The sequence below is a fragment of the Rhodococcus sp. NPDC058521 genome (assembly GCF_042719695.1).
GTDB lineage: Bacteria > Actinomycetota > Actinomycetes > Mycobacteriales > Mycobacteriaceae > Rhodococcus_F.
The window spans coordinates 289,540-347,210 of sequence record NZ_JBHXNL010000004.1 but is presented as its reverse complement, the minus strand read 5'-3'; the positions used below and the strand labels follow the sequence as shown (position 1 = coordinate 347,210).

Here is a 57,671-nt window from a genome sequence, read left to right as displayed (position 1 = left end):
GATACCGAGCAGTGGAACGACGATCCAGGGACCGATGCGTGCGTCCTCGGCGCTACCGGCGTGGCGCGTGAGGGCCACACTCATGATCCAGGTGGACGCAGCTGTCCAGGACACGAGTGCTGTCGCCGGCAACCACAGCCGATCGTCGGCGGTCCCTCGGATCGTCACCACCGTTGCAGCGCAGGTGGCGGCGATTGCAATGCCGAGCGCGCACCAGAAGTAGGTGACCGGATTACCGAATCGGTCCGGGGTCGAACCCGACCAGTGCACGGCGATGGTGTCCGGTAGTTCGCCTGCCCATGCCGCGGCGGTGACCAACAGGACGAGTAGCGGCAAGACCGTCGTTGTCGCGGCCAGCCCTCTCCGCCGCGAGACGGTGGTTCGGATTGTGGACGTCATTTTTTCGCGGCCTCCTCGACCAGATGAAGCATCTGCTGTGTGCTCAGGCCCCACGATCTGGCCTCTCGTACGTAGTCCTTCGCTGCTTGTTCGACCGCGGTGTGCGATGGGCTCGTGTCGGGGCGAACGATTGCGCCACGTCCGCGCCGCAGCTCGATCAGTCCTTCGTTGCGAAGCGTGGCGTAGGCGCGCAGGACCGTATGCAGGTTGACGTCGACCGAGTCCGCGAGCGCGCGAGCCGACGGCAGACGATCACCCGGTTTGACCTCGCCACGCAGGAACGCGGCGCGAACGTTGGCCGCGATCTGCTCGCCGAGCGGAGTGCCCGACCCGTGATCCACACGCATCAACATGTTTGTATTGTATGCAAACAATAGATCAAAGGTCCAGTCGATTGTCGGCGCGGTCGGTGGCGGTACCGTTCACGTCACCCCCGGGTGCGGGTAACATCAGCCAAGCTGTCAATGCGCATACCAGCGTGCCGAATGCAGCGGGAAAGGGGCTTGAAACGCATGAGCGGCCACTCCAAATGGGCCACCACCAAGCACAAGAAGGCCGTGATCGATGCCAAGCGCGGCAAGGCCTTCGCGAAGCTGATCAAGAACATCGAGGTGGCGGCTCGTACCGGCGGTGGCGACCCGGCGGGCAATCCCACTCTGTACGACGCCATTCAGAAGGCGAAGAAGACGTCGGTTCCCAACGACAACATCGAGCGCGCTCGCAAGCGTGGGGCAGGCGAGGAAGCCGGTGGCGCCGATTGGCAGACGATCATGTACGAGGGCTACGGGCCCAACGGTGTCGCGGTTCTCATCGAGTGCCTGACCGACAACCGCAACCGTGCTGCCGGCGAGGTTCGCACCGCGATGACCCGCAACGGCGGCAACATGGCCGACCCGGGGTCGGTCTCCTACCTGTTCACGCGCAAGGGCGTCGTCACTCTAGAGAAGGGTGACCGGTCGGAGGACGACGTGCTGAGCGCGGTACTCGACGCCGGAGCGGAGGAGGTCTCCGATCTCGGTGAGACCTTCGAGATCGTGAGCGAACCGGGTGATCTCGTTGCCGTGCGTACCGCGCTGCAGGAGTCCGGCATCGACTACGACTCGGCGGACGCCGATTTCCGTGCCTCCGTGGAGGTTCCGGTCGATGCGGACGGTGCTCGCAAGGTGTTCAAGCTCGTGGATGCCCTCGAGGACTCGGACGATGTCCAGAACGTCTACACCAACATCGACCTCTCGGACGAGGTGCTCGCCGAGTTGGACGAAGACTGACGTATCGCACGACCTTCCGACGCAGGATGCGTCAATCGCGCGAGGGTGCACCGGCTCCGGTGCACCCTCGCGCCTGCGTTCGGGGTGTGTCGATTCGCCGCTTCGGGGCCACGCACCGCTAGGCTGTCGAACAGTTGTTCGGTATCGAGAGGGGTTCACGTGCGGGTGTTGGGAGTCGATCCCGGACTGACGAGATGCGGTCTCGGTGTCGTCGATGGAGGCACCGGCCGAACCGTCTCGCCGGTCGCGGTAGACGTCGTCCGCACACCCGCCGACCTCGATCTCGCCTTGCGCCTGTTGAAGGTGTCGGAGGCTGCGGAGTCGTGGTTGGACCGGTATCGACCCGAAGTTGTTGCGGTCGAGCGAGTCTTCTCCCAGCACAACGTGCGCACCGCGATGGGAACGGCGCAAGCCGGCGGGGTGGTGGCACTCGCGGCGGCTCGACGTGGCATCGCGGTCCGGTTTCACACGCCCAGTGAGGTCAAGGCCGCGGTCACAGGAAGCGGATCGGCTGACAAGGCGCAGGTCACGGCGATGGTGACGCGAATTCTCGCTTTGGCGGAAGCGCCCAAGCCCGCAGATGCCGCCGACGCTCTCGCTCTTGCGATCTGCCATTGTTGGCGGGCGCCGATGATCGAACGAAAGGAGCGCGCGGAAGCCGCGGCTGCAGAACAGAAACGCCGTTATCAGGCCCGCTTGGCGCAGGCGGGCACCCGAGCGAAGAAGGCAGGTACCCGATGATCGCGTCCGTACGAGGCGAGGTTCTCGACATCGCCCTCGATCACGTGGTCATCGAATCGGCCGGCGTCGGGTACCGGATCAATGCGACGCCGTCGACTCTCGGCTCGCTGAAGCGAGGAACCGATGCCAGGCTCGTGACGGCGATGATCGTTCGCGAGGATTCGATGACGCTGTACGGCTTCGGGGATGCCGAATCCAGGGACCTGTTCGGCCTCCTGCAAACGGTCTCGGGGGTCGGCCCCCGACTCGCGATGGCAACGCTTGCGGTTCTCGAGCCCGAAGCGCTACGAGCCGCGCTGGCGGAGGGCAACGTCTCCGCGCTGACCCGCGTGCCAGGGATCGGCAAACGAGGCGCCGAGCGGATGGTCGTGGAACTGCGAGACAAGGTCGATGCGGCGGCGCAGACGGCCGGTCCGACACCCGTTCCCGGCGGCGCGCCCGGATCGATGCGGGATCAGATCGTGGAGGCGCTCGTCGGTCTCGGATTCACTCCGAAACAGGCAGACCCCGCGACCGATGCAGTTCTCGCAGCAGAACCTGACATCGACACGGCGGGCGCCCTGCGGTCCGCACTCTCGTATCTCGGGAGTTCGCGATGATCGGCTCCGACGACTCGTTCGACGGCGAATCGCAGGTGTCGCCGGACTTGGTCACCGGCGACGGAGACGTGGAAGCGAGCCTTCGTCCGAAGTCGATAACCGACTTCATCGGGCAGCCGCGGGTGCGTGAGCAGCTTCAACTGGTGCTCTCGGGCGCGAAACAGCGCGGCGGCACGCCCGACCACATTCTGTTGTCCGGACCGCCCGGACTCGGCAAGACCAGCATGGCGATGATCATCGCCGGTGAACTCGGCACGTCGCTACGTCTGACGTCCGGACCCGCCCTGGAGAGGGCAGGCGACCTTGCGGCCATGCTCAGCAATCTGGTGGAGGGTGACGTCCTCTTCATCGACGAGATTCACCGGATCGCTCGACCGGCCGAAGAAATGCTGTATCTCGCAATGGAGGACTTCCGTGTCGACGTGGTCGTGGGGAAGGGGCCGGGCGCGACGTCGATCCCTCTCGAAGTCGCTCCGTTCACGCTTGTCGGCGCCACTACCCGCTCCGGTGCATTGACAGGACCGCTGCGCGACCGATTCGGCTTCACCGCACATATGGACTTCTACGAGCCGGCGGAACTCCAGCGGATCCTGCTGCGATCGGCTGGGATCCTCGGCGTCGACCTCGGCGACGAAGCCGGTGCCGAGATCGCCGGTAGGTCGCGTGGTACCCCGCGTATCGCGAACCGGTTGCTCCGCCGAGTCCGCGACTACGCAGAAGTACGCGCGGACGGCGTGGTCACGCGCGAGATCGCGCGGGCCGCGCTCAGGGTGTACGACGTGGACGAATTGGGTCTCGATCGCCTCGACAGGGCTGTGCTCAGCGCGCTCGTTCGTAGCTTCGGGGGAGGACCGGTCGGAGTGTCGACGTTGGCAGTTGCCGTCGGGGAGGAGCCGTCGACGGTCGAAGAAGTGTGCGAGCCGTTTCTGGTTCGCGCCGGGCTGGTTGCACGCACCCCGCGAGGTCGAGTGGCCACCGCAGCGGCCTGGTCGCAGCTCGGTCTGGCTCCGCCTCCGGACGCGACCGCCAGCGGAATCGAGGTGCGTGTGAACGAGCCGCAGGCGCCTCTGTTCTGAGTAATGGCACACTGGTGTACTGCGTCGGTCCATCCGGGACCAGCGTCCCGCCGAACCCTGCGACACTCCCGAGGTTGACTTTCAGATGGACTTTCTCTTTCCCCTGCTGATTCTGGCGCTGCTGGTGCCGATGTTCCTGGGTATGCGCCGCCAGAAGAAGGCGATGGCCGAGGCCGCCGCTCTGCAGGACTCGTTGCAGGTCGGAGACCGGGTCCTCACCACTGCGGGCCTGCACGCGACAGTAGCGAGCCTGACCGAGACCACCATGGATCTCGAGATTGCGCCGGGCGTCGTGACGACATGGTCGCGAGCCGTCGTCCGTGAGCGCATCGTGGACGAGGACCAAGAAGACGACGTCCAGACGTCGATCATCGAGGAGTCCGGGTCCTCCGCCGTGGAATACGGTGCGGAGGACTCACGCCCGACCAAGGACTGACCCCGACGTCCTGCATGCACCCTGAATGATCGCCTCCACGCGGAGGCAGTGTGCGACAGGTCGTGTGGTCGAAACGCACGCATTCCTTCGAACCGTAAGTACCGAGGAGACATAGAGATCGTGGCACCTTCCACCGGATCGGTGCATCCCGCCCGGTACCTCACCGTTTTCGCGGTGTTGGTCGCGGCGTTGTATGCCCTGGTGTTCTTCACTGGAGACAAGTCCCCGACGCCGAAACTCGGCATCGACCTGCAAGGTGGAACGCGTGTCACGCTGACCGCGCGCACCCCGGACGGGAGCGCGCCGACGCAAGACAGCCTCCGTCAGGCCCAAGAGATCATCGAGACGCGTGTGAACGGGCTCGGTGTGTCCGGTTCCGAGGTGGTCATCGACGGCGACAACCTCGTGATCACGGTTCCCGGCGACGACAGTGCACAGGCCCGTTCGCTCGGGCAGACCGCTCGGCTGTACATCCGGCCTGTGGTGACCACGCAGCCGGTCGGCGGCGGCGCACCCGGACAGACCCCTGGCCAAGCTCCGGCGGGGGGAGCCGCGGATACTCCCGCACCAGCCGCGCCGGGTGAACAGCCCGCACCGCAGCCGCAGAACAGCCCGTTCCCGGCGCAGGACCCGACGTCACCCGAAGTTCCCGAACCAGCTCCCGACGAGGACTCCGCCGTCACGCCGGACGGGGAGACTGCCGATGCGTCGGACGAGATCGCAGAAGCCCGGGCGCTACGTCAGAGCACCGACCCGGCCGTGCAGCAGCAGGCAATGGCCGCAATGGACTGCTCGGTTCCGGACCCGCTACGCGGTAACGACGACCCGGCACTTCCTCTGGTGGCGTGTGATACGGAAGGGCAGGCGGTCTATCTGCTCAGTCCTTCGATCATCGACGGTCAGCAGATTGCGGACGCGTCGTCCGGATACAACAGCCAGTCGTCTCGCCACGAGGTGAGTCTCGACTTCGACTCGGCAGGTGGGGACACTTGGGCGAAGTTCACCAGCGAGAACATCGGTAAGCAGGCCGCGTTCACCCTGGACTCGAAGGTCGTGAGTGCGCCGCAGGTGCAGGGCGCAACTCCCGCAGGTAGTTCGACGTCGATCACCGGGTCCTTCAACGCCGACACGGCCAAGGAACTGGCGAACACGCTGAAGTACGGCTCACTGCCGTTGTCGTTCGCGTCCTCGGAGGCCGAGACGGTGTCGGCGACGCTGGGACTCGCATCGCTCGAGGCGGGGCTCATCGCGGGTCTCGTCGGATTGATCCTCGTGCTGATCTACTGCCTGGTCTACTACCGGATGCTCGGTGTACTCACTGCACTGTCGTTGGTGCTCTCGGGTATCGCCGTGTACGCGATCATGGTTCTGCTGGGTCGATACATCAGCTTCACCCTGGATCTCGCCGGAATCGCGGGTCTGATCATCGGTATCGGTATGACCGCGGACTCGTTCGTCGTGTTCTTCGAGAGAATCAAGGACGAGATGCGCGAAGGCCGCAGTTTCCGCTCGGCCGTTCCGCGTGGTTGGGCCCGTGCCCGCCGGACGATCCTGTCGGGTAACGCCGTCAGCTTCATTGCTGCCGCGGTGCTCTACGTCCTGGCTGTCGGTCAGGTTCGCGGCTTCGCGTTCACGCTGGGTCTGACGACGATTCTCGACGTCGTCGTCGTGTTCCTGGTGACGTGGCCGCTGGTGCACCTCGCTTCCAGATCGGCATTCTGGTCCAAGCCCGGGGTCAACGGTTTGGGTGCGGTGCAGCAGATTGCCAGGGAACGCAAGGTTGCCGCTGCGTCGGCGAAGGAGTCACGAGCATGAGTGAACCGACAAACAGCACAGCGGAGTACGAGGTGAAGTCGAGTCTCAGCGACTCCGGTGTCAACCAGAAGTCGATGCCCTCGCACGGACTGCTTTCACGTCTGTACACGGGAACGGGTGCGTTCCAGGTGGTGGGGCGCCGGCGCTTCTACTACACCCTCACCGGTGTGATCGTTCTGATCGCGCTGCTGAGCATCGTCATTCGGGGGTTCACCCTCGGTATCGACTTCGAGGGCGGATCACGTATCCAGTTCCCGGCCGGTGGAGACGTGGATACGGCCCAGGTCGAATCCGTCTACTCCGACGCGCTCGGGATCGAGGCGGAAGCGGTGCAGGTGGTGGGTAGTGGTTCTTCCGCCACCGTGCAGATTCGCTCGGAGACGCTCGATGCGGGGCAGATCGTTGCGCTGCAGGATGCACTCTTCGACGAGTTCCAACCGACGGACAGCAACGGTACGCCGAGCAAGAACTCCATCAGTGTCGCCGATGTCAGCGAGACCTGGGGCGGTCAGGTGACCAAGAAGGCGCTGATCGCACTGGTAGTCTTCCTCGTCATCGTCAGTGTGTACATCGCAGTCCGATTCGAACGAGACATGGCGATTGCCGCGATCACCGCATTGTTCTTCGACATGATCGTCACTGCGGGCGTGTACTCGCTCGTCGGTTTCGAGGTCACCCCGGCCACGGTGATCGGTTTCCTGACCATTCTGGGCTTCTCGCTGTACGACTCGGTCGTGGTGTTCGACAAAGTCGAGGAGAATACCCGAGGAATCTTGCACCTGAACAGACGGACGTACGCCGAGCAGGCGAACCTCGCCGTGAACCAGACGTTGATGCGGTCGATCAACACGACGGTCATCTCGGTTCTGCCGGTCATCGCGCTCATGGTCGTGGCGGTGTGGATGCTGGGTGTGGGCACGCTCAAGGACCTCGCGCTCGTCCAGTTGGTGGGCATCGTCGTCGGTGCGTACTCGTCGATCTTCTTCGCGACACCGCTGCTCGTGTCGATCAAGGAACGTTGGGGTCCCGTGGCGGGTCACACCCGCAAGGTTCTGGCGAAACGCGAGGCCGCAACTTCGCGCGACGCAACGCGTACCCCGGTAGCGTCGAGTGGCTCGCGAATCCCGACGGGGTCGGAGTCGGTACCGGCGCGAGCCGCCTCGGGTGCGCCGAGGCCAGGTTCGCGTCCCACCGGAAAGCGTCACAAGAGAAGGCACTGACATATGCCCGAATCGCAGGTCCGTTCGTCGTCGGGAGTCAGCCGACTGTCGCGTCGCCGAGGCAAGAGAACGGTCATGGCTGTGGGAGTCGTGACGACAGCCCTGGTGGCGGGCACGTTGGCGTCGTGTTCTTCGGAAGGCGAGCAGATTCCTTCGATCGGGTATGCGATCGACAACACCATCACGACTTACAACGCGGGAACCGTGGACGGTGCCGCCTCGGGTGCCCGGCAAGCATTCGGCCGGGTGCTCCCGGGCTTCACGTTCACGGGGCCCGAAGGTGGCGCGGTCGCGGACACCGACATCGGTAGCGCCGCACCGGTTCCGGGTGACTCGCTGACGATCGCCTACACGATCAACCAGGCCTCGGTGTATTCGGACGGGGTGCCGGTCACCTGCGACGACCTGGTTCTGGCGTGGGCGGCGCACAGCGGCAGGTTCACCGGCGCCGATGGCCAGTTGTTCCAAGCCGCAAGCACTGCGGGATATTCGGATATCCAAAGCATCGATTGTCGGCCCGGCGCGAAGGACGCCCGAGTGGTGTTCGAACCGGGTCGGGCCTTCTCCGATTGGCGTTCGTTGTTCGGGGCGACAGCCCTCATGCCCGCGCACGTGGTCCAGACTGCTACCGGCGCGAACATCGTCGATTCGGTCCAGAACTCCGACGAGGACGCGATGGCGCGCATCGCCGAGTTCTGGAACACGGGTTGGGACCTCGCGCCGGGAGATGTGGATCCGACGAAGTTTCCCGCTTCCGGCCCGTACAAGATCGAGTCCTACACCGAGGACGACGGTCTCGTGCTCGTGGAGAACGATCAGTGGTGGGGCAACAGACCGGCGACGTCACGAATCGTAATCTGGCCCAAGTCGGACGAGCTGCCGTCACGGGTCGACGACGGGGATGTACAGGTGATCGATGTCGCGGCCGGTTCGGTCGACGGATTGAACCTCGAAGGATTCGAGGAGGTCGAGACGGCGTCGCGAAACCTCGAACAGTTCGTGCTGTCGACGGAGGGGGAATTCGGCTCCGCAGCAGCGAGGCGCGCTTTCGCCGCGTGTCTGCCGCGCGAACAGTTGGCCTCCGAATTCGGCACAACGAAGGATCCGGAAGCCGGTGCAGTGGGTGTCGACGGCACTGTCGACACGCGTTTCACAGCGCCCGACACCCTGATCTACCCGCAGGTTGCAGCCGCGGCCGGGGGTCGGTTCCGTCAGCCGGATGCAGGTGCGGTGAAATCCGCGCTTGCCGAGGCGGACGCGACGAATCTCACGGTTCGCGTGGGCTACCTGGGGCCGGACGCGTACAGGGCGGCGATCGTGTCGGCCGCCGCCGCGGCGTGTGAGCCCATGGGCATCACGGTCGAGGATGCGGGTTCTCCGGATTTCCGCCCCTCCGCACTGCGGGACGGGCAGGTGGATGCCGTGCTCGGCGGAACCGCTTCCGTGCAGGGCGCGGGCGGGACCGCTGCACCCACGACGGCCGCATACGCGCTTCGGGCCGGAAACGGTTCCAACTTCGGTCGATACGACAACGGACGAATCAACCAGATCGTCGACCAGTTGGCGATCGATCCATCCACAGGGACCCAACTGAGTCTGTCCACCGAGGCGGAGAACATTCTCTGGAACGAGGTCCCGACGGTTCCACTGTTCGAACAGGTGCGAATCAACGCTTTCGACAAAGGCATGAGCGTGGTGCAAGCGAACGGAACCCGATCCGGCGCCGGCTGGAACATGGACAGATGGGTGTTGCGTGGATGAGCGCCCGAACGAACACGGGCGCGAGTGATGCAGTTCGCAGGCTCACCCGGTGGGCCGAGGACTTTCCGGAGCCGGGCGTCAGCTTTGCCGATCTGACACCCGTCTTCGCCGATCCGGTCGCTTTTCGGGCCGTTGTCCACGAACTGTCCACGGCAGCACCGGATGCGGACACGATCGCCTCGGTGGATGCCCGTGGCTTCCTGTTGGGCGGGGGAGTTGGCCTGACTCTCGGCGCCGGCGTACTGGCGGTTCGGAAATCCGGAAAGCTGCCGCCGCCCGTGCTGTCGGAGTCGTACCAGCTCGAGTACGGCGCCTCGACCCTCGAGATTCCCGCCGACGCGATCGATCTGTCGGGACGACGGGTGCTCGTGGTGGACGATGTACTCGCGACAGGCGGAACATTGGAAGCGACGGCTCGCCTGGTGGAATCGGCCGGTGCCCAGGTGGTCGCGGTGTGCGTCGTGCTCGAGATCGCGGCACTGGGAGGTCGGCGAAGACTCGAAAAGTATCCGCTGTCGTCCGTGCTGACAGTGTGAGTATTACTGTTGAACGCGGAATCATCAGGTGTTCGAGGAGGTGACGAGATGACGCAGAATCCGGTTTCCCAGAACTCGGGGCCCAAGAACCCGGTGTCGCAGGATGCTGCCTCTTCGACCCCTGGCCATCAGGACACGTCGACGGGCTCGTCACCCGGCAAGCCCGGCGCACCCGTCCCGACGTCGGCCTCGCGGCGGGTCCGCGCGCGGCTTGCTCGGCGTATCACCGGTCAGCGAAACACCACCATCCGCCCGGTGCTCGAACCCCTGGTCAGCCTGCACCGGGAGTTGTATCCCAAGGCGGACCTCGCACTTCTCCAGCGGGCCTACGATGTCGCCGAAGAACGCCACGCAAACCAGCGACGCAAGTCCGGCGACCCGTACATCACCCACCCACTCGCGGTGGCGAGCATCCTCGCCGAATTGGGGATGGACACCACGACTCTCGTCGCGGCGCTGTTGCACGACACGGTCGAGGACACGGGGTATTCCCTCGAACAGCTGACCTCCGAATTCGGTGACGAGGTCGCGCACCTCGTCGACGGGGTGACCAAGCTCGACAAGGTCGTGCTCGGCAATGCGGCCGAGGGCGAGACGATCCGCAAGATGATCATCGCGATGGCCCGCGACCCCCGGGTGCTCGTGATCAAGGTCGCCGACCGGCTCCACAACATGCGGACCATGCGGTTCCTGCCACCGGAGAAGCAGGCACGGAAGGCCCGCGAGACACTCGAAGTGATCGCACCTCTCGCACACCGGCTCGGAATGGCCACGGTGAAGTGGGAACTGGAAGATCTCTCGTTCGCCATTCTGCATCCGAAGAAGTTCGACGAGATCGTGCGACTCGTCGCGGACCGGGCTCCCTCCCGTGACACCTACCTTGCGAAGGTTCGCGCCGAGATCAATGCGACGTTGAACGCTTCGCGGATCGACGCGTTGGTCGAGGGTAGGCCGAAGCACTACTGGTCGATCTATCAGAAGATGATCGTGAAAGGTCGCGACTTCGACGACATTCACGATCTCGTCGGTGTACGGATTCTCTGCGACGAGGTACGCGACTGCTACGCGGCGGTCGGCGTCGTGCATTCGCTGTGGCAGCCGATGGCGGGGCGATTCAAGGACTACATCGCTCAGCCGCGTTACGGGGTGTACCAATCGCTGCACACTACGGTCGTGGGGCCGGAGGGTAAGCCGCTCGAGGTGCAGATCCGTACCCACGAGATGCACCGCACCGCCGAGTTCGGCATTGCAGCGCACTGGCGGTACAAGGAAACCAAGGGTCGGCACCCCAGCGACGTCACCGAAGTCGACGACATGGCCTGGATGCGGCAATTGCTCGACTGGCAACGCGAAGCAGCGGACCCGGGTGAGTTTCTCGAGTCACTGCGTTACGACCTCGCGGTCAAGGAGATCTTCGTCTTCACTCCCAAAGGTGATGTCGTCACGTTGCCTGCCGGGTCGACGCCGGTGGATTTCGCTTACGCCGTGCACACCGAAGTCGGTCACCGTTGTATCGGTGCACGGGTCAACGGTCGGCTGGTAGCGCTCGAACGAAAGCTCGACAACGGTGAGGTCGTAGAGGTTTTCACCTCCAAAGCGGTCAATGCCGGTCCCAGCCGGGATTGGCAGACGTTCGTCGTGTCCCCGCGTGCTAAGACGAAAATCCGTCAGTGGTTCGCCAAGGAGCGTCGCGAGGAAGCACTCGAACACGGCAAGGAGGCGATCGCCAAGGAAGTTCGGCGAGTCGGGCTCCCACTCCAGCGACTCATGAGTGCGGAGTCGGTTGCGGCGATCTCGCACGAACTGCGGTATGCGGACGTGTCCGCGCTCTACACCGCGGTGGGGGAGAACCACGTCTCGGCGCAGCATGTGGTGCAGCGTCTCGTTGCGCATCTCGGGGGCGTGGGCGACGTCGAGGAGGAGTTGGCGGAGCGGGCGACCCCGTCGACCATTCCGATGAAGCCGCGCACGGCCGGCGATGCCGGAGTTCTGGTTCCCGGAGCCCCGGGAACGGTGGCGAAGCTTGCCAAATGCTGTACGCCGGTTCCGGGCGACGAGATCATGGGTTTCGTCACACGGGGCGGTGCGGTGAGTGTGCACCGCACGGACTGCACGAATGCCGGCTCCCTGCAAGGACAATCGGAACGTATCATCGACGTCGAGTGGGCACCGTCTCCGTCGTCGGTGTTCCTCGTCGCGATACAGATCGAGGCGCTCGATCGGCATCGATTGCTCTCCGACGTGACGAAGGCGCTCGCCGACGAGAAGGTGAACATTCTGTCGGCGTCGGTGACGACCTCGGGCGATCGCGTTGCCATCAGTAAGTTCACGTTCGAGATGGGCGACCCCAAGCATCTGGGTCATGTTCTCAACGTGGTGCGAAACGTGGAGGGTGTATACGACGTGTATCGCGTCACGTCAGCCGCCTGATCCAGAACCAGCGGACACACGAAAGGGCTGCCCCCGAAAGTATTCGGGGGCAGCCCTTTCGTGTGTGGGCCGTCAGGCCACGATGGCGGTTTCGATCTGTACCGGAGTGTTCGGCGTTCCGCCGCCCGCCGGCATCGAGCCGTCGTCACCGTCTGCGGCTACCTTCTCGATGGTCGCGAGTCCATCCTCGGAGATGGTGCCGAAGACCGTGTAGGTCGGTGGCAGGATCGAGTCCTCGTACACCAGGAAGAACTGGCTGCCATTGCTTTCCGGCTGCCCGGTGTTCGCCATCGCGATGGTGCCCCTCGGGTACACCATCGGCTGCTGCAAGGCGGGATCGCCCTGGGCGTAGGTGGTTTCGGGGTATTCGGTGGCGTACTGGTAGCCGGGACCGCCGCTGCCGCTGCCGGTGGGATCACCACACTGCAATACCTGCAGTCCCTGACTGGTCACGAGACGATGGCACGGTGTGTCGTCGAAGTACTTCTGCTCGGTCAGGTTGACGAAGCTGTTGACGGTGCACGGCGCCTGGTCGCGGGACAGCTCCAGGCCGATCGGTCCAGCGCTGGTGTCGAGGTCGACGTTCACCGTGCCCTGTCCGGGAACGTTGTCGGCAGCCGGAGGGGTCACGTCCTTCGCTGCCGGACCACCGGGCTGGTATGCGCAGGAAACCGTAGCGGCCCCGGCGGGGACCTCGGGGAGTGCCGCGAACTGCGACGTGTCGATCGGAGCTTCCTCGGCCGCGGACGATGCCGTGGTCGACGCGGCATCCTCGGAGGTGGCGGACGCGCTGTCTCCCGAATCGTCCGAGCAAGCAGTGAGGGCGAGAGCCAGGCTGATCCCGGCAACCAGCAGTGGGGTGCGTTTCATCAGTCCATCCTCACAGAAGTGATGTCGATCGGAAGGTTGGGCTTGCCGCCGCCCGCCTGGATCGAGCCGTCGTCACCGCCTGCGGCGACCTTCTCCAGCGTCTCGAGTCCGGTCTCGTCGATCGTTCCGAAGGACGTGTATTGCGGCGGGAGCTGAGAATCTCCGTACACCAGGAAGAACTGGCTACCGTTACTGCCCGGCTGGCCGCTGTTGGCCATGGCGATCGTGCCGCGCGGGTAGGTGACAGGCTGCTGCCCCGCCGGATCGGACGGGTCGTACTGATCGGTGGGGAACTCGTTGTCGAAACCGTAGCCCGGGCCGCCTGTCCCGCTGCCCGAGGGATCGCCGCACTGGAGGAGTTTAAGGCCCTCGGTGACGAGACGGTGACATGGCGTGTTGTCGAAGTACCCCTGACCGGCCAGGCTCAGGAAACTGTTGACCGTGCACGGCGACTGGGCGTTGTCGAGGGTGAGTCCGACATTTCCCTGGGTGGTCTCCATGCTGACGCTGACGTTCTCGACATTGGTGTCGATGTCTTCGGTGCGCGGCGGGTCCACCTCCTTGGCGGCGGGCGTCTGAGCCGGCGGGTAGGTGCACGACACCTTGTCCGGCAGCGGTTCGGAACGACCGGCCGGCATTACGCCTGCCTCCGGTGCCGCAGTGGTCGCAGGGTCGGCGTCGTCGCCGCGGGTGACGGTGAAGGCGATCGCACCGATGGCAACGACGACAACGACGCCGACCACGGATCCTGCTATGGCCAACTGCTTGCGCTTGCGTGCCCGCTGTGCGCGGTTCTCGAGCTGGCGCTCGAGTTTCCGTTTGGCAGCTTCTCTGCGTTGCTCGTTGCTCGGCACAGCGTGGTCCTCCCGTGATGGTTCGATGTACATGAGCGGCGTCGAGTCCGTGTCGCCTCGGCCGCGGCATATTCGGCTCTCGAGTTTGCCACCCCAACCTGAGAAGAGGCTGCGCGGGCGGCAGCATAGGCTGTAGCGACCGCAAGAGATACCACCGATTAGGAGCGACACTGGTGCTCGTCACAGGATTCCCGGCCGGGATGTTTCAGACCAACTGCTACATCCTCGCGTTACCGAACACCACCGAGTGCGTGGTGGTCGATCCCGGCCAGGATGCGACGGAACCTCTCGTCGAGTTCCTGACGCAGTCGAATCTGACGCCCACCGCGGTGCTCCTCACACACGGCCATCTCGACCATGTGTGGTCCGTCAAACCGGTGTGTGACAAGTACGGCGTCCCGGCCTACATCCACCCCGACGACCGGTACATGCTGTCCGATCCGGGCCGCGGCATCGGTCCGACGATGAAGCAGTTCATCGACGGTATCGAGTTCACCGAACCGGAGACGGTCGTGGAACTGAAGGACGGTGACGTACTCGATCACGCCGGCATGAGCTTCACCGTGGTCCACACACCGGGACACACCGGCGGTTCGGTGGCCTTCAGGACGGTTGCGCCTACCGAGGACGGACCACTGGATGTGGCATTGACGGGCGATACGCTGTTCCAGGGCTCGATCGGGCGATCGGATCTGCCGGGCGGCAACCACCAGCAATTGCTCGACTCGATCGCGGAAAAGTTGCTGCCGCTGCCCGACTCGACTGCGGTCCTGCCGGGGCACGGTGGATCCACGTCCATCGGGGCCGAGCGTCAGTCGAATCCGTTTCTGCTCGACATCCAGAGTGCGAACAAGGGAAACTAGACGATCGTGAGTAAAGCAAGCTCGTTCTCAGCCCCGAAGGGCATTCCTGATTACGTACCGCCGCAGTCGGCCGAGTTCGTCGCAGTACGAGACGGTTTGACGCGTGCCGCGAGACTGGCCGGTTACGGACACATCGAGTTGCCGATCTTCGAGGACACCGGGCTCTTCGCTCGCGGCGTCGGTGAATCGACCGATGTGGTGAGCAAGGAGATGTACACATTCGCCGACCGTGGCGACCGGTCGGTGACTCTGCGACCGGAGGGCACCGCGGGGGTGATGCGTGCGGTGATCGAGCACGGCCTCGACCGCGGGCAACTTCCGGTCAAACTCAGCTACAACGGCCCCTTCTTCCGATACGAGCGGCCACAGGCAGGGCGTTATCGTCAACTGCAGCAGGTCGGCGTCGAAGCGATCGGCGTCGACGACCCTGCCCTCGATGCCGAGGTCGTATCCGTTGCGGACGCGGGATTTCGCACTTTGGGACTCGAGGACTTCCGGCTCGAGATCACCTCGCTGGGCGACGAGACATGTCGCCCGCAGTATCGCGAACGTCTACAGGAATTTCTGTTCACGCTGCCGCTCGACGAGGAGACCAGGAAGCGGGCCGAGATCAATCCGCTTCGTGTACTCGACGACAAGCGTCCGGCAATACGCGAGATGACGGCGGACGCACCGTTGATGCTCGACCATCTGTCGGACTCGGCCAAAGCCCACTTCGACGAGGTTCTCGCGCACCTCGACGCACTCGGCGTGCACTACGTGGTCAATCCGAGAATGGTGCGTGGCCTCGACTACTACACCAAAACGACGTTCGAGTTCGTTCACGACGGTCTCGGCGCGCAGTCGGGGATCGGCGGCGGCGGCCGTTACGACGGACTCATGGCCCAGCTCGGTGGCCAGGAGTTGTCGGGCATCGGATTCGGACTCGGCGTCGATCGGACCATGCTGGCACTGGCCGCAGAAGGCAAGACTGCCGTCACTCCCGCACGCTGCGACGTCTACGGGGTGCCCCTGGGGCCCGAGGCCAAGACGAAGCTCGTGGCCGTCGCGGGGCAGTTGCGCGCGGCAGGCATCCGGGTGGACATGGTGTACGGGGATCGCAGTGCGAAGGCAGGAATGAAGCTCGCGGATCGCTCGGGCGCAAAGGTCGCGCTGATGCTGGGGGAGCGCGAGCTCGCAGACGGGACGATCGTCCTCAAGAACCTCGGAAGCGGTGAACAGGAAACGCGGTCGCTGTCCGACGTCGCCGCCGACGTGAAGGCAATCGTCGGTGTCTGACGGACAGGCACGGGTCCCGCTCGACCTCGTCCCGATTTCGCTCATCGCGCCGCGCCTCAAGCGCGTCGCCGTGGGAGCGGTGATACTCGGATCGATCATCGGGATCGCGGTCGGACTGTTCACCGACCTGTGGTTGGGCGTCGCAGTTTTCGTCGTGGTGGCGGTTCCCACCGCTGCCACGGCGCTCATCGCCCTTCGAAGGGGGATTGCGCTCGAGGGCAACGTCATCCGATCCACCGGTGGATTGCGTGAGAAGCATGTGGATGTGAGTGCCGCGGTCGGGGCGGAGATACTCGTTCGCTCGGGCCGTGTCAGTGAGGTTAGCGTGAAGGTCACGACGCAGTCGGGTGCGGTGGCGGTGCCACTCGCGCTGTACACCGAGGACGGTGGGCGCGAACTCGAGATCCTGGGGTTGCGGGGATTGGCGGACGCGCTGTCACGGAGTGAATCCGTCGCGGCTGTGGCGATTGCCTCGGTTCTCATCGACCAGTTGCGAGCAGAGGCCAGAGGTGCCGGCTTGCTCGAACGTCCGCTGTATCGAGCTGTCTCCCTGGTCAAGTCGACAGGGAGGCCACCGAGAACAACCCTCACCGATCACGAGGTGTCGCAGCTCTCTTCGTGACAAGGCTGTCCATTCGATAGGTCGCCACGCCGAACGACGAAGACGCTGCGGGTATCGGCCCGCAGCGTCTTCGTCGTTCGGATGACTCTTCGTTGTTCAGCTCGGTGCGGAGAACGGATCCTCGTCGAGGTCTTCGCCACCGATCACAGAGGGCGCCACCATCGGTAGGTCACTGACGAATGCGTTCTTGTCGACGGCGTTGACGAGGTAACTCGGTGTGCTGCGGCCGGATTCGTCGTCGCCACCACCGCGAGCACCGGCGCCCATCGCGCCCATGCCGCCCATTCCCATAGGTCCGCCGCCTGGCGTGGATCCGGGCGCAGTGCTGCCGGTGCCGGTCGGTGCGCCCGCGGCAGCGGAACCCGGTGTCGGGGCCGCGGGTGCGCCGAGGCTGGGTGCCCGCATACCGGCATTGCCGCCGGCAGCCGCTCCGCCGCCGGCAATCATGCCGCCGATGCCGCCGGCCCCCATGGCTCCCGCGCCACCGCCGCCTCCTCCCGACCCGGAGAAGCCTGCCGAGGACGGTGATGTTTTCGCCGCAGAATCGGATCCACCCGCGAAGTCACCCGAGATTCCCGCCGCCTGAGTGGAGGCCACCATCTTGCCGATGCCGTCCGTCACTGTGGACATCATCGGCGCGCCGACATTCTCGATGACGCTACCGGCGATTGCGAACGGCGAGGTACCGGCCGCGGCGCCCGCACCTGCCGGTGGCGGTGGAACCGGGACCTCGGCGGCCAGTCCGTTCATCGTCAACGTCTGCTCGTTGAGTTCGGTTCGCGTATTGGTCACGACTCCGATGGCGGCCTTGATGTGTTCTGCTGCCGAGGCGAGGAGCATTGCCTGTCCGGGCGGTGTGAGAACCATCGGAGCCGCAGCCGTCGCGGTAGCAGCGAAGGACTCGGAAATGGTGGCCAGGTTGGCATTGCCGCGGGCAACCGATGCGGCGGCCGTTTGCGTCGTGGTCGAGATGTTGTCGCCGCGCTCGCTCAGCTCTGCACCCGAGGTCTGCGCCTGCTGACCCTGCGACTGAGCTTGCTGGGCGGCATCGCTCTGCCAGACCTGATCGAGCACCTTGAGTCCGCTCATGCCAATCGACATGGCCTGGTCGATCATTCCCGACGACGCGCTCAGGATCGCTGTCGGATCGAATGCGCCCAGTGACCCGGTCCCGAACGATCCCGCGAGGTCGGCGAGTGGTTTGAACAACTCGTCGATTCCGGGGAGCCCGGGTAGCGGCTGACCCTGGAGGATTGCATCGATCGGATTGGGTGGCAGTGGAGGCAGGGACGGCAGGGGCGGCAGCTCCGGAAGCTGCGGGAAGCCCTCGCCTGCGGGCGTTCCGTCCACGGGTGCGTTCAGAAGAGGGCCGAGAGGCGAGTTCTGGATCGCCTCCATGGGAGTTGCAGGCAACGGAGTGTCGAGTGCGTCGGCCACCGGACTTCCCTGAAGCAGATCCATGACCGTCTGCGGGGGAGTGGAATTCGGGTCGCTCACAGTGTTCCTCCGATTCCCTGTCCGACCGACCCGAGTGCGGCACCCGTGCTCGAATCGGTGGAGTCGTACGAGTCGGCGGCAGTGTGTGCTGCGACAGCCGTCTGTGCGTAGTGATTCGCCAGCGCGGCAACAGATTTGGCGTGATTGGATTGCGCTGTCGCGAACGAGGCGAGGAAATCGGCGCCGATCGGTCCGAGGACCGGTGCGAGCGCCGCGAGATTCGCAGCGAGGTCGATAGCCCCCGCGCCACCGACTTGTTCCGCAGCCTGCGCAGCGGTGTTGCCATAATTTCGGATGCCGTCGGTGACGACGAACAGTTCGCTCAAGTTGACCCCCCGAGGTGGTAAGCGTTCGCAGCGACTTTATCGCACCGGGATGTGATCGGTACGCGAGTACCGCACGGCGTGCCGCGGACGTGCCGGCAGTGAGGGCACGAGTAGGGCGAACGGTCCGCGTGTTGACAGCCGTTAGAACACATGTTCGCATTGGTGTATGCGATGGAACGGGCAGATGTTGGGCGTCGACGACGGTGCGCTGCCCGGATTCGGCCGCTCCGAGTTCGTCGAGACGGTCCGTACGCCCGACTTCGACGGTGTCACGTTTCACGAAGTCCTTTGCAAGAGCGCGCTGAACGAAGTTCCGGATGGGGCTGCACTACCGTTCCGGTACACGGTCAACACGTTTCGCGGCTGCTCACACGCATGCAAGTACTGCTTCGCCCGGCCGACCCACGAGTATCTCGATCTCGACGCGGGAGTCGACTTCGATCGAGAGATCGTCGTGAAGACGAACGTGGCGGCCGTGTTGAAGAAGGAGCTCGGCCGCAGGTCCTGGCGACAGGAGCACGTGGCGCTCGGGACCAATACCGATCCGTATCAAAGAGCCGAGGGACGATACCGTCTCATGCCGGGTGTGATCAGGGCACTCGTAGATTCGGGGACGCCGTTCTCCATCCTCACCAAGGGCACGCTGCTGCGACGCGATCTACCGTTGCTTGCTCTCGCTGCCCAACAGGTGCCGGTCGGTATCGGGATTTCGCTCGCGGTGCACGACGAGGAACTGCGGAAGGCGGTCGAACCCGGAGTACCGTCCACCCGGGCCCGCTTGGACCTCGTTCGTGCCGTCGTGGATGCAGGTCTGCCGTGCAACGTGATGGTGGCACCGGTCATTCCGTTCCTCACCGATTCCGAACGCCACCTGGACGGGTTACTCGAGGCAGTGGCCGATGCCGGGGCCGACTCGGTGACCGCATTTCCGATGCATCTGAGGGGGAGCACCAAAGGATGGTTTCTCAGCTGGCTCGCCGACGAGCATCCTGCACTGATCCGCCGGTACCGGCAGCTGTACGGTCGCGGCGCCTACGTGAGTCCCGACTACAAGGCCTGGTTGAAACGAAGGGTGGACCCGCTGATCGAGCGGCACGGGCTGGGCCGTGAGTCGCACCGACCGGATCCGGAGCCGTCCCGAACGGGCGACGAGTCGACTGCCTCCCGCGCGGAGGCGCTCACCCTGTTCTGAAGTTTCAGCGCAGGGCAGGCGGGTTGTTCAGGTCGCGCGCCGAGTAGGTATTGCATGCGTCCACCTGACCGGTCCGATACCCGGTGAGAAACCACGCCTGACGTTGGTCCGAGGAACCGTGCGTCCAACCCTCTGGGTTGACCGAGCCACCCGCAGATGCCTGGATGCGGTCGTCTCCGACGGCAGACGCGGCCGAGAGTGCGTCGCGGATGTCCCCGTCGGTGAGGGGATTCAGTATTGGTTCCCCGCCTCCGGGTCCGGGCGTCCTGTCCGCGTAGTGCGCCCAGATTCCCGCGTAGCAGTCGGCCTGGAGTTCGGTACGCACCGCGCCGGACTCGGCCCCCTGTGGATCTGCCTGAGCCCGACCGATGTCGCCGAGCTGGTTCTGGATGTGGTGTCCCACCTCGTGTGCGACCACGTACTCCTGTGCCAGCGGGCCACCGCTCGATCCGAATCGGTCGACCAGAAGCTGGAAGAAGCTGGTGTCGAAGTACCCGTTCGAATCGGCAGGGCAGTAGAACGGGCCGACGTCGCTCGTCGCGTTTCCACACCCGGTACTGACCGACCCGGAGAACAGGACTATCCCGGGTTCCACGTACTCGGTTCCGGTCTGAGCTGCCAACTCCTGGCCCCACACGGCATCGAGGCTCTCGGCAGTGAACGCCACCCGGCAGTTGACGTCCCGGTTGGCGTCGGCGCCCGTCTCGCACCCTTCCAAACTTGTTCCGCCCTGTTGACCGGAGGACTCGGTGGTGCCGCTCAGGCCGCCCAGGAGGCTGCCCGGATCACCTCCGAGCAGCAGTGCGAGGACGAGCACTACCAGGCCGCCGGCACCGCCTCCCATGGCGAGTCGGCCGCCGCCTCCGCCTCCACCGCCGACAGAAACCCGGCCTGGATCCATTCGGGCGCCCTCGTTGAAGGTCATGGGAGTTCGCTATCCCTTCGGTGGAACCAACGCTGATCGAGCCGGAGAGACCCCACATGCTCTGCACGAGCTTTGCACACGAACAGGGTGCGCGTTTCCACTCTCACCATGTGTCTCCGTAGGATCGCAGCCAACGAAGTAGCTTGCTTTATGTTTCGAAAGGAATCTCGTGCTGCGCACACATCTCGCCGGTTCTCTGAGGCCCGAGCATGCCGAGCAATCCGTGACCCTGACGGGGTGGGTTGCCAGGCGCCGCGATCACGGCGGAGTGGTGTTCATCGACCTGCGTGACGCGTCCGGGGTCTCACAGGTCGTGTTCCGTGAGGGTGCTGCAGCAGAGCAGGCACACCGTCTGCGCGCCGAGTACTGCGTCAAGGTCACCGGGGTCGTCGAGGTACGCCCCGAGGGCAACCGCAACTTCGAGATTCCTACCGGCGCCATCGAGGTCAACGCAACCGAGCTCGAGGTTCTCAACGAGAGCGCGCCCCTTCCGTTCCAGCTCGACGATCAGGCGGGTGAGGAAGCGCGACTGAAGTACCGCTACCTCGACCTGCGCCGTGAAGGGCCGGGACAGGCGATCCGGCTGCGGTCCAAGGTGAACGCGGCTGCCCGGGGTGTGCTGGCTCACCACGAGTTCGTCGAGGTGGAGACACCTACCCTCACGCGATCCACGCCCGAGGGCGCCCGCGACTTCTTGGTTCCCGCACGCTTGCAGCCGGGCAGCTTCTACGCCCTTCCGCAGAGCCCGCAGTTGTTCAAGCAGCTGCTCATGGTCGGGGGCATCGAGCGGTACTACCAGATCGCGCGCTGCTACCGCGACGAAGATTTCCGTGCGGACCGACAGCCCGAATTCACCCAGCTCGACATCGAGATGAGTTTCGTCGGTCAAGACGACGTGATTCTCCTGGCCGAGGAGATCCTCGCCGCGTTGTGGCGTGTGGTGGGTCACGAGATCACCGAGCCGATTCCGCGGATGACCTACGAAGAAGCGATGCGGCGTTACGGTTCGGACAAGCCGGACCTGCGGTTCGACATCGAGCTCGTCGAGTGCACCGAGTACTTCGCCGAAACCCCGTTCCGTGTGTTTCGCGCACCGTACGTGGGCGCGGTCGTCATGCCGGGCGGCGCGAGCCAGCCTCGCCGCCAGCTCGACGCGTGGCAGGAATGGGCGAAGCAGCGTGGCGCGAAGGGACTCGCCTACGTTCTCGTCGGAGACGACGGCGAGTTGGCCGGCCCGGTCGCCAAGAACCTGTCGGACGAGGAGCGTGCGGGGCTTGCCGCTCATGTCGGTGCGAAGCCTGGCGACTGCATCTTCTTCGCCGCAGGTCCCACCAAGCAGATGCGCGCACTCCTCGGCGCAGCTCGTGGCGAGATCGCGCGCAAGCAGGGATTGATCGACGAGAACGCGTGGGCCTTCGTCTGGGTCGTGGACGCCCCGATGTTCGAGCCCACTGCGGACGCGACCGCCAGCGGTGACGTCGCGCTCGGCTACAGCGCTTGGACTGCGGTGCACCACGCGTTCACGTCACCGAAGCCCGAGTCGATGGACACGTTCGACACCGATCCCGGTTCGGCACTCGCCTATGCGTACGACATCGTCTGCAACGGCAACGAGATCGGCGGCGGAAGCATTCGTATTCACCGCAAGGACGTGCAGGAGCGAGTGTTCTCGGTGATGGGCATCTCGGAAGACGAGGCCCAGGAGAAGTTCGGGTTCCTGCTCGATGCGTTCGCCTTCGGAGCACCGCCGCACGGCGGAATCGCCTTCGGCTGGGACCGCATCACCGCGCTGCTCGCCGGCGTCGACTCGATTCGAGAGGTCATCGCCTTTCCGAAGTCCGGTGGCGGCGTGGACCCGTTGACCGATGCGCCTGCTCCGATCACGAAGCAGCAACGCAAGGAGTCCGGAATCGATGCCAAGCCGGTACGCAAGGACGACTCGACCGGCGCCCCTTCGGGGGATGCTGGAACGACCGAGGTCGGAGAGGCAACCGGGACCAAGGATGTGGGGGAAGCCGCAACCCGTTGATGCCACGGCACGACCAGGAGTCCGCTATGCGGTGAGGGAAGGTCGATGACGTGCGTCGCGAACGGGTAGGTTGGTAGCCGATGATCGCAATTCTGGCAGACCCCGTGTCCGAGGTCGTTGCCGCAGCCGAGAAGCTGCTCACTCGCCGTACCGGTGCACCGGTGACCTTGGTCGATCCCGTGGATCTCGGGGGGAGTGGGCGCACGATCGTGCTGCGTGTGCGGGTCGCGGAGAACCCGTTCTCGCTTCCGCGGACTCTTATCGTCAAGCAGGTTCGCGAGGACAGGGGTGATGCCGATTCACCCTTGTTCGACGTGGACTCGGACGGCGATGCGTCGAGCGGCGCGTTCCTTCGGGAAGCGGTGTCGTATCAGTTCGCGACCGCACTCCACACGGACGTGCGGCCGGGTGCAGAATTGATCGCCTCCGATCTGGATGCGCGTCTGCTGGTGTTGAGTGACCTGGGGGACTCCACGTCGATCAGTCACCTGTTGGAACGGTCGGATTCCGATACGGTCACCAACACGCTCATGGCGATGGCGCAGGCGCTGGGACGTATGCATGCGGCGACGGTGGGTCGCGAGGAAGATTTCACCGCTCTGCTCAGGCGAGCCGAGGTCGCGCAGTGCGACGATTACGTGTCGCAGCAGGTCGATCGTGCCGTTCCCGGGGTTCCCGTGTTGCTGGCCGAGCATCTCGGTATCGAGGTGTCGAAAGAGGTCGAGGAACAGGTCACGCAGGCTGCCCGGCTGTTCGAGAGCGGCCGGTTCCGTGCCTTCAGCCCCTCCGACCTCTGTCCGGACAACATCATCGTCAACGACGAGGGTGTGCGCTTTCTCGACTACGAGTGGGGCGGATTCCGGGACGCGATGCTCGACGTCGCCTACGCACTCGTCTCGTTCCCTGGCTGCCTGTGCAGTATCGACCTCTCCGAGGAACGCACCCAGGCGATGATCGAGGCGTGGCGTGCCGAGGTGGTGGGGATGTGGCCGACGCTGGCGGACGATTCCGTCCTGGCGGCACGAGTTGTGGAAGCCCAACTGATCTGGGTATGGATCAGCACCTACCTGTTCATGCCCGAGAACTACACCCGGATCGGGGCGGTGCGCGATCATGCACTGTCGGTGCCTCGGACCGTCGCGCTACACCGCCGGTGGGAACAGCTCGCGCGCTCGGCGGCGGGCGCCGGCAACGCGGTGATTGCCGATCACGCCCGCGCCGTGGCAGACGAACTGGCTGTCATTGCAGGCTGAAAGCCTGCAACCTGGCCTTGCCGTCCCAGCCTCCGGCGGGCGCTGGCAGACCGAACAGTGCCGCGACCGTGGGAGCGACGTCGATGGTGTGTACCTTCTCGGACACCGTCTTCCTCTTCTGCACCTGGGGGTGTCCGCCGGTGACGAAGAACGGAATCGGTTGCGTCGATCGGTGACCGTGATTTCCGGGGATGGGGTTGGACAACGGGGTCGGGTCGCTGAATCGCCAACCCGGGAGGCAGAACGCGATGACGTCGCCGGCGCGGGAACCCAGGTCGAGCTCGGCGGGGAGTGCCGTCGACTCCACTCCCTCGACACCTGCCACGATCTGGCGGATCCGGTCAACGGCCGTATCGCGTGCGGCGGGTCCGCCGGTCCAATAGATCAGGTCGGCGCCGCCGTTCTGGCAGATCTCGACCTTTCCCTCCAACAGCGGATCGGCGTTCAGTGGACGGGTCAGCCCGATCAGCTTCGAAGGCTCCGACCAATCCATCGAGTGGTCTGCCAGCACGATCAGCACCGACCGCGACCAGGCCCCGGTACCTCGAAGGTGTTCGACCAATTTCTCGACCTGCCGGTCGGTGTTGCGCAGGGCCTCGGTTCGGGCGATACGCAAGGACACCCCGGACAGATCGAGATGGCCGACACGGTCGACGTCACCGAGGTTGGTGAACGTCAGACGAGGAGACTGTCCGTCGAGCGTGTCGATGAGAGCGCGCATCGTGTAGATGTCGGGCGCGTGCTCGGTGCCGGGCATCAGCGGAGCCGGATCCCACACGACCGAGGCCCGGTCGCCGAAGAGACCGTGCAGGTACCTCTTGGACAGGACGCTCGCGGTCACGAGGCCGAGTTCGTCGCGCACTCGATCGAGAACGGTGGATGCCTTCAGGTCGGTGGGGCGATCGAGGTCGCGGGTGCCACCCGCTTCAGGATCGAAGATCGCATTGGACGGCACCCCGCTGCGCGACGGCAGCACGCCGGTCATCATCGCCGCGTGGTTCGGGAGAGTCTCCGCAACCATGATTGCCGAGGCGTCCGAATAGGCGGTGCCTTCCGCGGCGAGCCGGTCGAGAGTCGGTGTGAGGTCCGCCGTCAGTTCATCCGGGCGCATCCCGTCGATCACGAGAACGTGAACGTCCACATCGGGAATTGCGGGGGCAGCGAAGGCGCGCGGCGGACCGGCAAGCACGCCCGCTGTCAGCGCGACACCGCTTCCGATGAGGACTTGGCGGCGGTTCGGCTGGCGTGAGGTCATGGGCATCCGATCGGTGAGGGTTGGCGAACTGGCAGGAGTGAAGAACTGGCAGGAGTGAATCAGGGGAGCGGTGGCGCGATTTCGACCCGTCCGCCGTCGGCGACGACACGGTAACCGACGGCCCGGCGCACACCGGTCGCTGGATTGGTGCGGTCGTCGAGGTAGAACCAGTCCATCTGCGCCGCTTGTCTGTTTACTTCGAGCACGGCATAGCCGTGCGAATCGAGCTCCACGTACTTGATGTGATGATTCGCTGCTCGAAATGCTTCCTCGGCGGCAACGGCAATCGTGCGCGGCGGAGCCCCGACGATGTCGTCGACGTTGTCCGAGGTCACCGAAGGGACGACCAACTCGGTCCCGACCGTTGGAGAAGCCGGGTAGTTGGCTGGGTCGACGGGAAGATCGGCTGCCCACGAAGAGTGAATGTCGCCGGTGATGAACACCGCATTGCGCACGTCGCTACCGTGCAGCGCGTCGAAGAGCGTCCGTCGGTCCGCTGTGTAGCCGTCCCATTGATCGGCGTTGTAAGGGAGGCCACCGGCAGGGACGCCCAGCATCTCGGTGACCGCCGCAGTGGTCTGCGGCTCGAGCGGCGGGAACAGGCACGGAGTGATCATCACCGGGTTGCCGACCACTTTCCACGTGGCGTCGGCAGACACCAGTCCCTTTCGAAGCCAGTCCATCTGTTGGGGTCCGGTGATGGAGCGCTCGAACGCATCGGCCTCTCGAGATGCGGGAGACACCTGCCGGCTGCGATACGAGCGGAGATCGAGCATCGACAGTTCCATGAGATTGCCGAACTGCAGACGTCGGTAGAGGCGTGGCTCCGACATGGTGCCGCCCGCCCGCACCGGCATCCACTCCAGGTACGCCTGCATCCCGGCCGCGCGCCGTTCCTGCCACGCACCCTGCGTTGCCGGGTCGTGATTCTCTGCGCCGCCGTCGTACGCGTCGTTGGCGGTCTCGTGGTCGTCCCAGGTGACGATCCACGGGAGCTTCGCGTGCAGTGCAGCCAGGTCGGGATCCGTCTTGTACTGCGCATGCCGCTGCCGATAATCGGAAAGGGTGACGATGTCGTGTGTCGGCTCGTGCGCGCGGATCACCTTCGATCCGGCCGCGAACTCGCCGGTTCCGTATTCGTAGATGTAGTCGCCCAGATGAATGACCGCGTCGAGATCCCCGCGTGCCGCCAGATGGCGATAGGCACCGAAATAGCCTGCTTCCCAGTTCGAGCACGAGACGACACCGAATCGAAGTCGATCGAGGTCTGCGTCCGCTGCGGGTGCCGTGTGGGTGATTCCGGTCGGTGACGTCTGAGTCTCCGATACGAATCGGTAGTGGTAACGAGTGCTGGGCGACAGACCTGTCGCGTCGATCTTCACTGTGTGGTCGGACGCCGCGGACGCTTCGACGGAACCCGAGCGGACGACGTTCGCAAAGCTCGCATCGGTCGCAACTTCCCAGGCGACGGTGACCGTCGGGCCGACACCGGAGCCCGGGGTCGCATCGAGGGTGGGGGAAACGCGAGTCCACAGGATCACTGCGTCCGGCAACGGATCTCCGGAGGCGACGCCGTGCACGAATCGCGGAGTACGACCGGCTGGTTGTGCGCCTGCCGTGGCCGCAGCGAAGGTTCCAGCCCCGGCTGTAATGCCAACACCGGCGACGGTCGCGCTCGCCCGAAGCACAGTCCGCCGAGGCACTGTGAATTCTTCCGAAGTCCGGGTGATGCGCTGTCGCTCTGTGGTCATTCGTAGATCAGAACTCGAGTCGGTCAACCGTTCAACTCCGACTCGCTTCATCGAGGCAAGTTCACCGAATGTTCAATTGTCGGCCTCCGAGTCAGGAGAATCTCCTGTGGGCGCTACCTGGGACGCGACACGGTAGCGTCGAACGGGTGAGCGATCTCTTCGGTTCGGAACTGAGCGACGATGCGGACGCCGCCGAGGCGGTGCCGCTCCACGAGGCTGCCGCGGCGCGAACTCGCACACACGATGCCCCGCTCGCTGTGCGAATGCGGCCTCGCACGCTCGGCGAGGTCGTCGGTCAGCAGCACCTGCTCGGTCAGGGCGCTCCGCTACGTCGACTAGTCGAGGGATCGGGCGCAGCATCGGTACTTCTCTACGGTCCGCCCGGGACGGGCAAGACGACGCTCGCTTCGCTGATCTCGGGAGCCACGGGCCGTAAGTTCGAGGCCCTGTCGGCGCTGTCCGCAGGTGTGAAGGAAGTACGCGGAGTCATCGAACTCGCGAGACGTCGACTGCTCGCGGGGGAGCAGACCGTCCTGTTCATCGACGAGGTGCATCGGTTCTCCAAGACCCAGCAGGATGCGCTTCTCGCCGCCGTCGAGAACCGGGTGGTCCTGCTGGTTGCGGCGACCACCGAGAACCCGTCCTTCTCTGTCGTCTCGCCGCTGCTTTCGCGTTCGCTCGTCCTGCAGCTGAAATCGTTGACCTCGGAAGACATCGAGGCAGTGATCGAACGTGCCCGCACCGAGGAACGCGGATTGAACGGCGCGATCACGATCACCGACGACGCGCTCGAACATCTGGTGCGCCTGGCGGCGGGAGACGCACGGCGCGGGTTGACCGCTCTCGAGGCGGCGGCAGGAAGTGCTCTCGCCCGGGGTGGTGAACAACCTGCCGTGGTCGACCTCGAAACCGTGGAGGAGAGCGTCGACAAGGCTGCAGTTCGCTACGACCGGGACGGCGATCAGCACTACGACGTGATCAGTGCCTTCATCAAGTCGATCCGCGGGTCGGACGTGGATGCGGCGCTGCACTACCTCGCACGGATGATCACAGCGGGTGAGGACCCGCGCTTCATCGCACGGCGACTCGTCGTGCACGCGAGCGAAGACATCGGGATGGCCGACCCCACGGCGCTGCAGACTGCGACGGCCGCCGCGCAGGCCGTGCAGCTCATCGGAATGCCCGAAGCCCGGCTCGCCCTTGCTCAGGCGACGATTCACCTGGCCACCGCGCCCAAGTCGGGGGCGGTCGTCGCTGCCCTCGGCGCTGCCATGGCGGACGTAGCGGCTGGAAAGTCGGGTCTGGTCCCGCCGCATCTGCGTGACGGACACTACAAGGGAGCGGAGGCTCTCGGCAACGCGGTCGGATATCGCTATCCGCACGACCACAAGGACGGCGTGCTCACCCAGCAGTACCCGCCCGACGAACTCGTGGGCGTCGACTACTACGAGCCGACCGCACACGGCGGCGAGAGGGAGCTCTCCCAGCGCGTCCCGAAGCTGCGCCGGATCGTCCGGGGCTGAGTAATCGAATTGTGACGGGCCTATAAGCTGGAAGGCGGTCGGCGCACCGAGCACCAGGTGTCGCCGATTGCCCAATTCGTCCATATGTGAAGGACCAGACGTGCAGACTCACGAGATTCGTCGGCGATTTCTCGACCATTTCGTCAAGGCCGGCCACACCGAGGTGCCCAGTGCCTCGCTGCTTCTCGACGACCCGAATCTGCTCTTCGTGAATGCCGGAATGGTGCAGTTCGTTCCGTTCTTCCTCGGGCAGCAGACACCGCCGTACCCGACGGCGACGAGCGTGCAGAAGTGTGTGCGCACCCTCGATATCGAGAACGTCGGCATCACCACGCGGCACAACACGTTCTTCCAGATGGCCGGAAACTTCTCGTTCGGCGATTACTTCAAACGTGACGCCATCAAGCACGCGTGGACGCTTCTGACCGGCTCCGTCGAGGACGGTGGGTACGGGTTCGATCCGGAGCGAATCTGGGTCACCGTCTACCTCGACGACGACGAGGCGCGCGACATCTGGCGTGACGAGGTCGGCGTACCCGAGACCCGCATCCAACGTCGGGGTATGGCCGACAACTACTGGTCGATGGGCGTTCCCGGCCCGTGTGGTCCGTGTTCCGAGATCTATTACGACCGTGGCCCCGAGTACGGCATCGAGGGTGGACCGGAGGCCGACGAGGATCGATACATCGAGATCTGGAACCTCGTGTTCATGCAGAACGAGCGTGGTCTCGGGACGAGCAAGGACGACTACGAGATTTTGGGCCCGCTGCCGAGAAAGAACATCGACACGGGTATGGGCGTCGAACGTGTCGCGTTTCTGCTGCAGGGTGTCGACAACGTCTACGAAACGGATCTGGTTCGCCCGGTCATCCAGAAGGCGGAAGAGCTCTCCGGCCGCAAGTACGGCGAGGACCACGAGCCCGACGTTCGATTCCGCGTGATCGCAGACCATGCCCGTACCGCTGCGATGCTGATCTCGGACGGGGTGAACCCGGGCAACGACGGGCGTGGATACGTCTTGCGGCGATTGCTGCGGCGCATCGTGCGGTCGGCGAAACTCCTCGGTGCCGACAAGCCGACGATGCGGGAGTTCATGGTCGTCGTCCGGGACACCATGGCCGAGTCCTACCCGGTACTCGCTACCGACTTCGACCGCATCGAGAACGTGGCGGTGGGCGAGGAGTCGGCGTTCCTCAAGACCCTGAGTTCCGGTTCGAAGCTGTTCGAGGGTGCAGCCGAATCGGTGAAGGCTTCCGGTAAGAGCGTGATCGGCGGCGATCAGGCCTTCGCACTCCACGACACCTACGGGTTCCCGATCGATCTCACCCTCGAGATGGCGTCCGAAGCCGGTCTCACCGTCGACGAGGACGGATTCCGGAATCTGATGGCGGAGCAGCGCAAACGCGCGAAGGACGACGCGCAGGCCCGCAAGCACGCGCACGCAGACCTCAGTGTCTACAAGGAACTGATCGACCGAGGGCCGACGGAGTTCACCGGGTTCCACGAGTTGGTCTCCGAAGCACACGTGATCGCGGTGCTGGCAGACGGACAGCGGGTCCCGGTTGGGTCAGCGGGCCAGAACGTCGAAATCGTTCTCGACCGCACGCCGCTGTACGCGGAGGCAGGCGGACAGATCGCCGACCTCGGTTCGCTGTCGGCCGCCGGTATGCGGGCGAAGGTCAACGACGTCCAGAAGATCGCGAAGCAGCTGTGGGTCCACAAGGTAACGGTGGACGAGGGGCAGATCGCCGAGGGAGACGTCGTCCTCGCCCAGGTCGACCCGGAATGGCGCAAGGGCGCCACCCAGGGGCATTCGGGAACACACATGGTCCACGCAGCGCTGCGTCAGGTGCTCGGATCGAATGCCGTCCAGGCCGGATCGTTGAACAAGCCGGGCTACCTCCGCTTCGACTTCTCGTGGCAGGGAGCCCTGACCGATACCCAGAAGCAGGACATCGAAGCCGTCGCGAACGAAGCAGTCGCGGAAAACTTCGCGGTGAACACCTTCGTCACGGACCTCGAGAAGGCCAAGTCGATGGGTGCGATGGCGCTCTTCGGTGAGAACTACGGCGACGAGGTGCGGGTCGTCGAGATCGGCGGGCCCTTCTCGATGGAGCTCTGTGGCGGCACCCACGTGGCCAGCTCGGCGCAGATCGGGAACATCACTTTGCTCGGCGAGCAGTCGGTGGGCTCCGGAGTACGCCGCGTCGAGGCGTACGTCGGACTCGATTCCTACCGTTACCTGGCGAAGGAACGTGCACTGCTGGCCGGGCTCTCGTCGAGCCTGAAGGTTCCCTCCGAGGAAGTGCCTGCTCGTGTCGAGGCGCTCGTGGAACGACTGAAGGCCGCGGAGAAAGAACTCGAGCAGACCAACGCGCAGGCAGTTCTGGCATCGGCCGGGACGCTCGTCGACAAGGCCCATCGCATCGGTGCGGTGCGGCTGGTCGCCGAACCTGCACCCGCGGGCGTCGGTGGAAACGACCTGCGTTCACTCGTTCAGGACGTGCGCGGCCGGCTGGGTAGCGATCCTGCCGTCGTCGTGCTGTTCGGTGACGTGGACGGCAAGGTTCCCTTCGTGGTCGCAGCCAACAAGGGTGCGCAGGAGGCCGGTATCCGCGCCGGAGAACTCGTGGCGAGCTTCGGGCCGGCGATCGGCGGCCGAGGCGGCGGCAAGGCGGACATGGCTCAGGGCTCCGGTTCGGACCCGAGTGGCATCGCTGCCGCTCTCACCGCGGTGCGTGATCGGGTCGCGGAACTTGTGGGGACCAAGTAGCGGTGCCGGGGACAGAAAGCGGCCCCGACCGCCCCGGCGAGGGCGATCCGGGCCGCGGTCGGCGCATCGGTGTGGACGTGGGAAGTGTGCGGATCGGAGTCGCCTCCTGCGATCCGGACGGCATTTTGGCAACGCCGGTCGAAACGGTCCCACGGTCCAAGGAGCGGGGTCCCGACGCGCCCGACATCAGGCGGATTGCCGCCATTGTCGCGGAGTACGAGGCTGTTGAGGTTATCGTCGGTCTGCCGCAAACGCTCCGAGGTGAACGTGGAAAGGCAGCCTCGATCGCTGCGGCGTTCGCGAAACGGTTGGGTCGACAGGTGGATCCGATACCGGTACGGCTGGCGGACGAACGTCTGACGACCGTGACCGCGGCACGAGCGCTTCGTGAGAGTGGTGTCAGCGCGAGAGGGCAACGCCCGGTCATCGACCAGGCCGCGGCGGTGGCGATCTTGCAGGGTTGGTTGGACGAGCGGAGCAGATCGGGGATGGCTACGGATGCAAGCGGGGATGCAGAGCAGCAGCCGGAGGTCGGCCAGTGAGTGACGACAGACGCCCGTTCGGTGACGGCGGATTCGTGGAGAGCAGGTTCGCCGAATCCCGATTCACCCAACGCGGCAACCCGGACCACGACGATCACGATGGATATCGTCACGATCCTTACGGTGAGGATTCCTATGCGCCTGACGGATACGGGGACCGGTATCAGGAGCCCGCGTACCAGGATCCGCACTACGGCGACGAAGCCCATTACAGCGGTGAATCGGACTACCCGGAACCCCAGTACGCCGACCACGGGTACGCGGCGCCCGACTACCACGATGCGGAGTTCTACGAGCGCCCCCGCTACGAGGATTCGCAGTATGGCGATCCGCATTACGGGGACTCCCGCTACGGGGACTCCCGATACGAAGAAGAGCCGATCGACAACAGGTTCGATCGCGCGGAGCCCGAGGTCGTGCCGGCCGCAGGCACCAGGCTGCAATCACGGCGCCGCAGTGCCGGGGGCCGACGCGCACGACGGGGGAAGTGGTTCGGTCTTGCCGCCGCCGCAGTGGTTCTCGTCGTGCTTGCAGGCCTCGTCGTGGTCGGCGGCAAGGCGTTCTTCGGTGGACCGAGTCTGCCCGACGACTACGAGGCGGGACCCGGCGGTCCAGACGTGGTCGTCGAGGTCAAGTCCGGTGACACCGCCGAAGAGATCGCCGAGACCATGGTCGACAAGGGCGTCGTTGCCAGTTCGGCCGCGTTCTACAACGCCGCGGTGCAGAACACCGGAATGAACTCGATGCAGCCGGGCTTCTACAGCATCTCCACCGAGATTCCCGGGGTCGATGCGGTGTCGCAACTGGTCGATCCGACCTCGCGCGTCGGTCAGATGGTGATCTCCGAGGGCCGCCAACTGCACGACAACAGCGACGTCCAGACGAGTGCGGTGAAGAAGGGCATCTATTCGCTGATCTCGGAAGCGAGTTGCACCGGTGCCGGCGCGACGAAATCCTGCATTTCGTACGAAGATCTGGACAAAGCAGGAGCGAGTACGGATCTGGACTCGCTCGGCGTGCCCGACTGGGCCAAGAGCGAGGTCGCCAGCGTGCCCGACCGCGATCGTCAGCTCGAGGGCCTCATCGCTGCCGGTAGCTGGAATTTCGACCCGAGTGCCGGTCCCACGGAGATCTTGAAGCACCTGGTCACGCAGAGCGCCTCGAGTTACGAGGACACCGGTATCCGAACCGCCGGTGATTCGGTCGGCTTGTCGCCGTACGAAATGCTGATCGCGGCGTCGTTGATCGAGCGCGAGGCGATGCCCGACGATTTCGCGAAGGTTGCGCGTGTCATCGTGAACCGACTGGAGGTGGACCAGCCGCTGCAGTTCGACTCGACGGTGAATTATGCGCTCGACACGACCGAGTTGGCGACGACCGATGCGGATCGCGCACAGGTGACGCCGTGGAATACATATGCGAGCCCCGGCCTGCCGGCAACTCCGATCTCGTCTCCGAGTATCGGTGCGCTCGAGGCGATCGAAGCTCCGGAACCCGGCGACTGGATCTACTTCGTGACGGTCGATGCGCAGGGTACGACCCTGTTCACGAAGAGTTACGAAGAGCATCTGTCGAACATCGACCAGGCTCTCAGCAGCGGGATTCTGACAAGTGGTCGTTGATCGTGGGCGCAGGGCTGCCGTTCTCGGGAGTCCCGTCGAGCACTCTCGATCACCGCAGCTCCACCTGGCCGCGTATCGGACGTTGGGCCTGACGGACTGGACGTACGAGCGAGTCGACTGCACCGCGGAGCAGTTGCCCGGATACGTATCGGGCCTCGGACCCGAGTGGGTGGGTCTCTCGGTGACGATGCCTGGCAAACTGGCTGCTCTGGCGTTCGCGGACGAGCGAACCGACCGTGCAGTAGCGGTCGGGTCGGCGAACACTCTGGTGAGGACGGATCGCGGGTGGCGGGCCGACTGCACCGACGTCGACGGGGTCCAGGGGGCGCTGACGGACGGTGGCGTGGGCGACCTGACGAACACGTCGGCAGTGGTGGTGGGAGCGGGCGGCACGGCTCGACCCGCCCTCGTGGCGCTGGCGGGCATGGATGTTCGCGAGGTCACGCTCGTTGCGCGGAGTCGCGATCGGGCGGTGGGCGCGGTGCAATGTGGCATCGACGCCGGTCTGGAGATGAGGTTCGTCGAGATCGACGACCCACGTCTCGGTGCGGTCGTGAAGGATTGCGCCGCGCTGGTGAGCACGGTGCCCGCCGTGGGCGCCGAGCCTTACGCGGACGTGCTCGGCTCGGCCCCGTTCGTGCTGGACGCGATCTACGATCCGTGGCCGACGCCGCTGGCAGAAGCCGTGCGGCGTAAGGGCGGCATCGTCGTCGGCGGACTCGAGATGTTGCTCAACCAGGCCTACGACCAAGTTGCCCAGTTCACAGGGATGGCCGCGCCGCGCGAGGTGATGAGGGCCGCGCTCGACTGACTTGTCCACAGACAGGACCGGTATCGACAGGCCGACTGTGCGCCAGCCTTTTCGGGCAATGGAGCGGGTTCGGCCGTGCATGCTCGCCTCATGGGGTGGATTCAGTTGTGCGGGGTCGCGTGGGGTGTCGGCGTCGGAATCGGAATCGGTGGAATCGCGCGGGGGATTGCGGACAGATTTGCGATGGCGCATCCGATTTCTTTCGGATGGTGCGAGGCGGCCGGTGCAGCATCGTGTGCCGGGATCGGTTGGTGGGGCGCCACCAACCAGGTGACGGCCGAGGTGCTCGTCTCGATGATTGCCGTGACGGCTCTTGTCGGGTGGTCGATCGCGGCAAGTGCTGTGGACATCGCGGTTCGACGTCTGCCGAACGTTCTGACTTGCGCAGGGTTCGCGGCTGCGGTCGGGTATGGGGTCGTCACCGGGGCAGCCGCGACCCCGGTGATGGGGTCGGCTCTGCTGTCGGCTTCGTATCTTGCTGCGTATCTGTGTGCGCCGGGTTCGGTCGGCGCGGGGGATGTGAAACTGGCGCTCGGTACCGGCGGCGCCGCGTCTTTCGGGGGCGCCGACTGTTGGCTTGCGGCAGGCGCAGGCGCGCCACTGATCACGGCTCTCGTCGGAGCGGGTTTCGCGCTATTGCGGTCGCGATCGATGTCCACGTCGCTTCCGCACGGTGCCTCGATGTGCCTGGCAACAGTGTGCTCGGTGCTTGTGGTTGCCGTGTGAACGGGACGAGCCGGAACGGTGACGGAGCACGGCGACACCTACCACTGTCCGACCACCGACGCTCGGCATGGAAGGATATTGGTGTGCTGCGCTGGATTACTGCCGGAGAATCTCATGGTCCCGCCCTCGTTGCGATGCTCGAGGGGATGGTCGCGGGCGTCGAAATCACGTCCGAGGACATTTCGACCCAACTTGCGCGTCGTCGTCTCGGATACGGGCGCGGCGCGCGGATGAAGTTCGAAGCGGACAAGGTGACCATCGTCGGCGGAGTCCGTCACGGACACACGCTCGGCGGTCCGGTCGCGATCGAGGTGGGCAACACCGAGTGGCCCAAGTGGGAAACGATCATGTCCGCGGACCCGGTCGATCCTGCCGAGCTCGCAGACCAGGCCCGCAACGCACCACTCACGCGCCCCCGCCCGGGTCATGCGGACTACTCGGGAATGCTGAAGTACGGCTTCGACGACGCGCGGCCCGTGCTCGAACGTGCGAGTGCGCGAGAGACGGCGGCCAGGGTGGCCGCAGCCACGATTGCTCGCGGCTTCCTCCGCCAGGTGTTCGGCGTCGAGGTGTTGTCGCACGTGATCTCCATCGGTGCATCCGACCCGTACGTCGGCCCGGAGCCTGTTGCCGGCGATCTGGATGCGATCGATGCCAGCCCGGTACGCGCGTTCGACAAGGCAGCCGAGGAGTCGATGATCGCCGAGATCGAGTCGGCGAAGAAGGACGGCGACACTCTCGGTGGCGTGGTCGAGGTAGTGGTGCACGGGCTTCCCGTGGGGATCGGTTCGTTCGTGTCGGGTGCGGACCGGCTCGATTCACGACTCGCCGCTGCGCTGATGGGGATTCAGGCGATCAAGGGCGTCGAGGTAGGGGACGGGTTCGAGACCGCCAGGCGTCGCGGCAGTCGCGCGCACGACGAAATTCTGCCGGGACCGGACGGAATCGAACGTTCGACCAACCGTGCCGGTGGCATCGAAGGCGGCATGACCAATGGTGAAGCACTGCGTGTTCGTGCAGCGATGAAACCGATCTCGACCGTTCCGAGGGCACTGTCGACCGTGGACATGTCGACGGGCGAAGAAGCGGTCGCGATCCACCAGCGGTCCGACGTGTGCGCGGTTCCGGCTGCCGGTGTCGTCGCCGAGGCGATGGTCGCGCTGGTCGTCGCTCAGGCGGCTCTGGAGAAGTTCGGTGGCGACTCCATCGCCGAGACCGCCGACAACTACCGGCGCTACCGTGACGGCATCGCCGTCCGTCCGCCGCGCTGACGGTGGCGCCAGTCGCCGTGCTCGTCGGTCCGCCGGGCGCAGGTAAGTCGACCATAGGTCGGCGGCTCGCACAGACTCTCGACGTCGCACTGTTCGATACGGATGCGGCGATCGAGCAGGAGTCCCAGCGCGCAATCAAGGACATTTTCGCGCAGGACGGCGAACCGACCTTCCGTGCGATGGAAGAAGATGTGGTTGCCAGGGCCCTGGAGAACGAGACGGGAATCGTCTCGCTCGGTGGCGGCGCGATCCTCTCCGAGCGGACCCGTGCGTTGCTTCGGGGGCATACGGTGATCTATCTGGAGATCAGTGTCGCGGAAGGGTTGAAACGCACGGGCAACAACACCTCGAGGCCATTGTTGGCCGGTGGTGATGCGAAGGCGAAGTACGAAGAACTGATGCGGCGGCGGCGGCCGCTGTATCGCAAGGTTGCGACCATTCGCATGAGAACGGACGGGCGGAGTCCCGCACGTGTGGTGCAACAGCTGGTGGCGAAACTCGGCAAATGAGTGCCGAGTTCGATGAGTCGGGTGACGACGGAGCGGAGCAAACGAAGTGACCGAACCGGTGCGCGTGGATGTACGTACGGCCGATCGCTACCCGGTCGTGATCGGCCGAGGACTGCTGGGCGACCTCGTGGAGGAGCTCGCCGGAACGCGGACCGTGGCGATCTTCCATCAACCACCTCTGGCGGTCACCGCAGAGGCCGTGCGGGAGGCGTTGGCGGAGAAGGGTATCGACGCTCACCGGATCGAGATTCCCGACGCGGAGGACGGTAAGGACCTTGCGGTGGCCGGGTTCTGCTGGGAGGTTCTCGGACGGATCGGTCTCACGAGAAGCGACACCGTCGTCAGTCTCGGGGGTGGCGCGGCGACCGACCTCGCAGGGTTCGTGGCGGCGACCTGGATGCGTGGTGTGCGAGTGGTTCACGTCCCCACGACGCTGTTGGCGATGGTGGACGCAGCGGTCGGTGGAAAGACGGGTATCAACACCGAGGCGGGTAAGAACCTGGTGGGTTCGTTCCACGAGCCTTCCGCAGTGTTCGTGGACCTGGCGACGTTGGAAACGGTGCCGCGCAACGAAATTGTCGCGGGAATGGCGGAGGTCATCAAAACGGGCTTCATCGCGGACCCGGTCATTCTCGATCTGATCGAGCAGGATCCGGAAGCGGCGCTCGATCCCGCCGGCACCGTGCTCCCCGAGCTGATCGAACGGTCGGTGCGGGTCAAGGCGAAGGTGGTGGCGGCGGACCTGCGTGAGTCCGATCTGCGGGAGATCCTGAACTACGGGCACACCTTGGGGCACGCGATCGAACGGCGTGAGCGGTACCGCTGGCGCCACGGCGCCGCGGTGTCCGTCGGACTGGTGTTCGCTGCCGAACTCGGCCGGGTCGCCGGCCGCTTGGACGACGAGACTGCCGCCCGTCACAGAACCATCCTCGAGGCTGTCGGGCTACCGACGACCTACGACGGCGACGCGTTCTCGCAACTGCTCGAAGGTATGCAGACGGACAAGAAGAACCGAGCGGGGCTGCTGCGCTTCGTGGTGCTCGACGGCATCGCGAAGCCGGGACGACTGGAAGGGCCCGATCCGTCGCTGTTGGCAGCGGCGTATTCGGCGATCGCACGAGACGAGCCGACCCCGAGCAGCGGCGTGCTGCTCTGACGACGTCACCCTCGCACGAAGTGCGAGCAAGAAAATGCGGGGCGTGGTTTCGAACGAAAACCACGCCCCGCATTTGTCTGTGATCAGTCCCGACCGCGAACGTCCTCGGGGTCGGTGAACTGCGATGTCTCCGACTCCGGTTCGAGGTCGGAGGTGTCTTCGCGGTAGGTGCCCGGAACCGCATCGAACACTGTCGTGTCTGCATCGGCATCGCCGGAGGAGTAGTCGGGACCGGTGTAGTCGGAACCGGTGTACTCCTGGGCCGATCCGGCGTTCGGGTGTTGCTGGTCGAGGCTGAGAACTTCGCTTCCGAGGCCGGAGTCTCCGACCGGTCGACTCGCCACGGCGGCGGGTGCGGCCGCAGCGGTTCGTTGTTCACTGCCCCCGCCGTTCTGATCGGAGTCCGTGCGGCGGCGGAGCAGTTTGTCGACGCCGACTGCCAGCATCGTGGGCACGAAGATCAGGAGAACGGTGAACGCGGCGCCGGACGTGAGCTCGAAGAAGAGTGAGTTCTGAGTGACGTTGAAGTCGGGGACGAAGTTGACGATCCAGCTACCGAGTCCGGCAACGAGGCCACCGAGAATCGAAGCCTTCAACCAGAGCATCGTGAGATCGGCACCGGTGTCCGGATCGGGGTTCTTCTTACGGTCTCGCGCCGCGTCCAGCCAACCCCACACCAGTGCTGCGATCACGACGAGCACAAGGGCAACCATTCGCAGGGAACTGCCGTGCAGCGGCCACTGTGTGATCGCGATCCCGAGAATCGCACGAAGAACAATATGTATGAGGGCCATCCCGAGGCCGCGCACCACCCACGCATTCATGGGCACAGCGTAGCCAGACCGCTCCGGCTCCGTGTGGCCTACCCCACAGACCGGCGTGTGGCGAGGTGTGTGTACGTGCTCGGGCCGGCGAAGGCGAGCGGTAGGTTGGACGTCATGTCTGCCGACCACGCACCTCGCCGCGCGGCGCTTCGTGCATCGCTCGCTTCGGAGGGGATTTCCGCCCTTCTGGTCACCGATCTGCTGAACATTCGGTACCTGACCGGATTCACAGGTTCGAATGCGGCGCTCCTGGTGGATGCGCGCGACAGCGTGGATGCCGAGAACGGGACCGTCATCTGTACGGACGGCCGATACCTCACCCAGGTGGCGGAACAGGTCCCGGACCTGAAAGCCGTGATCGATCGTGCGAGCGCACGTCACCTCGTCGAATCGGCCGAGGTGCCGGACCTCGGTTTCGAGAGTCACGTCGTGACGGTCGCGCAGCACACTGTGTGGTCCGAGGTGGCGCCACAGCGTCCGCTGGTCGCGACCTCGGGTCTGGTCGAACAGTTGCGGATGGTGAAGGACGAGCACGAAATCGGTCTGCTTCGGTCGGCGTGTGCCGCCGCGGACGCAGCTCTGGCCGCGCTCGTGGAGGAAGGCGGCCTGCGTCCCGGCCTCACGGAGCGCCGAGTGGGCCGACGTCTCGAGTCGCTCATGTTCGATCACGGGGCGGACGGGATAGCCTTCGAGACGATCGTGGCGTGCGGGGCGAACTCCGCGGTTCCGCACCATCGGCCGACGGATGCGGTGCTCGCCTCGGGCGATTTCGTCAAGCTGGATTTCGGTGCACAGGTGGCCGGATACCACTCGGACATGACACGCACGTTCGTTCTGGACCGGGTTTCGGACTGGCAGCGCGACGTGTACGACCTGGTAGCGCGATCGCAGGCGGCTGGTCGAGCAGCGCTGGAACCCGGCGCCGAGGTTGCGTCGGTCGATGCCGCGGCCCGCCGAGTTATCGAGGATGCAGGGTACGGCGAGTTGTTTCTGCACGGCCTCGGACACGGCGTCGGACTGGAAATCCACGAAGCACCGGGAATCGGCAAGCTGGGCACCGGTACACTTCTGTGCGGTGCGGCGGTGACCGTCGAGCCGGGCGTGTATTTCTCCGGACGCGGTGGCGTGCGGATCGAGGACACGCTCGTGGTTCGTGAGCAGGGGCCGGAGCTGCTCACTCTCACCACCAAAGACCTGACTGTCGTCTAGACGGTTTCGAACCGAACGTATCTGAGGAGACGCGAAGCAAGTGGCTTCCACCAGCGATTTCAAGAACGGACTTGTCCTGAAGATCGAAGGACAGCTCTGGGCGATCATCGAGTTCCAGCACGTGAAGCCGGGCAAGGGGCCCGCATTCGTGCGCACGAAGCTCAAGAACGTCGTTTCGGGCAAGACCGTGGACAAGACCTTCAACGCCGGAGTGAAGGTGGAAACCGCCACTGTCGACCGACGCGACATGACCTACCTCTACCACGACGGTTCCGATTTCGTGTTCATGGACGGCGAGACGTTCGACCAGATCCCGATCTCGGCTGCGGTCGTCGGCGACGGCGCGAAGTTCATGCTCGAGAACATGGCTGTCCAGGTCGCGGTTCACGACGATATTCCGCTGTTCGTGGAACTGCCCGTGACCGTCGAACTGGTCGTCAAGCAGACCGATCCGGGACTGCAGGGTGACCGCTCGACCGGTGGTACCAAGCCCGCGATCCTCGAGACGGATGCGGAGATCCAGGTTCCGCTGTTCATCAACACCGGTGACAAGTTGAAGGTCGATTCGCGTGACGGCAACTACCTCGGGCGTGTGAATTCCTGAGTGTCCGGTACGCAGAAGAAGCTCGGTGCGCGCCACAAGGCGCGCAAGCGGGCGGTCGACTTTCTCTTCGAAGCCGAGGCTCGTGATCTCGACCCGGTGAATCTCACCTCGGAGCGGGCCGAGCTGGCCGGCAAGGACGACACCGTCGCACCGGTGCCGTCGTACACGATCACCGTTGTGACGGGTGTGGCCGAGAATCTCGACCGGCTGGATCAGGTGATCGCCTCGCACCTTCAGGACTGGACCCTCGAACGTCTCCCCGCGGTGGATCGCGCGATTCTGCGCATCGCGGTGTGGGAGTTGTTCCATGCGGTGGCCGTGCCGCCCGTGGTTGCCGTGGACGAGGCCGTCGAGTTGGCGAAGCAGCTGTCTACCGACGATTCGCCGGGATTCGTGAACGGCGTGCTCGGTCAGGTCGTGCTGGTGGCGCCCCAGGTTCGGTCCGCCGCGGCTGCCACCTCCTCACGCAGTTCCGAGGCGGCGCCGGATGTTTCCAGCGAGGATTCCGAGTCCGCCGAATAGCTCGTTCGTCCGTACATCGCACCGATCACCGTCACGGTGGTCGGTGCGATGTCCTTCTCCGAGGTGGGCCTGCCGGGTGGGCTCGGGCTCCGTGTGTGCACGGTCACGGAGAAACGTGTTCGGGTCGTGTCCGCACCGCTGTTAAAGTGTGGTGGTCAGACATCCTTTAACGATCCGTCCCGTGAGGCGGAGAAGGAGGTCGTTGAATGAGCGAACCCGAAGGGTCTCGCCCCGTCGACGAATCGGCCCGTGAGCTGCTTTCCGCAGCGGACGTAGGCCGCACGATCGCCCGCATCGCACATCAGATCATCGAGAAGACTGCACTCGACTCGGTCGACGGCGACAACGCGCGCGTCGTTCTCATCGGCATTCCCACTCGTGGCACCACGCTTGCGTATCGCTTGCGCGACCGGATCGAGGAGTTCTCCGGTGTGCGACCGTCCACGGGATCACTCGACATCACCCTGTACCGCGACGATCTGCGGAACAAACCTCACCGCCCGCTCGAACGCACCTCGGTGCCCGAGGGTGGAGTGGACAATTCCTTGGTCGTGCTGGTCGACGATGTGTTGTTCTCCGGGCGCACCGTCCGGTCCGCACTGGACGCCCTGCGGGACCTCGGTCGGCCGAAGGCCGTGCAGCTCGCAGTGCTCGTGGACCGCGGCCACCGCGAGCTTCCGTTGCGCGCCGATTACGTCGGTAAGAACGTGCCCACTGCCCGCAGCGAGGACGTGAATGTGTTGCTCGACGAACACGACGGCCGCGACGCGGTCATGATCTCCGGGGGAAAGCACCTGTGAAGCACCTGCTGTCGATTGCAGACCTCGACCGAGAGGATGCGATCGCCCTTCTCGACGAGGCGGAACGATTCGAGCAGGCGCTTCTCGGACGCGAGGTACGGAAGCTGCCCACCTTGCGGGGACGCACCGTGATGACGGTGTTCTTCGAGAACTCGACACGGACGAGAGTCTCGTTCGAGGTTGCCGGCAAATGGATGAGTGCGGACGTCATCAATGTCAGTGCGTCGAGTTCGTCGGTCTCGAAGGGTGAATCCCTGCGCGACACCGCGATGACGTTGCGCGCGGCAGGTGCGGACGCACTGATCGTTCGCCATCCGGCCTCGGGTGCTGCACATCAGATCGCCGCGTGGACGGGAGCGCACGAAGACGGCGGCCCCGCCGTGATCAATGCGGGCGACGGAACGCACGAGCACCCGACCCAGGCCCTTCTCGATGCGCTCACGCTGCGCCAGCGACTCGGCACCATCGAGGGTCAGCGGGTCGCGATCGTGGGGGACATCCTGCACAGCCGCGTTGCCCGTTCCAACGCTCTGCTGTTGTCGATGCTGGGCGCGGAAGTCGTACTCGTGGCGCCGCCCACTCTTCTGCCGGTGGGCGTGTCGACGTGGCCGGTGACGGTGGCGCACTCGTTCGACGCGGAACTTCCCGGGCTGGACGCGGTTCTCATGCTGCGAGTACAGGCCGAACGTATGAACGGCGGTTTCTTTCCGTCCCAACGCGAGTACTCGATCAACTACGGCCTGTCCGAGCGCCGCATGGCGCTGCTTCCCGAGCACGCCGTCGTGCTGCACCCGGGACCGATGCTGCGCGGGATGGAGATCGCGTCCGCGGTCGCCGATTCGTCGCGCACGGCGGTCCTGCAGCAGGTGACCAACGGTGTGCACATGCGCATGGCCGTGTTGTTCGGACTACTCGTGGGCTCGGAGGATGCAGACGGATGAGCACCGGAAGTCTCGACGCGAATCCCAACGAGAACACTGAAACAGGAGATATGCGGGTGGCTGACCGAAGCGGCACGGTATTGATCCGGAACGTCCTGCTCTACGGCGAGGGCAACGCCACCGACGTGTTGGTGCGCGACGGCGTGATCACCGAGATCGGCGCGGGACTCGCCGCGTCGGATGTTCGGGTCGTCGAAGGTGGCGGACAGATTCTCCTGCCCGGTTTCGTCGATCTGCACACCCACCTGCGCGAGCCCGGACGCGAGGACACCGAGACGGTGGATTCGGGTTCGGCCGCAGCCGCGATCGGTGGCTACACGGCAGTCTTCGCCATGGCGAACACGAGCCCTGTCGCCGATTCCGTCGTGGTGACCGATCATGTGTGGCGCCGCGGCCAGGAGATCGGACTCGTCGACGTCCACCCTGTCGGCGCGGTTACGGTCGGCCTCGAAGGCAAGCAGCTCGCGGAGATGGCGACAATGGCAGGGGGAGTCGGTCGAGTCCGCATGTTCTCGGACGACGGACACTGTGTCCACGACCCACTGATCATGCGCCGCGCTCTCGAGTACTCGAGCTCGCTGGGTGTGCTCATCGCCCAGCATGCCGAGGAGCCGCGGCTCACGGTTGGTGCCGTCGCACACGAGGGCCCTACCGCAGCCAGATTGGGGCTTGCCGGATGGCCGCGGGCGGCCGAGGAATCGATCGTCGCGCGGGATGCGCTGCTGGCCCGAGACGCAGGTGCGCAGGTTCACATTTGTCACGCCTCCACCGCCGGCACCGTAGAACTGGTGAAATGGGCCAGGGAGCAAGGTATTTCGATCAGTGCAGAGGTGACACCCCATCATTTGCTGCTCGACGATTCACGCCTGGAAACCTACGACGCGATCAACAAGGTCAATCCGCCTCTCCGTGAGAAGAGTGACGTCGAAGCGCTGCGGCGCGGTCTTGCCGACGGGATCATCGATTGCGTTGCCACCGACCACGCGCCGCACGCCGAGCAGGACAAGTGCTGCGAATTCGCGGTGGCGCGCCCCGGAATGTTGGGACTCGAGACCGCGCTGTCGATCATCGCCTCGACGATGGTCCGCCCCGGCCTCCTGGATTGGCGCGGGGTTGCGCGAGTGATGAGTGAACGCCCGGCCGAGATCGTCGGACTCGCGGACCAGGGACGGCCGTTGGCCGTGGGCGAACCGGCCAACCTGGCGCTGGTCGATCCCGATGTGGAGTGGACGGTGCACGGCCCCGACCTGGCCAGTATCGCTTCGAACACGCCTTTCGAATCGATGACTCTGCCCGGCAAGGTCACCACCACGTTCCTTCGGGGCCGAATCACTGCTCGCGACGGTGTGGCGCAGCAACGCGAAGGAGCGTGATCGGCATGGAGCGAGCGTTGTGGATCATAGGTCTGGTCATCTTCTGGGTGGCGATGATCGGTCTCATGTACTGGGGCTGGCGCGGACGAGCGAAGCGTCAGAGCGACCGAATCGGCGATCTGCCTCCGGTCCCCAAGGAGTTGGGAGAACAGACCGTCGCCCCTGTGACGGGCCTGTACGTCGGAAGCACCATCGCGCCGAGTTGGCAGGATCGGATCGCGGTGGGCGACCTGGGCTTCCGTGCCGCAGGGGAGATCGCCCGGTATACCGCCGGAATCCTGCTCGAACGCGACGGCGCCAACCCGATCTGGATTCCGGAAGCGTCCATTCGGGCGGCCCGAACCGAACGGGGTCTCGCGGGCAAGGTCATGACGAAGGACGGGCTGCTCGTCGTCCGCTGGGAACTGCCCACCGGCACCGAAGTGGACACAGGTTTTCGTGCCGACGACAAGTCGGTGTACCCGAACTGGATTCGTGGCACCGACACCGGCACCGACAGTGAAGATTCATCGAACTCGGCGGGCTCCGGCCAGGCCGAGCAGAACGGAGAGAGTGCGTGAGCGGCGCAGCGACGACAACGAACACACCGATCGGGACCGGGCCTGCGGTTCTCGTCCTCGAGGACGGGCGGACGTTCCGTGGAACCACATTCGGCGCTGTGGGACAGACCCTGGGCGAGGCTGTGTTCAGCACGGGAATGACCGGGTACCAGGAAACACTGACCGATCCGAGTTACCACCGGCAGATCGTGGTCGCGACGGCGCCCCAGATCGGCAACACCGGCTGGAACGACGAGGACGACGAATCGGTCGGACCCACGGGCAACAGCGCAGAGGCGAAGATCTGGGTGGCCGGCTTCGTGGTCCGCGACCCCGCGCGGCGTACCTCGAGCTGGCGTGCGACCGGATCGCTTCACGACGAGCTGGTTCGTCAGAACGTCGTCGGGATCGCGGAGATCGATACCCGGGCGCTCGTACGGCACCTTCGTTCGCGAGGGTCGATGCGCGCCGGTGTGTTCTCCGGCGACGCCATCGCCTGGTCGGGTGACTCGGTCGACACCGAGACGCTGGTGGATCGGGTGCGTCGCCAGCCGTCGATGCTCGGCGCGGACCTGGCCGGTGAGGTGAGCACGAGTAGTGGATACGTCGTGGAGCCGACCGGTGGCGAGGCACGGTTCACCGTCGCCGCCATCGACCTCGGCATCAAGACGAACACGCCGAGAATGTTCGCCCAGCGCGGCATCCGGGTGCACGTCCTTCCGTCGAATGCGTCGCTCGAGCAGATCGTCGATCTGAAGGCCGACGGCGTGTTCCTGTCCAACGGCCCCGGCGACCCGGCCACTGCCGACGGAGCAGTGCACCTGACCAAGGAGATCCTGGGCAAGGGGTTGCCGCTCTTCGGCATCTGCTTCGGTAATCAGATTCTCGGCCGCGCACTCGGGCTGAGTACGTACAAGATGAAGTTCGGACACCGTGGCATCAACATCCCGGTAGTCGAGCACGACACCGGCAGGATCGCGATCACGGCGCAGAACCACGGGTTCGCACTGGAAGGCGAGGCCGGCCAGGAATTCGACACACCGTTCGGACGAGGCGTCGTCAGCCACACCTGCGCCAACGACGGAACCGTGGAGGGTGTTCGGCTGCTCGACGGCAGTGCGTTCTCGGTGCAGTACCACCCCGAAGCGGCCGCGGGACCACACGATGCCGCCTACCTGTTCGATCGTTTCGCCAGCCTGCTCGAGGGAGAAAAGAAGTAATGCCACGCCGTCAAGATCTCTCGCACATCCTGGTGATCGGATCCGGTCCGATCGTGATCGGACAGGCATGCGAGTTCGACTACTCCGGAACCCAGGCCTGCCGGGTACTGCGCGAGGAGGGGTTGCGGGTCAGCCTGGTCAATTCCAACCCCGCGACCATCATGACCGACCCGGAGTTCGCGGACGCCACGTACGTCGAGCCGATCACCGCCGAGTTCGTGGAGAAGGTCATCGCCCTCGAGGCCGAGAAGGGGCACCCGATCGACGCGGTGCTCGCGACGCTGGGCGGCCAGACCGCTCTCAACACCGCGGTCGCTCTGCACGAGCAGGGGATCCTGGAGAAGTACGACGTCGAGCTCATCGGCGCCGACTTCGACGCCATCCAGCGCGGTGAAGACCGGCAGAAGTTCAAGGACATCGTCGCGAAGGTCGGCGGAGAATCCGCACGCTCGCGGGTGTGCTACACGATGGACGAGGTGCGAGACACCGTCTCGGATCTCGGTTTCCCGGTCGTCGTCCGCCCGTCGTTCACGATGGGCGGCCTCGGTTCCGGCATGGCCTACGACGATGCCGACCTCGACCGCATCGCCGGTGGCGGTCTCGCCGCGTCGCCGACCGCGAACGTGCTCATCGAGGAGTCGATCCTCGGGTGGAAGGAGTACGAACTCGAGCTCATGCGCGACGGGCGCGACAACGTCGTGATCGTCTGTTCGATCGAGAACGTCGATCCCGTGGGTGTGCACACCGGTGACTCCGTCACGGTTGCTCCTGCCATGACCTTGACCGACCGTGAGTATCAGAAGATGCGCGATCTCTCGATCGACATCCTGCGCGAGGTCGGAGTCGACACCGGCGGCTGCAACATCCAGTTCGCGATGGACCCCACCGACGGTCGCCTCGTCGTCATCGAGATGAACCCCCGAGTGTCGCGCTCGTCCGCCCTGGCATCCAAGGCGACCGGATATCCGATCGCGAAGATGGCGGCGAAGTTGGCCATCGGCTACTCGCTCGACGAGATCGTCAACGACATCACCAAGGAGACGCCGGCCTGCTTCGAGCCGACGCTCGACTACGTGGTCGTGAAGGCTCCGCGCTTCGCGTTCGAGAAGTTCCCGGGTGCCGACGGCACGCTGACCACCACGATGAAGTCGGTCGGTGAGGCCATGTCGATCGGGCGTAACTTCACCGAGGCGCTCGGCAAGGTGATGCGCTCGCTCGAGACCAAGAAGTCGGGATTCTGGACGGGCGCCCCCGTCGAGGGCGATCTCGAGTCGGTGCTCGAGTCGTTGCGGACACCGCATGACGGTCGGCTCTACGGCATCGAGCGGGCTCTGACTCTCGGCGCCACCGTCGAGCAACTGTTCGATGCCACCGCGATCGACCCGTGGTTCCTCGATCAGTTCGCTCAGATACACGAACTGGGGGAGCGGGTTCGCACTGCCGACGAGTTGTCGGGCGAGTTGCTGCGCCGCGCGAAGCACCACGGGCTGTCCGATCGCCAGCTGGCCGCGTTGCGTCCGGAACTCGGTTCCGAAACCGCCGTTCGCACCCTGCGTGAGTCGCTCGGAGTGCATCCCGTCTACAAGACGGTCGACACCTGTGCCGCCGAGTTCGAAGCGAAGACGCCGTACCACTACTCGACCTACGAGCTCGATCCGCAGGCAGAGACCGAGGTCGCGCCCCAGACCGAGCGTCCGAAGGTGCTGATTCTCGGTTCGGGCCCCAACCGCATCGGTCAGGGCATCGAGTTCGACTACTCGTGTGTGCACGCGGCGCAGACGTTGTCCGAGGCCGGATACGAGACCGTCATGGTCAACTGCAACCCAGAAACGGTCTCGACCGACTACGACACGGCGGATCGTCTGTACTTCGAGCCGTTGACCTTCGAGGACGTCCTCGAGGTCTACCGAGCGGAATCGGAATCCGGAACCGTGGCCGGCGTCATCGTGCAACTGGGTGGTCAGACCCCACTCGGCCTCGCGCACGCTCTGGAGAATGCGGGCGTTCCGATCGTCGGGACCACCCCTGCGGCCATCGACTTGGCCGAGGATCGCGGTGAGTTCGGCAAGGTGCTGGTCGAGGCAGGATTACCGGCCCCGAAGTTCGGAACCGCGACATCCTTCGAGGGTGCTCGTGACATCGCGAGCTCGATCGGTTACCCGGTTCTGGTCCGTCCTTCGTACGTTCTCGGTGGCCGCGGGATGGAAATCGTCTACGACGAGCCTTCCCTCGAGAGCTACATCTCGCGGGCGACCGAGATTTCCGACGACCGTCCCGTGCTGGTCGACCGGTTCCTCGAAGACGCCATCGAAATCGACGTGGACGCACTGTGTGATGGCACCGAGGTATATCTCGGCGGGATCATGGAGCACATCGAGGAGGCCGGTATTCACTCCGGTGACTCGGCGTGTGCGCTGCCGCCGATCACCCTGGGTCGGGCCGACATCGAGAACGTTCGTCGCTCGACGGAAGCGCTTGCCAAGGGGATCGGCGTCAAGGGCCTGCTGAACGTCCAGTACGCGCTCAAGGACGACGTTCTGTACGTCCTCGAAGCGAACCCCCGCGCGAGCCGCACGGTTCCGTTCGTGTCGAAGTCGACCGCCGTGCAGCTGGCCAAGGCGTGCGCACGGGTCATGCTCGGTGAGAGCATCGCCGACCTCCGCAAGAGCGGGGTGCTGCCGGCCGAGGGTGACGGTGGCACCGTATCCCCGGGGGCACCGGTGGCAGTGAAGGAGGCGGTCCTACCGTTCAACCGCTTCCGGCGTGCGGACGGGACGGGTGTCGACACCTTGCTCAGTCCCGAAATGAAGTCGACGGGCGAGGTGATGGGTATCGACGCCGACTTCGGCACGGCCTTCGCCAAGAGTCAGGCTGCCGCCTACGGCTCGCTGCCCACGACAGGGGCGGTGTTCGTGTCCGTCGCCAACAAGGACAAGCGTTCGCTGATCTTCCCGGTGAAGCGTCTCGCGGACCTCGGATTCACGATTCTGGCCACCGAGGGGACCGCGGACGTGCTCCGGCGTAACGGGATCGCGTGCGAACAGGTCCACAAGCACTCCGGTGAGGAACTCGAGGAGGGGGCCCGAACCATCGTCGAGCAGATTCGCGACGGCGAGGTCGACATGGTGATCAACACCCCGTACGGCAACTCGGGCCCACGTGTGGACGGTTACGAGATTCGCAGTGCAGCGGTGTCGGCCACCATCCCGTGCGTGACGACCGTGCAGGGCGCTTCGGCGGCCGTGCAGGGTATCGAGGCTGCCATCCGCGGAGACATCGGCGTGCAATCGCTGCAGGATCTGCACGCACGGCTCCGTGAGCCGGTGAAGGCCGCGAAGTCGTGACGGCCGGGCACACCTGGGGGGAGCGGCTGCGCGCGGCCGTTTCTCACCGGGGTCGCCTGTGTGTGGGGGTCGACCCTCATCCAGAACTGATGCGGGCGTGGGGTCTGCCGCTGTCCGCGGACGGACTCGAGACCTTCGCCGAGATCTGTGTGGAGGCGTTCGTCGGTGAGGTTGCTCTGGTCAAACCGCAGGTAGCGTTCTTCGAGGCCTACGGTTCGGCCGGGTATGCGGTGCTCGAACGCACGATCTCGGTTCTGCGTGACGCCGGAACGCTGGTGGTCGCGGACGCCAAGCGTGGTGACATCGGCTCGACGATGGCCGCGTACGCGCAGTCCTGGCTGGGTGAGGATTCGCCGTTGTCGGCGGATTCGGTGACCGTGTCGCCGTACCTGGGGTACGGCTCGCTGGATCCGGCTTTGTCGCTGGCCCGGGGGAACGGTCGTGGGCTATTCGTACTTGCCAGGACCTCGAACCCCGATGGTGGTGTCGTACAGCGGTCGGAGACGGCCACCGGAGTGAGCGTCGCGCAGTCGATCGTCGACGAATCGGCGGCCGTAAATGCCGGTGAACCGGACATTGCGGGGCTGGTAGTCGGCGCGACACGCGGACACGGCTTGGATTTGTCGAAATTTTCCGGACCGATTCTGGCGCCCGGACTCGGAGCCCAGGGCGCAACTGTCGCCGATCTCGCGGAGATTTTCCCTACTTCGCGAAAACTGTTGCTGCCCAACACATCTCGGGGTGTTCTGCGGCACGGACCGGCTGTGAAATCACTGCGTGACGCGGCGATGAAGGTTCGCGACGAGATCGAGGCCGGGCTCTCATAGCCCACCCGAATCCGCGTCTGACCTTGGGGGGTGGGTTCGCAATCGGCGGCAAGCCTGAGTACGGTCGCTATCGCCGCTGGTTAACCAGTGGTTTGGACTGTTTGCCAACGATGAGACGGAGGAACCGTGGCCCTTCCCCAGTTGACTGATGAGCAGCGCGCCGCTGCTTTGGAGAAGGCGGCTGCTGCCCGTCGTGCCAGGGCTGAGCTCAAAGATCGCCTCAAGCGCGGCGGCACGGACCTGAAGCAGGTTCTGGCCGACGCCGAGAAGGATGAGATCCTCGGCAAGATGAAGGTGTCGGCGCTGCTCGAGGCCCTGCCCAAGGTGGGCAAGGTCAAGGCGCAGGAGATCATGACCGAGCTGGAGATCGCTCCGACCCGTCGCCTTCGTGGCCTCGGTGATCGGCAGCGCAAGGCTCTGCTCGCCAGGTTCGATTTCGAGGCCTGAGTACGACAGTGGTGGCTGACGCACAAGTGTCAGAGTGCAAGACCGCAGTGCAGAGGGGTCGGCTGGTTGTTCTGGCCGGCCCCTCGGCTGTCGGCAAGTCGAGTGTGGTGCGGATGCTGCGCGAGCGGCTCCCGGACCTGATGTTCAGCGTGTCCGCGACAACGCGTGACCCCCGGCCGGGCGAGGTCGACGGCATCGATTATCGGTTCACCTCGGCCGCAGAGTTTCAGCGGATGATCGACGACGGCGAACTGCTCGAGTGGGCGGAGATTCACGGTGGCCTACAGCGGTCGGGGACACCAGCCAAACCGGTCGAGGACGCTCTCCGTGCCGGGAGGCCGGTGCTGGTCGAGGTCGATCTGGCCGGAGCCCGAGCCGTGCGTGCGGCCATGCCGGAAGCGGTATCGGTCTTCATGGCACCGCCGAGCTGGGAGGTTCTCGTCGATCGCCTGACGGGCAGAGGCACCGAACCGCCCGAGGTGGTCGAACGGAGACTCGAGACCGCACGCGTGGAATTGGCGGCCCGAGACGAGTTCGACCAGGTGATAGTCAACGAGGATGTCGGCCGTTCGTGCGACGAGTTGGTATCCTTGTTGGTTGGACGGCCGTGACCGCCGCCCTGTAAGCACTGTTCACCTGCATCGAGTAGCGATATTCGCAGGTAGAACAACCGAAACCAGATCCAAATTCAGGAGATACCGAGTGAGCAGCACCCCCGCAGCAGCGTCCGCAGTCGAGGCCCACGGTCTGCCTGCTTACGACACACCGCTCGGCATCACCAACCCGCCCATCGACGAGCTCCTCGACCGGACCTCCTCGAAGTACGCGCTGGTGATCTACTCGGCGAAGCGAGCGCGCCAGATCAACGACTACTACAACCAGCTCGGTGACGGCATCCTCGAGTACGTCGGACCCCTCGTCGAGCCGGGACTGCAGGAGAAGCCGCTTTCGATCGCACTCCGCGAGATCCATTCCGATCTTCTCGAGCACACCGAAGGCGAGTGAGCGGAGGAGCTGCGGTGCCCGAGCACGCATCCGACTCGTTCGAATCCCGTGCTGCGGGACCGTCGCCGACTGTCGGTAAACGGATCGTCGTCGGTGTGGGCGGCGGTATCGCGGCCTACAAGAGCTGTGCCATCATCCGGAGCTTCACCGAGGACGGGCACCACGTACGGGTGATCCCCACGGAATCGGCGCTCGAGTTCGTCGGACGGGCGACGTTCGAGGCCCTGTCGGGGAATCCGGTGCACACCGGGGTATTCACCGACGTGCCTCAGGTTCCCCACGTTCGGCTCGGCCAGGAAGCCGATCTCGTCGTCATCGCTCCTGCCACCGCAGATCTGATGGCGCGCGCTGCCGGCGGGCGGGCAGACGACCTGCTGACCGCGACCCTGCTCACCGCACGGTGTCCGGTCGTGTTCGCCCCTGCGATGCACACCGAGATGTGGGAGCACCCCGCAACAGTTGCCAATGTCGCCACCCTGCGCGACCGGGGAGCGGTCGTCATCAAGCCCGCTTCCGGTCGGTTGACCGGGAAGGACACCGGTGCCGGACGGCTTCCGGAGCCGGAGGAGATCGTCGGCCTGGCGTCGCTCCTGCTGGAACGGGCCGAAGCACTTCCGCAGGACCTCGTCGGTAGGCGGATCGTGGTGTCGGCAGGTGGGACCCGTGAGCCCCTCGATCCTGTCCGCTTTCTCGGTAATCGCAGTTCCGGGAAGCAGGGGTATGCGATCGCCCGGCTCGCGGCCCAACGTGGTGCCCAGGTCACCCTCGTCGCCGGGTACACCTCCGGACTCGATGCACCTGCCGCGGTCGACGTCGTCGATGTGAAGACGGCCGAGGACATGCGTGTGGCCGTTGCGAAGCACGCATCGGCGTGCGATGCGGTCATCATGGCCGCGGCTGTGGCCGACTTCCGCCCGACGACAGTGGTGGCAAGCAAGATCAAGAAGGGGGCCGACGAACCGAATTCCATCGGCCTCACCCGAAACGCGGACATCCTGGCGGGCCTCGTCCAATCTCGCACCTCCGGAGAAATCGATGCGTCGACGGTGATCGTCGGGTTCGCCGCCGAGACCGGCGACGCGGACGGGGACGTCCTGTCGTACGCTCGGGAAAAGCTTCGCCGCAAGGGTTGCGACCTGCTGGTCGTCAATGCGGTGGGAGAGGGCAAGGCGTTCGAGGTCGATCACAACGACGGCTGGCTGCTCGGTGCGGACGGCTCCGAGTCGGCACTCGAACACGGGTCCAAGGCACTGATGGCGAGTCGCGTGCTCGATTCGCTCGCCCCACGTCTCGCAGAAGCTCGGTAGCCTGCGATCTCCAGCTGCAAGTAAGTATGTTGCCGGTCGGACGTGGGCGCTAGGGTCGTTCGCGATCCCTCGTGACTAAGCTGGGTCGTGAGGGTCGGGAATCGCTTCCCGTCACTGACCGTTTCCAATGAAACACGTCGTCGAGAGGGTATGTCTGTGAGCAAGTCCGGTAGTCGGCTATTCACCAGTGAGTCCGTGACGGAGGGGCACCCGGACAAGATCTGTGATGCGATCAGCGACTCGATTCTCGATGCGCTCCTCGCCGACGACCCGCGCGCCCGCGTTGCAGTCGAGACGATGGTGACCACCGGTCAGGTTCACGTCGCCGGTGAGGTCACCACCACGGCGTGGGCGGATATTCCCAAGATCGTGCGCGACACGGTCCTCGAGATCGGGTACGACTCGTCACTGAAGGGCTTCGACGGCAACTCCTGCGGTGTCAACGTTGCGATCGGTGCGCAGTCACCCGAGATCGCACAGGGCGTCGACCACTCGCACGAGGTACGAACCGGCGAACTCAGCGACGACGAAGTCGATCGTCAGGGCGCGGGCGATCAGGGCCTGATGTTCGGGTACGCGACCAAGGACACCCCGGAGTTGATGCCGCTGCCGATCGCGCTCGCGCACCGGCTCTCACGCAGGCTCACAGAGGTCCGCAAGTCGGGTGTGCTTCCTTACCTGCGGCCGGACGGCAAGACCCAGGTCACCATCGAGTACGACGGCGACGAGCCGGTGCGGCTCGATACCGTCGTCATCTCCACTCAGCATGCTGCGGACATCGATCTCGACAACCTGCTCACCCCGGATCTTCGTGAAAAGGTGCTCGGGTCGGTGCTGAGTGAACTGAACATCCCGGGACTGGACACCTCGGAGGTTCGACTCCTGGTCAATCCCACGGGCAAGTTCGTGCTCGGTGGTCCGATGGGTGATGCCGGCCTGACCGGTCGCAAGATCATCGTCGACACCTACGGCGGCATGGCTCGTCACGGCGGCGGCGCATTCTCCGGCAAGGACCCGTCGAAGGTCGACCGGTCGGCGGCGTACGCCATGCGCTGGGTCGCGAAGAACGCAGTGGCGGCGGGACTCGCGGACCGTATCGAGGTCCAGGTCGCCTACGCGATCGGCAAGGCAGCGCCGGTGGGTCTGTTCGTCGAGACGTTCGGGACCGAGCACACCGACCCTGCCCGGATTCAGCAGGCCATCTCGGACACGTTCGACCTACGGCCGGGCGCCATCATTCGGGACCTGGACCTGCTGCGCCCGATCTATGCGCAGACGGCCGCATACGGACACTTCGGACGCACGGACATCGAGCTGCCCTGGGAGAACACCGATCGTGCGGAGAAGCTCCGCGCCGCAGCCGGACTCTAGAACGGGCAATTCCGTCGCCCGCCCGAAGGTGAGCAAGGAGAAGACGGCAGCCGAACAGAACCCGGTGGCAAGGGTTCTGCCGCTGCTTCCTCTGGCTCACCTCGATCGCGAGTTCGACTATCTCGTACCGGAGGAAGCGAGCGCGGACGCGCAGCCGGGTGCTCGCGTTCGGGTGCGTTTCGCGGGTCGGCTGGTGGACGGGTTCGTCGTTGCGAGAACGGCGACCAGCGACCACCAGGGCAAGTTCGGCTGGATCGAGAGGGTCGTGTCTCCCGAGATCGTTCTCACTCCGGAGATAGCGAAGCTCGTGGACGCGGTCGCGGACCGTTACGCCGGAACCCGCGCCGACGTGCTGCGTTTGGCGATCCCGCCCCGACACGCGAGGGTGGAGTCCGAGAAGGCGGCGGACGACGCCGGTCAGGCGATTGTCGGTCCGGTGGACGTGTCGGCCTGGGATCGCTACGTGCACGGCGGTGCCTTCGTCAACGCACTGTCGGAGAAACGGATGCCGCGGGCGGTGTGGCAGGCCTTGCCCGGGGAGGACTGGCCGGGGCGTCTCGCCGAACTGGCCGCTGTCATCGCGGTGTCCGGGCTAAGTGCGGTGCTGGTGGTCCCGGATCAACGCGATCTCGATCGTGTCGTCGACGCGTGTTCGTCGGTCGTCGGTCGTGATCACGTCGTGGGTCTTTCGGCCGGGTTGGGGCCGGCCGCGCGCTACCGTCGCTGGCTTGCCGCGTTGAGGGGTACCGCGAGAATCGTGGTCGGCACTCGGGCTGCAGTCTTCGCACCGACTCCGGACATCGGACTGATCGTGCTGTGGGACGACGGTGACGACAATCTGTCGGAGCCGCGGGCGCCGTATCCGCATGCGCGTGAGGTCGCGCTTCTACGTGCGCACGGTTCCGGCTGCGCACTGGTGATCGGCGGCCACGCGAGGACGGCGGAGTCGCAGGCGCTCGTCGACTCCGGTTGGGCGCACGACCTGGTTGCTTCGCGCGACACGATTCGATCCAGTTCACCGAAGATCACTGCCTTGGCGGACAGTGACCAGGCTCTTGCCCGTGACCCTGCTGCGCGGGCGGCGCGTCTGCCGGCGATTGCGTTCGCGGCCGCGCGGGAGGCCCTGAAAGCGAACATGCCCGTGCTGGTTCAGGTACCGCGGCGCGGCTATGTCCCGAGTCTGGCCTGCGGGAAGTGCCGGGCGCCTGCGCGCTGTCGCCGCTGCAACGGTCCACTTGCACTGCCGGCGGCTGCCAACGACGACGGTGCTGTCACCCCGGCGTGCAAGTGGTGCGGTGTCTCCGACGCAGCGCACCGATGTCACGCGTGCGGAGCCCGAAAACTGCGAGCGGTCGTGGTCGGTGCAGGACGCACCGCCGAGGAACTCGGACGGGCGTTTCCGGGTGTGACCGTGCGAATGTCCGGTGGATCGGAAGTTCTGTCGGAGATTCCGAAGGGGCCGGCGCTCGTGGTCGCGACGGTAGGTGCAGAGCCGGTTGCGCATGGCGGATACGGTGCTGCGTTGCTTCTGGACGGTTGGGCATTGCTGGGCCGTGCGGATCTGCGTGCCGCGGAGGAAACGATGCGCCGGTGGATGTCGGCTGCTGCCCTCGTCGTACCGTTCGAAGCCGGCGGGCAGGTTGTCGTCGTCGCGGATTCCGGAATCCCGACTGTGCAGGCGCTGGTCCGCTGGGATCCGGTGGGGCACGCCCACTCCCAGGTGTCCGAACGCGCCGAAGTCGGGTTTCCGCCGATGGTGCACATGGCCGCGATCGACGGCAGTTCCGAGGCGATAGGGGAGTTGGTGGCGGCGGCGGATCTGCCGCCGGGTTCCGAGGTACTCGGTCCCGTCGACCTTCCCGTCGGGGCAAGGCTTCCGTTCGCCGGTGACACACCCGAGCCCGACGAAGTTCTGCGGATGCTGGTGCGCGTTCCGCGATCGCAAGGACGTGAAGTGGCCAGAGCACTCTCTGCTGCTCAGGCGGCCCGCAGCGCGCGCCGGTCGACGAAGCCTGTGCGCATTCAGATCGACCCTTCCCGCATCGGCTGAGAACAACGACATCGTTCCCCTGCCTTGCCAGAAGACTATTGACGATATATCGTCGATGCATCATCAATAGTTCAACCTAGGAGGTTGTGATGGAAGGATTCGAACGCGGCCGTGGGCCGCGAACCGGTCATGGAGCCGGACGCGGCCGATTCGCTTACGCCGAAGGGCCGCATCGACGCGGACCCAGGCGGGATCGATTCGGTTTCGACGACGGCATGTACGGTCCTGGTGGGCATTTCGGTCGCGGTCGTGGGCGAGGCGGGAGAGGGCGGCGCGGCGACGTCCGTGCTGCAATTCTCCTGCTGCTCGAGGGCAATCCCATGCACGGTTACGAGCTGATCCAGCAGATCGTCGGACGTAGCGAGGGGGTGTGGAAGCCGAGCCCCGGTTCGATCTATCCAGCTCTGGCGCAACTCGAAGACGAGGGCCTGGTCGTGATCGAAAAGGTCAAGGGCCGGAAGACGGCTCGATTGACCGAGGAGGGAACCGCCTACGTCGAGACGAACCGTAGTGAGTTGGGTTCGCCGTGGGACGACGTCCGCGACACAGTGGGGCGTTCGGCGCAGGATCTGCGGGGCCTTATCGGACAGTTGATGGGCGCTGCAGGGCAGGTGGCCGCAGTGGGTAACGAAGAGCAGAACCGGCGCGCAGCCGACGTGCTGGTCGAGGCACGGCGTTCGCTGTACCGGATTCTCGCGGAGGAACCGGACGCTCCTTCGCCGGACGACTCCGCCGGCGGCGAGTCCGGGCCAGGTGACTCCGATCGATAACGGCGAAGTTCTGTCGACATCGAATGTAGGCGAATCCGTTCGGTAAACGTGACCGTGGCGCGGGTACCCCACCTCCCTCCCGCGGGCAGGCTCTGAACAAGACCAGCCGGTACGAATCGGAGAGGATCGTGGTGCGGGATGAATCGGAACCGAACATCCGGATGCGTGGTTCGCACCCTGTGCCTGTGTGTCGGCGCGGTGATCGCAGGTAGTGGTCACGTGGCGGCGGATCCCGGTGCGGCCGGCCCACCGCAGGGCGCTCGCAGCGCGGCGGTCGCCTACGCGCAGGCGCATCCGGGAAGTTCGCCGAGTGGTTCCAACGATTTCGATTGCACACCGTCGGTGGAGCATCGCGAGCCGGTCGTACTCGCGCACGGCACCGACTCCAGCGCGTACCGCGACTGGGCGAAGCTGGCGCCGATGCTCGCCGAGGACGGTTACTGCGTCTTCGCGCTCGACTACGGAGCGGATCCCGACGATCGATCGGGTGAAGAATCGTTCGGCACGGGTCATCTCGTTGCGAGCGCGAACGAATTCGGGCGATTCGTCGACAAGGTCCGCTCGGCGACCGGGGCCACACACGTCGACG

At 65.2% G+C, this 57,671-nt stretch carries 53 protein-coding genes (2 of these 53 only partly in view); 43 read left to right on the top strand and 10 right to left on the bottom strand.

From position 1 onward, the window contains the following. On the bottom strand, positions 1-399 hold the beginning of the coding sequence (locus ACFWO3_RS09675; protein ID WP_378576565.1) for a DUF1648 domain-containing protein. It extends 531 nt beyond the left edge of the window; 399 of the gene's 930 nt are visible here — the first part of the coding sequence; it begins with the start codon at positions 397-399; the stop codon falls past the left edge of the window. Beyond that, positions 396-752 carry a GntR family transcriptional regulator gene (locus ACFWO3_RS09670; RefSeq protein ID WP_378576563.1) on the bottom strand — a complete coding sequence of 119 codons (357 nt, stop codon included), beginning with the start codon at positions 750-752 and terminating at the stop codon, positions 396-398. Before ACFWO3_RS09670 ends, ACFWO3_RS09675 begins: the two co-directional genes overlap by 4 nt. A 159-nt stretch (positions 753-911) precedes the next feature. Here ACFWO3_RS09670 and ACFWO3_RS09665 point away from each other — a divergent pair, with 159 nt between their 5' ends. The 10 genes from ACFWO3_RS09665 to ACFWO3_RS09620 all read left to right on the top strand — a co-directional run bounded on the left by ACFWO3_RS09665 (position 912) and on the right by ACFWO3_RS09620 (position 12,281). Beyond that, on the top strand, positions 912-1,667 hold the full coding sequence (locus tag ACFWO3_RS09665; protein WP_378576561.1) for a YebC/PmpR family DNA-binding transcriptional regulator: 756 nt from the start codon (positions 912-914) through the stop codon (positions 1,665-1,667). A gap of 159 nt (positions 1,668-1,826) precedes the next feature. Further along, entirely contained in the window at positions 1,827-2,408 is a 582-nt protein-coding gene (ruvC, locus tag ACFWO3_RS09660; RefSeq protein ID WP_378576559.1) for a crossover junction endodeoxyribonuclease RuvC, read from the top strand. After that, positions 2,405-3,007 (top strand): Holliday junction branch migration protein RuvA, encoded by a 603-nt coding sequence (ruvA, locus tag ACFWO3_RS09655; RefSeq protein WP_378576557.1) that lies wholly within the window; start codon positions 2,405-2,407, stop codon positions 3,005-3,007. The genes ruvC and ruvA overlap by 4 nt, the downstream gene beginning before the upstream one ends. Next, positions 3,004-4,083: a Holliday junction branch migration DNA helicase RuvB gene (ruvB, locus tag ACFWO3_RS09650; RefSeq protein WP_378576555.1), complete on the top strand. Its 1,080-nt coding sequence runs from the start codon at positions 3,004-3,006 to the stop codon at positions 4,081-4,083. Before ruvA ends, ruvB begins: the two co-directional genes overlap by 4 nt. 85 nt (positions 4,084-4,168) lie before the next feature. Next, positions 4,169-4,519: a preprotein translocase subunit YajC gene (yajC, locus tag ACFWO3_RS09645; RefSeq protein WP_378576553.1), complete on the top strand. Its 351-nt coding sequence runs from the start codon at positions 4,169-4,171 to the stop codon at positions 4,517-4,519. Positions 4,520-4,639: 120 nt separating this feature from the next. After that, positions 4,640-6,334, top strand: a complete 1,695-nt coding sequence (secD, locus tag ACFWO3_RS09640) for a protein translocase subunit SecD (protein WP_378576551.1) — start codon at positions 4,640-4,642, stop codon at positions 6,332-6,334. Further along, on the top strand, positions 6,331-7,554 hold the full coding sequence (gene secF, locus ACFWO3_RS09635; RefSeq protein WP_378576549.1) for a protein translocase subunit SecF: 1,224 nt from the start codon (positions 6,331-6,333) through the stop codon (positions 7,552-7,554). Before secD ends, secF begins: the two co-directional genes overlap by 4 nt. A 75-nt stretch (positions 7,555-7,629) precedes the next feature. Continuing rightward, positions 7,630-9,315, top strand: coding sequence for an ABC transporter substrate-binding protein (locus tag ACFWO3_RS09630; RefSeq protein ID WP_378576547.1), 1,686 nt, complete (start codon positions 7,630-7,632; stop codon positions 9,313-9,315). After that, a complete protein-coding gene (locus ACFWO3_RS09625; RefSeq protein WP_378576545.1) occupies positions 9,312-9,851 on the top strand; it encodes an adenine phosphoribosyltransferase in 540 nt (179 codons plus the stop codon). The genes ACFWO3_RS09630 and ACFWO3_RS09625 overlap by 4 nt, the downstream gene beginning before the upstream one ends. A gap of 48 nt (positions 9,852-9,899) precedes the next feature. After that, entirely contained in the window at positions 9,900-12,281 is a 2,382-nt protein-coding gene (locus ACFWO3_RS09620; protein WP_378576543.1) for a RelA/SpoT family protein, read from the top strand. Positions 12,282-12,353: 72 nt separating this feature from the next. Here ACFWO3_RS09620 and ACFWO3_RS09615 read toward each other — a convergent pair whose 3' ends face one another. Together ACFWO3_RS09615 and ACFWO3_RS09610 are read right to left on the bottom strand one after the other, a co-directional pair. After that, entirely contained in the window at positions 12,354-13,151 is a 798-nt protein-coding gene (locus ACFWO3_RS09615; protein WP_378576540.1) for a peptidylprolyl isomerase, read from the bottom strand. Beyond that, positions 13,151-14,005 carry a peptidylprolyl isomerase gene (locus ACFWO3_RS09610; protein ID WP_378576538.1) on the bottom strand — a complete coding sequence of 285 codons (855 nt, stop codon included), beginning with the start codon at positions 14,003-14,005 and terminating at the stop codon, positions 13,151-13,153. Before ACFWO3_RS09610 ends, ACFWO3_RS09615 begins: the two co-directional genes overlap by 1 nt. Before the next feature lie 173 nt (positions 14,006-14,178). Here ACFWO3_RS09610 and ACFWO3_RS09605 point away from each other — a divergent pair, with 173 nt between their 5' ends. The 3 genes from ACFWO3_RS09605 to ACFWO3_RS09595 are packed head-to-tail and all read left to right on the top strand — an operon-like array spanning position 14,179 to position 16,768. Further along, entirely contained in the window at positions 14,179-14,868 is a 690-nt protein-coding gene (locus tag ACFWO3_RS09605) for an MBL fold metallo-hydrolase (protein ID WP_378576536.1), read from the top strand. Positions 14,869-14,874: 6 nt separating this feature from the next. Further along, on the top strand, positions 14,875-16,146 hold the full coding sequence (hisS, locus tag ACFWO3_RS09600) for a histidine--tRNA ligase (protein WP_378576534.1): 1,272 nt from the start codon (positions 14,875-14,877) through the stop codon (positions 16,144-16,146). Next, positions 16,139-16,768 (top strand): hypothetical protein, encoded by a 630-nt coding sequence (locus ACFWO3_RS09595; protein ID WP_378576532.1) that lies wholly within the window; start codon positions 16,139-16,141, stop codon positions 16,766-16,768. Before hisS ends, ACFWO3_RS09595 begins: the two co-directional genes overlap by 8 nt. Positions 16,769-16,864: 96 nt before the next feature. Here ACFWO3_RS09595 and ACFWO3_RS09590 read toward each other — a convergent pair whose 3' ends face one another. Both ACFWO3_RS09590 and ACFWO3_RS09585 read right to left on the bottom strand, forming a co-directional pair. Further along, positions 16,865-18,265, bottom strand: coding sequence for a hypothetical protein (locus ACFWO3_RS09590; RefSeq protein WP_378576530.1), 1,401 nt, complete (start codon positions 18,263-18,265; stop codon positions 16,865-16,867). After that, entirely contained in the window at positions 18,262-18,591 is a 330-nt protein-coding gene (locus ACFWO3_RS09585; RefSeq protein ID WP_378576529.1) for a type VII secretion target, read from the bottom strand. Before ACFWO3_RS09585 ends, ACFWO3_RS09590 begins: the two co-directional genes overlap by 4 nt. A 166-nt stretch (positions 18,592-18,757) precedes the next feature. Between ACFWO3_RS09585 and ACFWO3_RS09580 the strand changes: the two genes are divergently transcribed. Beyond that, a complete protein-coding gene (locus ACFWO3_RS09580) occupies positions 18,758-19,783 on the top strand; it encodes an Rv2578c family radical SAM protein (protein ID WP_378576527.1) in 1,026 nt (341 codons plus the stop codon). Between the two features lie 4 nt (positions 19,784-19,787). Here the strand turns inward: ACFWO3_RS09580 and ACFWO3_RS09575 are convergent, their stop codons facing one another. Then, complete coding sequence (locus tag ACFWO3_RS09575) at positions 19,788-20,708, bottom strand: neutral zinc metallopeptidase (protein WP_378576525.1); 921 nt, start codon at positions 20,706-20,708, stop codon at positions 19,788-19,790. Between the two features lie 169 nt (positions 20,709-20,877). On the opposite strand from ACFWO3_RS09575, the gene aspS reads away from it, so the two are divergent. Together aspS and ACFWO3_RS09565 are read left to right on the top strand one after the other, a co-directional pair. Further along, on the top strand, positions 20,878-22,737 hold the full coding sequence (gene aspS / locus ACFWO3_RS09570) for an aspartate--tRNA ligase (RefSeq protein WP_378576523.1): 1,860 nt from the start codon (positions 20,878-20,880) through the stop codon (positions 22,735-22,737). Positions 22,738-22,817: 80 nt separating this feature from the next. Beyond that, complete coding sequence (locus tag ACFWO3_RS09565; RefSeq protein ID WP_378576521.1) at positions 22,818-23,990, top strand: phosphotransferase family protein; 1,173 nt, start codon at positions 22,818-22,820, stop codon at positions 23,988-23,990. Here the strand turns inward: ACFWO3_RS09565 and ACFWO3_RS09560 are convergent. After that, positions 23,977-25,251, bottom strand: a complete 1,275-nt coding sequence (locus tag ACFWO3_RS09560) for an alkaline phosphatase family protein (RefSeq protein ID WP_378576519.1) — start codon at positions 25,249-25,251, stop codon at positions 23,977-23,979. The genes ACFWO3_RS09565 and ACFWO3_RS09560 overlap by 14 nt on opposite strands. Before the next feature lie 53 nt (positions 25,252-25,304). Next, complete coding sequence (locus tag ACFWO3_RS09555; protein WP_378576517.1) at positions 25,305-26,996, bottom strand: alkaline phosphatase D family protein; 1,692 nt, start codon at positions 26,994-26,996, stop codon at positions 25,305-25,307. Positions 26,997-27,142: 146 nt separating this feature from the next. On the opposite strand from ACFWO3_RS09555, the gene ACFWO3_RS09550 reads away from it, so the two are divergent. The 9 genes from ACFWO3_RS09550 (at position 27,143) to aroB (ending at position 37,929) form a co-directional block, all read left to right on the top strand. Next, positions 27,143-28,519: a replication-associated recombination protein A gene (locus tag ACFWO3_RS09550; protein ID WP_378576515.1), complete on the top strand. Its 1,377-nt coding sequence runs from the start codon at positions 27,143-27,145 to the stop codon at positions 28,517-28,519. 100 nt (positions 28,520-28,619) lie between these two features. Continuing rightward, a complete protein-coding gene (gene alaS, locus ACFWO3_RS09545; protein WP_378576513.1) occupies positions 28,620-31,292 on the top strand; it encodes an alanine--tRNA ligase in 2,673 nt (890 codons plus the stop codon). A 2-nt stretch (positions 31,293-31,294) separates the two neighbouring features. After that, on the top strand, positions 31,295-31,834 hold the full coding sequence (gene ruvX / locus ACFWO3_RS09540) for a Holliday junction resolvase RuvX (protein WP_378576510.1): 540 nt from the start codon (positions 31,295-31,297) through the stop codon (positions 31,832-31,834). Further along, positions 31,831-33,456, top strand: a complete 1,626-nt coding sequence (gene mltG, locus ACFWO3_RS09535) for an endolytic transglycosylase MltG (protein ID WP_378576508.1) — start codon at positions 31,831-31,833, stop codon at positions 33,454-33,456. Before ruvX ends, mltG begins: the two co-directional genes overlap by 4 nt. Continuing rightward, positions 33,446-34,267 (top strand): shikimate dehydrogenase, encoded by an 822-nt coding sequence (locus ACFWO3_RS09530; RefSeq protein ID WP_378576506.1) that lies wholly within the window; start codon positions 33,446-33,448, stop codon positions 34,265-34,267. The genes mltG and ACFWO3_RS09530 overlap by 11 nt, the downstream gene beginning before the upstream one ends. A 90-nt stretch (positions 34,268-34,357) precedes the next feature. Further along, complete coding sequence (locus ACFWO3_RS09525) at positions 34,358-34,993, top strand: prepilin peptidase (RefSeq protein ID WP_378576504.1); 636 nt, start codon at positions 34,358-34,360, stop codon at positions 34,991-34,993. An 83-nt stretch (positions 34,994-35,076) separates the two neighbouring features. Then, a complete protein-coding gene (gene aroC / locus ACFWO3_RS09520) occupies positions 35,077-36,264 on the top strand; it encodes a chorismate synthase (RefSeq protein ID WP_378576502.1) in 1,188 nt (395 codons plus the stop codon). Between the two features lie 2 nt (positions 36,265-36,266). After that, positions 36,267-36,773 carry a shikimate kinase gene (locus ACFWO3_RS09515; RefSeq protein WP_378576500.1) on the top strand — a complete coding sequence of 169 codons (507 nt, stop codon included), beginning with the start codon at positions 36,267-36,269 and terminating at the stop codon, positions 36,771-36,773. A gap of 46 nt (positions 36,774-36,819) precedes the next feature. Beyond that, the gene (gene aroB / locus ACFWO3_RS09510) at positions 36,820-37,929 is read left to right on the top strand and encodes a 3-dehydroquinate synthase (RefSeq protein ID WP_378576497.1); all 1,110 of its coding nucleotides are present in this window, start codon (positions 36,820-36,822) and stop codon (positions 37,927-37,929) included. Between the two features lie 83 nt (positions 37,930-38,012). On the opposite strand, the gene ACFWO3_RS09505 is transcribed toward aroB, so the two are convergent. Further along, positions 38,013-38,753: a B-4DMT family transporter gene (locus ACFWO3_RS09505; RefSeq protein ID WP_378576495.1), complete on the bottom strand. Its 741-nt coding sequence runs from the start codon at positions 38,751-38,753 to the stop codon at positions 38,013-38,015. A gap of 114 nt (positions 38,754-38,867) precedes the next feature. Between ACFWO3_RS09505 and ACFWO3_RS09500 the strand changes: the two genes are divergently transcribed. The 18 genes from ACFWO3_RS09500 to ACFWO3_RS09415 form a co-directional block, all read left to right on the top strand. After that, complete coding sequence (locus ACFWO3_RS09500; RefSeq protein ID WP_378576492.1) at positions 38,868-39,962, top strand: M24 family metallopeptidase; 1,095 nt, start codon at positions 38,868-38,870, stop codon at positions 39,960-39,962. A 40-nt stretch (positions 39,963-40,002) separates the two neighbouring features. Next, positions 40,003-40,566: an elongation factor P gene (efp, locus tag ACFWO3_RS09495; protein ID WP_378576490.1), complete on the top strand. Its 564-nt coding sequence runs from the start codon at positions 40,003-40,005 to the stop codon at positions 40,564-40,566. After that, the gene (nusB, locus tag ACFWO3_RS09490; protein WP_378576487.1) at positions 40,567-41,088 is read left to right on the top strand and encodes a transcription antitermination factor NusB; all 522 of its coding nucleotides are present in this window, start codon (positions 40,567-40,569) and stop codon (positions 41,086-41,088) included. 206 nt (positions 41,089-41,294) lie between these two features. Then, complete coding sequence (gene pyrR / locus ACFWO3_RS09485) at positions 41,295-41,888, top strand: bifunctional pyr operon transcriptional regulator/uracil phosphoribosyltransferase PyrR (protein WP_378576485.1); 594 nt, start codon at positions 41,295-41,297, stop codon at positions 41,886-41,888. Then, positions 41,885-42,829, top strand: a complete 945-nt coding sequence (locus tag ACFWO3_RS09480; protein WP_378576483.1) for an aspartate carbamoyltransferase catalytic subunit — start codon at positions 41,885-41,887, stop codon at positions 42,827-42,829. The genes pyrR and ACFWO3_RS09480 overlap by 4 nt, the downstream gene beginning before the upstream one ends. Before the next feature lie 50 nt (positions 42,830-42,879). Further along, positions 42,880-44,202 carry a dihydroorotase gene (locus ACFWO3_RS09475; RefSeq protein WP_378576678.1) on the top strand — a complete coding sequence of 441 codons (1,323 nt, stop codon included), beginning with the start codon at positions 42,880-42,882 and terminating at the stop codon, positions 44,200-44,202. Between the two features lie 5 nt (positions 44,203-44,207). Continuing rightward, positions 44,208-44,762: a transporter gene (locus tag ACFWO3_RS09470; protein WP_378576481.1), complete on the top strand. Its 555-nt coding sequence runs from the start codon at positions 44,208-44,210 to the stop codon at positions 44,760-44,762. Beyond that, positions 44,759-45,961, top strand: a complete 1,203-nt coding sequence (carA, locus tag ACFWO3_RS09465; RefSeq protein WP_378576478.1) for a glutamine-hydrolyzing carbamoyl-phosphate synthase small subunit — start codon at positions 44,759-44,761, stop codon at positions 45,959-45,961. Before ACFWO3_RS09470 ends, carA begins: the two co-directional genes overlap by 4 nt. Continuing rightward, complete coding sequence (gene carB, locus ACFWO3_RS09460) at positions 45,961-49,305, top strand: carbamoyl-phosphate synthase large subunit (protein ID WP_378576476.1); 3,345 nt, start codon at positions 45,961-45,963, stop codon at positions 49,303-49,305. Before carA ends, carB begins: the two co-directional genes overlap by 1 nt. Further along, positions 49,302-50,132, top strand: a complete 831-nt coding sequence (gene pyrF / locus ACFWO3_RS09455) for an orotidine-5'-phosphate decarboxylase (protein WP_378576473.1) — start codon at positions 49,302-49,304, stop codon at positions 50,130-50,132. The genes carB and pyrF overlap by 4 nt, the downstream gene beginning before the upstream one ends. Positions 50,133-50,258: 126 nt before the next feature. Next, on the top strand, positions 50,259-50,579 hold the full coding sequence (gene mihF / locus ACFWO3_RS09450) for an integration host factor, actinobacterial type (RefSeq protein WP_378576471.1): 321 nt from the start codon (positions 50,259-50,261) through the stop codon (positions 50,577-50,579). Between the two features lie 8 nt (positions 50,580-50,587). After that, positions 50,588-51,190, top strand: a complete 603-nt coding sequence (gene gmk, locus ACFWO3_RS09445; protein ID WP_378576469.1) for a guanylate kinase — start codon at positions 50,588-50,590, stop codon at positions 51,188-51,190. Between the two features lie 91 nt (positions 51,191-51,281). Next, the gene (rpoZ, locus tag ACFWO3_RS09440; protein WP_378576466.1) at positions 51,282-51,584 is read left to right on the top strand and encodes a DNA-directed RNA polymerase subunit omega; all 303 of its coding nucleotides are present in this window, start codon (positions 51,282-51,284) and stop codon (positions 51,582-51,584) included. 83 nt (positions 51,585-51,667) lie between these two features. Beyond that, positions 51,668-52,891: a bifunctional phosphopantothenoylcysteine decarboxylase/phosphopantothenate--cysteine ligase CoaBC gene (gene coaBC, locus ACFWO3_RS09435; protein WP_378576676.1), complete on the top strand. Its 1,224-nt coding sequence runs from the start codon at positions 51,668-51,670 to the stop codon at positions 52,889-52,891. A 156-nt stretch (positions 52,892-53,047) separates the two neighbouring features. Then, complete coding sequence (metK, locus tag ACFWO3_RS09430) at positions 53,048-54,262, top strand: methionine adenosyltransferase (RefSeq protein ID WP_378576674.1); 1,215 nt, start codon at positions 53,048-53,050, stop codon at positions 54,260-54,262. 28 nt (positions 54,263-54,290) lie between these two features. Next, positions 54,291-56,312 (top strand): primosomal protein N', encoded by a 2,022-nt coding sequence (locus tag ACFWO3_RS09425; RefSeq protein WP_378576464.1) that lies wholly within the window; start codon positions 54,291-54,293, stop codon positions 56,310-56,312. A gap of 89 nt (positions 56,313-56,401) precedes the next feature. Continuing rightward, positions 56,402-57,082, top strand: coding sequence for a PadR family transcriptional regulator (locus tag ACFWO3_RS09420; protein WP_378576462.1), 681 nt, complete (start codon positions 56,402-56,404; stop codon positions 57,080-57,082). Between the two features lie 138 nt (positions 57,083-57,220). Then, positions 57,221-57,671, top strand: partial view of an esterase/lipase family protein gene (locus ACFWO3_RS09415; protein WP_378576459.1) — the 5' end (the start) only. It continues 524 nt past the right edge of the window; the window shows 451 of its 975 coding nt (coding positions 1-451); the start codon lies at positions 57,221-57,223; its stop codon lies beyond the right edge, outside the window.

What these genes read in the sequence shown, in the direction of transcription:
- ACFWO3_RS09670 (WP_378576563.1), bottom strand. Translation starts at nt 752, where the DNA reads ATGTTGATGCGTGTGGATCACGGGTCGGGCACTCCGCTCGGCGAGCAG.
- ACFWO3_RS09665 (WP_378576561.1), top strand. Translation starts at nt 912, where the DNA reads ATGAGCGGCCACTCCAAATGGGCCACCACCAAGCACAAGAAGGCCGTG.
- ruvA (WP_378576557.1), top strand. Translation starts at nt 2,405, where the DNA reads ATGATCGCGTCCGTACGAGGCGAGGTTCTCGACATCGCCCTCGATCAC.
- ruvB (WP_378576555.1), top strand. Translation starts at nt 3,004, where the DNA reads ATGATCGGCTCCGACGACTCGTTCGACGGCGAATCGCAGGTGTCGCCG.
- yajC (WP_378576553.1), top strand. Translation starts at nt 4,169, where the DNA reads ATGGACTTTCTCTTTCCCCTGCTGATTCTGGCGCTGCTGGTGCCGATG.
- secF (WP_378576549.1), top strand. Translation starts at nt 6,331, where the DNA reads ATGAGTGAACCGACAAACAGCACAGCGGAGTACGAGGTGAAGTCGAGT.
- ACFWO3_RS09630 (WP_378576547.1), top strand. Translation starts at nt 7,630, where the DNA reads ATGGCTGTGGGAGTCGTGACGACAGCCCTGGTGGCGGGCACGTTGGCG.
- ACFWO3_RS09625 (WP_378576545.1), top strand. Translation starts at nt 9,312, where the DNA reads ATGAGCGCCCGAACGAACACGGGCGCGAGTGATGCAGTTCGCAGGCTC.
- ACFWO3_RS09620 (WP_378576543.1), top strand. Translation starts at nt 9,900, where the DNA reads ATGACGCAGAATCCGGTTTCCCAGAACTCGGGGCCCAAGAACCCGGTG.
- ACFWO3_RS09615 (WP_378576540.1), bottom strand. Translation starts at nt 13,151, where the DNA reads ATGAAACGCACCCCACTGCTGGTTGCCGGGATCAGCCTGGCTCTCGCC.
- ACFWO3_RS09580 (WP_378576527.1), top strand. Translation starts at nt 18,758, where the DNA reads ATGCGATGGAACGGGCAGATGTTGGGCGTCGACGACGGTGCGCTGCCC.
- ACFWO3_RS09575 (WP_378576525.1), bottom strand. Translation starts at nt 20,708, where the DNA reads ATGACCTTCAACGAGGGCGCCCGAATGGATCCAGGCCGGGTTTCTGTC.
- ACFWO3_RS09565 (WP_378576521.1), top strand. Translation starts at nt 22,818, where the DNA reads ATGATCGCAATTCTGGCAGACCCCGTGTCCGAGGTCGTTGCCGCAGCC.
- ACFWO3_RS09560 (WP_378576519.1), bottom strand. Translation starts at nt 25,251, where the DNA reads ATGCCCATGACCTCACGCCAGCCGAACCGCCGCCAAGTCCTCATCGGA.
- ACFWO3_RS09555 (WP_378576517.1), bottom strand. Translation starts at nt 26,996, where the DNA reads ATGACCACAGAGCGACAGCGCATCACCCGGACTTCGGAAGAATTCACA.
- ACFWO3_RS09525 (WP_378576504.1), top strand. Translation starts at nt 34,358, where the DNA reads ATGGGGTGGATTCAGTTGTGCGGGGTCGCGTGGGGTGTCGGCGTCGGA.
- ACFWO3_RS09505 (WP_378576495.1), bottom strand. Translation starts at nt 38,753, where the DNA reads ATGAATGCGTGGGTGGTGCGCGGCCTCGGGATGGCCCTCATACATATT.
- ACFWO3_RS09500 (WP_378576492.1), top strand. Translation starts at nt 38,868, where the DNA reads ATGTCTGCCGACCACGCACCTCGCCGCGCGGCGCTTCGTGCATCGCTC.
- pyrR (WP_378576485.1), top strand. Translation starts at nt 41,295, where the DNA reads ATGAGCGAACCCGAAGGGTCTCGCCCCGTCGACGAATCGGCCCGTGAG.
- ACFWO3_RS09475 (WP_378576678.1), top strand. Translation starts at nt 42,880, where the DNA reads ATGCGGGTGGCTGACCGAAGCGGCACGGTATTGATCCGGAACGTCCTG.
- ACFWO3_RS09470 (WP_378576481.1), top strand. Translation starts at nt 44,208, where the DNA reads ATGGAGCGAGCGTTGTGGATCATAGGTCTGGTCATCTTCTGGGTGGCG.
- carB (WP_378576476.1), top strand. Translation starts at nt 45,961, where the DNA reads ATGCCACGCCGTCAAGATCTCTCGCACATCCTGGTGATCGGATCCGGT.
- ACFWO3_RS09420 (WP_378576462.1), top strand. Translation starts at nt 56,402, where the DNA reads ATGGAAGGATTCGAACGCGGCCGTGGGCCGCGAACCGGTCATGGAGCC.